At 62.6% G+C, this 57671-nt stretch carries 43 protein-coding genes and 2 tRNA genes (1 of these 45 running past the window's edge); 23 read left to right on the top strand and 22 right to left on the bottom strand.

All coding sequences use genetic code 11. The features are described from left to right. Positions 1–115, top strand: the final stretch of a protein-coding gene (locus tag ACTHJR_RS12755; protein WP_440523620.1) for a LacI family DNA-binding transcriptional regulator. It extends 935 nt beyond the left edge of the window; only the last 115 of its 1050 coding nucleotides appear in the window; its start codon lies off the left edge, out of view; the stop codon is at positions 113–115. Positions 116–213: 98 nt separating this feature from the next. Here ACTHJR_RS12755 and ACTHJR_RS12750 read toward each other — a convergent pair whose 3' ends face one another. The 5 genes from ACTHJR_RS12750 to ACTHJR_RS12730 form a co-directional block, all read right to left on the bottom strand. Continuing rightward, positions 214–1056 carry an aldose 1-epimerase gene (locus ACTHJR_RS12750; RefSeq protein WP_440523619.1) on the bottom strand — a complete coding sequence of 281 codons (843 nt, stop codon included), beginning with the start codon at positions 1054–1056 and terminating at the stop codon, positions 214–216. Positions 1057–1061: 5 nt separating this feature from the next. Then, entirely contained in the window at positions 1062–2465 is a 1404-nt protein-coding gene (locus ACTHJR_RS12745; RefSeq protein ID WP_440523607.1) for a sugar porter family MFS transporter, read from the bottom strand. A gap of 42 nt (positions 2466–2507) precedes the next feature. Then, entirely contained in the window at positions 2508–3278 is a 771-nt protein-coding gene (locus ACTHJR_RS12740) for an SDR family NAD(P)-dependent oxidoreductase (RefSeq protein WP_440523606.1), read from the bottom strand. Further along, positions 3275–4396: a fumarylacetoacetate hydrolase family protein gene (locus ACTHJR_RS12735; protein WP_440523605.1), complete on the bottom strand. Its 1122-nt coding sequence runs from the start codon at positions 4394–4396 to the stop codon at positions 3275–3277. The genes ACTHJR_RS12740 and ACTHJR_RS12735 overlap by 4 nt, the downstream gene beginning before the upstream one ends. Positions 4397–4649: 253 nt before the next feature. After that, the gene (locus ACTHJR_RS12730; protein WP_440523604.1) at positions 4650–5363 is read right to left on the bottom strand and encodes a hypothetical protein; all 714 of its coding nucleotides are present in this window, start codon (positions 5361–5363) and stop codon (positions 4650–4652) included. 512 nt (positions 5364–5875) lie between these two features. Here ACTHJR_RS12730 and ACTHJR_RS12725 point away from each other — a divergent pair. Further along, on the top strand, positions 5876–7456 hold the full coding sequence (locus ACTHJR_RS12725; protein ID WP_440523603.1) for a Fic family protein: 1581 nt from the start codon (positions 5876–5878) through the stop codon (positions 7454–7456). 472 nt (positions 7457–7928) lie between these two features. Next, positions 7929–8450 carry a type IV toxin-antitoxin system AbiEi family antitoxin domain-containing protein gene (locus tag ACTHJR_RS12720; protein WP_440523602.1) on the top strand — a complete coding sequence of 174 codons (522 nt, stop codon included), beginning with the start codon at positions 7929–7931 and terminating at the stop codon, positions 8448–8450. On the opposite strand, the gene rtcR is transcribed toward ACTHJR_RS12720, so the two are convergent. Next, on the bottom strand, positions 8347–9939 hold the full coding sequence (rtcR, locus tag ACTHJR_RS12715) for an RNA repair transcriptional activator RtcR (RefSeq protein ID WP_440523601.1): 1593 nt from the start codon (positions 9937–9939) through the stop codon (positions 8347–8349). The genes ACTHJR_RS12720 and rtcR overlap by 104 nt on opposite strands. 241 nt (positions 9940–10180) lie before the next feature. Between rtcR and ACTHJR_RS12710 the strand changes: the two genes are divergently transcribed. The 5 genes from ACTHJR_RS12710 to rtcA all read left to right on the top strand — a co-directional run bounded on the left by ACTHJR_RS12710 (position 10181) and on the right by rtcA (position 15617). Then, a tRNA-Pro gene (locus ACTHJR_RS12710) sits at positions 10181–10259 on the top strand. Positions 10260–10304: 45 nt separating this feature from the next. Continuing rightward, the gene (locus ACTHJR_RS12705; RefSeq protein ID WP_440523600.1) at positions 10305–11822 is read left to right on the top strand and encodes a vWA domain-containing protein; all 1518 of its coding nucleotides are present in this window, start codon (positions 10305–10307) and stop codon (positions 11820–11822) included. Positions 11823–12541: 719 nt separating this feature from the next. Beyond that, the gene (locus ACTHJR_RS12700; RefSeq protein WP_440523599.1) at positions 12542–13768 is read left to right on the top strand and encodes an RtcB family protein; all 1227 of its coding nucleotides are present in this window, start codon (positions 12542–12544) and stop codon (positions 13766–13768) included. A gap of 35 nt (positions 13769–13803) precedes the next feature. Next, positions 13804–14595 carry a nucleotidyltransferase domain-containing protein gene (locus ACTHJR_RS12695; protein ID WP_440523598.1) on the top strand — a complete coding sequence of 264 codons (792 nt, stop codon included), beginning with the start codon at positions 13804–13806 and terminating at the stop codon, positions 14593–14595. Continuing rightward, a complete protein-coding gene (gene rtcA, locus ACTHJR_RS12690; RefSeq protein WP_440523597.1) occupies positions 14592–15617 on the top strand; it encodes an RNA 3'-terminal phosphate cyclase in 1026 nt (341 codons plus the stop codon). Before ACTHJR_RS12695 ends, rtcA begins: the two co-directional genes overlap by 4 nt. A gap of 27 nt (positions 15618–15644) precedes the next feature. On the opposite strand, the gene ACTHJR_RS12685 is transcribed toward rtcA, so the two are convergent. Further along, a complete protein-coding gene (locus tag ACTHJR_RS12685) occupies positions 15645–16544 on the bottom strand; it encodes an HNH endonuclease (protein ID WP_440523596.1) in 900 nt (299 codons plus the stop codon). A 154-nt stretch (positions 16545–16698) separates the two neighbouring features. Here ACTHJR_RS12685 and ACTHJR_RS12680 point away from each other — a divergent pair, with 154 nt between their 5' ends. Beyond that, positions 16699–17655, top strand: coding sequence for a recombinase zinc beta ribbon domain-containing protein (locus ACTHJR_RS12680; RefSeq protein WP_440523595.1), 957 nt, complete (start codon positions 16699–16701; stop codon positions 17653–17655). A 407-nt stretch (positions 17656–18062) separates the two neighbouring features. Here the strand turns inward: ACTHJR_RS12680 and ACTHJR_RS12675 are convergent, their stop codons facing one another. From ACTHJR_RS12675 to ACTHJR_RS12665, 3 genes are read right to left on the bottom strand one after another with little or no spacing between them, the layout of a single operon-like run. Then, positions 18063–21272 carry a helicase-related protein gene (locus ACTHJR_RS12675; RefSeq protein WP_440523594.1) on the bottom strand — a complete coding sequence of 1070 codons (3210 nt, stop codon included), beginning with the start codon at positions 21270–21272 and terminating at the stop codon, positions 18063–18065. Continuing rightward, positions 21269–23029, bottom strand: a complete 1761-nt coding sequence (locus ACTHJR_RS12670; protein ID WP_440523593.1) for a phospholipase D family protein — start codon at positions 23027–23029, stop codon at positions 21269–21271. The genes ACTHJR_RS12675 and ACTHJR_RS12670 overlap by 4 nt, the downstream gene beginning before the upstream one ends. Continuing rightward, a complete protein-coding gene (locus ACTHJR_RS12665; RefSeq protein ID WP_440523592.1) occupies positions 23029–24246 on the bottom strand; it encodes a DUF6361 family protein in 1218 nt (405 codons plus the stop codon). Before ACTHJR_RS12665 ends, ACTHJR_RS12670 begins: the two co-directional genes overlap by 1 nt. Before the next feature lie 209 nt (positions 24247–24455). Here ACTHJR_RS12665 and ACTHJR_RS12660 point away from each other — a divergent pair, with 209 nt between their 5' ends. Then, on the top strand, positions 24456–27065 hold the full coding sequence (locus ACTHJR_RS12660) for a hypothetical protein (RefSeq protein ID WP_440523591.1): 2610 nt from the start codon (positions 24456–24458) through the stop codon (positions 27063–27065). A gap of 65 nt (positions 27066–27130) precedes the next feature. Next, complete coding sequence (locus ACTHJR_RS12655) at positions 27131–27340, top strand: hypothetical protein (RefSeq protein WP_440523590.1); 210 nt, start codon at positions 27131–27133, stop codon at positions 27338–27340. A 926-nt stretch (positions 27341–28266) separates the two neighbouring features. On the opposite strand, the gene ACTHJR_RS12650 is transcribed toward ACTHJR_RS12655, so the two are convergent. Continuing rightward, positions 28267–28470 carry a helix-turn-helix transcriptional regulator gene (locus ACTHJR_RS12650; RefSeq protein ID WP_440523589.1) on the bottom strand — a complete coding sequence of 68 codons (204 nt, stop codon included), beginning with the start codon at positions 28468–28470 and terminating at the stop codon, positions 28267–28269. 514 nt (positions 28471–28984) lie between these two features. Here ACTHJR_RS12650 and ACTHJR_RS12645 point away from each other — a divergent pair. From ACTHJR_RS12645 to ACTHJR_RS12635, 3 genes are all read left to right on the top strand, one after another. Beyond that, entirely contained in the window at positions 28985–29893 is a 909-nt protein-coding gene (locus ACTHJR_RS12645) for an ArdC family protein (RefSeq protein WP_440523588.1), read from the top strand. Further along, positions 29890–30216 (top strand): sigma factor-like helix-turn-helix DNA-binding protein, encoded by a 327-nt coding sequence (locus tag ACTHJR_RS12640; protein ID WP_440523587.1) that lies wholly within the window; start codon positions 29890–29892, stop codon positions 30214–30216. Before ACTHJR_RS12645 ends, ACTHJR_RS12640 begins: the two co-directional genes overlap by 4 nt. Before the next feature lie 71 nt (positions 30217–30287). Next, complete coding sequence (locus tag ACTHJR_RS12635; RefSeq protein ID WP_440523586.1) at positions 30288–31190, top strand: HEPN domain-containing protein; 903 nt, start codon at positions 30288–30290, stop codon at positions 31188–31190. Between the two features lie 22 nt (positions 31191–31212). Here ACTHJR_RS12635 and ACTHJR_RS12630 read toward each other — a convergent pair whose 3' ends face one another. The 3 genes from ACTHJR_RS12630 to ACTHJR_RS12620 all read right to left on the bottom strand — a co-directional run bounded on the left by ACTHJR_RS12630 (position 31213) and on the right by ACTHJR_RS12620 (position 32364). Further along, positions 31213–31713 carry a MucR family transcriptional regulator gene (locus ACTHJR_RS12630; RefSeq protein ID WP_440523585.1) on the bottom strand — a complete coding sequence of 167 codons (501 nt, stop codon included), beginning with the start codon at positions 31711–31713 and terminating at the stop codon, positions 31213–31215. An 86-nt stretch (positions 31714–31799) separates the two neighbouring features. Beyond that, the gene (locus ACTHJR_RS12625; protein ID WP_440523584.1) at positions 31800–32021 is read right to left on the bottom strand and encodes a conjugal transfer protein TraD; all 222 of its coding nucleotides are present in this window, start codon (positions 32019–32021) and stop codon (positions 31800–31802) included. Positions 32022–32037: 16 nt separating this feature from the next. Next, on the bottom strand, positions 32038–32364 hold the full coding sequence (locus ACTHJR_RS12620; RefSeq protein WP_440523583.1) for a conjugal transfer protein TraD: 327 nt from the start codon (positions 32362–32364) through the stop codon (positions 32038–32040). Between the two features lie 171 nt (positions 32365–32535). On the opposite strand from ACTHJR_RS12620, the gene traA reads away from it, so the two are divergent. Further along, entirely contained in the window at positions 32536–35433 is a 2898-nt protein-coding gene (traA, locus tag ACTHJR_RS12615) for a Ti-type conjugative transfer relaxase TraA (RefSeq protein WP_440523582.1), read from the top strand. Positions 35434–35442: 9 nt separating this feature from the next. Continuing rightward, the gene (locus ACTHJR_RS12610) at positions 35443–36009 is read left to right on the top strand and encodes a hypothetical protein (protein ID WP_440523581.1); all 567 of its coding nucleotides are present in this window, start codon (positions 35443–35445) and stop codon (positions 36007–36009) included. A gap of 250 nt (positions 36010–36259) precedes the next feature. On the opposite strand, the gene ACTHJR_RS12605 is transcribed toward ACTHJR_RS12610, so the two are convergent. From ACTHJR_RS12605 to ACTHJR_RS12570, 8 genes are all read right to left on the bottom strand, one after another. Further along, the gene (locus ACTHJR_RS12605) at positions 36260–38938 is read right to left on the bottom strand and encodes a DEAD/DEAH box helicase (RefSeq protein WP_440523580.1); all 2679 of its coding nucleotides are present in this window, start codon (positions 38936–38938) and stop codon (positions 36260–36262) included. Then, a complete protein-coding gene (locus ACTHJR_RS12600) occupies positions 38935–40593 on the bottom strand; it encodes a site-specific DNA-methyltransferase (RefSeq protein ID WP_440523579.1) in 1659 nt (552 codons plus the stop codon). Before ACTHJR_RS12600 ends, ACTHJR_RS12605 begins: the two co-directional genes overlap by 4 nt. Beyond that, a complete protein-coding gene (locus tag ACTHJR_RS12595) occupies positions 40590–42380 on the bottom strand; it encodes an AIPR family protein (RefSeq protein WP_440523578.1) in 1791 nt (596 codons plus the stop codon). Before ACTHJR_RS12595 ends, ACTHJR_RS12600 begins: the two co-directional genes overlap by 4 nt. Positions 42381–42385: 5 nt before the next feature. Continuing rightward, a complete protein-coding gene (locus ACTHJR_RS12590; protein ID WP_440523577.1) occupies positions 42386–44707 on the bottom strand; it encodes an AAA family ATPase in 2322 nt (773 codons plus the stop codon). Beyond that, on the bottom strand, positions 44707–44889 hold the full coding sequence (locus ACTHJR_RS12585; protein ID WP_440523576.1) for a hypothetical protein: 183 nt from the start codon (positions 44887–44889) through the stop codon (positions 44707–44709). Before ACTHJR_RS12585 ends, ACTHJR_RS12590 begins: the two co-directional genes overlap by 1 nt. Further along, complete coding sequence (locus ACTHJR_RS12580) at positions 44886–47741, bottom strand: SNF2-related protein (RefSeq protein ID WP_440523575.1); 2856 nt, start codon at positions 47739–47741, stop codon at positions 44886–44888. Before ACTHJR_RS12580 ends, ACTHJR_RS12585 begins: the two co-directional genes overlap by 4 nt. 414 nt (positions 47742–48155) lie before the next feature. Further along, positions 48156–49427: a tyrosine-type recombinase/integrase gene (locus tag ACTHJR_RS12575; RefSeq protein ID WP_440523574.1), complete on the bottom strand. Its 1272-nt coding sequence runs from the start codon at positions 49425–49427 to the stop codon at positions 48156–48158. A gap of 228 nt (positions 49428–49655) precedes the next feature. Next, positions 49656–49742: transfer RNA gene (locus ACTHJR_RS12570), tRNA-Leu, on the bottom strand. A 118-nt stretch (positions 49743–49860) separates the two neighbouring features. On the opposite strand from ACTHJR_RS12570, the gene ACTHJR_RS12565 reads away from it, so the two are divergent. From ACTHJR_RS12565 to ACTHJR_RS12535, 7 genes are all read left to right on the top strand, one after another. Continuing rightward, positions 49861–50817: a complex I NDUFA9 subunit family protein gene (locus ACTHJR_RS12565; protein ID WP_440523573.1), complete on the top strand. Its 957-nt coding sequence runs from the start codon at positions 49861–49863 to the stop codon at positions 50815–50817. 56 nt (positions 50818–50873) lie between these two features. Beyond that, positions 50874–51680: an undecaprenyl-diphosphate phosphatase gene (locus tag ACTHJR_RS12560; protein WP_440523572.1), complete on the top strand. Its 807-nt coding sequence runs from the start codon at positions 50874–50876 to the stop codon at positions 51678–51680. A 156-nt stretch (positions 51681–51836) separates the two neighbouring features. Next, positions 51837–53276 (top strand): NAD(P)-dependent oxidoreductase, encoded by a 1440-nt coding sequence (locus ACTHJR_RS12555; RefSeq protein WP_440523571.1) that lies wholly within the window; start codon positions 51837–51839, stop codon positions 53274–53276. 31 nt (positions 53277–53307) lie between these two features. Then, complete coding sequence (locus tag ACTHJR_RS12550) at positions 53308–54054, top strand: DUF2059 domain-containing protein (RefSeq protein WP_440523570.1); 747 nt, start codon at positions 53308–53310, stop codon at positions 54052–54054. A gap of 28 nt (positions 54055–54082) precedes the next feature. Next, positions 54083–54334 (top strand): hypothetical protein, encoded by a 252-nt coding sequence (locus ACTHJR_RS12545; RefSeq protein ID WP_440523569.1) that lies wholly within the window; start codon positions 54083–54085, stop codon positions 54332–54334. Positions 54335–54363: 29 nt separating this feature from the next. Further along, the gene (locus tag ACTHJR_RS12540) at positions 54364–55098 is read left to right on the top strand and encodes a DUF2059 domain-containing protein (protein WP_440523568.1); all 735 of its coding nucleotides are present in this window, start codon (positions 54364–54366) and stop codon (positions 55096–55098) included. Further along, positions 55095–57671, top strand: a 2577-nt coding sequence (locus ACTHJR_RS12535; RefSeq protein WP_440523567.1) for a glutamate synthase central domain-containing protein, incomplete at its 3' end; no start/stop codon positions are given. The genes ACTHJR_RS12540 and ACTHJR_RS12535, both read left to right, overlap by 4 nt.

The raw sequence follows: 57671 nt of genomic DNA, 5'->3' as shown, positions 1-57671 counted from the left end.
ACTGCTGGTGCGCGAGATCAAGGACCGCAAGAACGGCAAGAGCGGCGCGCCCCAGCATCTGGTGCTCGATTTCGATCTGGTCCGTCGCCAGTCCGACGCGCCGCCTCGCGGCTAGAGCGATTCACGGTCCGATTGTATCGGGCCGACCGCTCCAGGTTTGCGGTTTGGCGCGATTTCCTGGCCGGTGGGTGAGTCACCCGCGTCGAAATCTCTCTAGATCCCGCTCCAGCCCAGCGCCATCGTCAGCGCGACGCTATCGCCCGGCGCCAGCACCGGCATCGGCGCATCGCGGTTGAGCGCATCGGGCATGTGGGTGACCGGCTCGAGGCAGAAATAGCTCTCGCCCGGCGGGCGATAGACGTGCAGCCAGTCGGCGCCGCCGCTGGTCAGCGACAATTGCACGGCGCCTTGCTCGATCGCCGCGGCGCCCGACCAGCCTGCATAGCAATTGTCGATCAACGTCTCTCCACGCACGGCGCGCGGGCTCGACCAGTCGCCCAGCGCCTCCGCCGGGGCATTGCCGACGGGCAGGAGCGTATCGTCGACCAGCCAGACCGCCGCCGCCTCGAAGCTCAGGCGCGTCTCCTCATCGAGCGGGAAATACGGATGGAAGCCGAGCCCCGCGGGCATCGGGGTGGTGCCATGGTTGGCCAGGGTCAGCGTCAGCACGATACGATCGGGAAACAGCCGGATGCGCTGCGTCGCCTGGTATCGCCAGGGCCAGCCGGGACCGCCGTCATGGACATGCGTCAGCAGCAGCTCGTCGCCGCCCTGCATCTCGACTTGCCACGGCCGTTGCCAGCCGAGTCCGTGCAGGCTGTGCGGATGGTCGCCGAAATTGCGCGGCAGCCAATATTCTTCGCCGGCGAACGCGAACGCCCCGTTGGCAATGCGGTTGGCGTAGGGGATCAGCGGGAAGCAGCCGCACGCCAGCGGGTCGCCGGTTCCGTCGGGCGCCGGGCGCAGCAGGTCGATCCCCGCGACGCGCAACTCCGCGACCGCGCCGCCCAGATCGGGCAGCACGCGCGCCGTCGCGGCACCGGCGCGGAGGTCGATGCCGCTCAGCCGACCATGTCCTCGAGCTCGCGCCCGCGCGTTTCATGGACTAGCGCGCGGACGAAGAAGAACGAGACGAACGCGGCCAGCGCGTAGAAGCCGTAGGTCGCGGTCAACCCGACCCCGGCGGCGAGCGCCGGAAAGCTGACCGAGATGCCGAAATTGGCGATCCATTGCGCAAAGCCCGACACCGCCAGCCCCGATCCTCGGATCTGGTTGGGGAACATCTCGCCCAGCATGACCCACATCACCGGGCCCCAGCTCAGGTTGAAGAAGATGACGTAGAGATTGGCCGCGACCAGCGCGACCGTGCCGGTCTGGTCGGAGAGCTTGAGCGTGCCGTCGACCAGGGCAGCGATCGAGAAGCATCCCGCCACCACTGCCAGCGTCACCGCCATGCCGGCCGAACCGATCAGCAGCAGCGGCTTGCGCCCGATCCGGTCGATCAGGAACACGGTGGCGATGCACGCCAGGATCGAGACGCTGCCCGACAGGATGTTGATGAGCAACGCGTCGTTCTCGCTGAACCCGACCGACTGCCACAGCACCGCGCCGTAATAGAAGACGATGTTGATCCCGACGAGCTGCTGGAACACCGCGAGCCCGATGCCCGCCCAGACGATCGGACGGACCTTGCCGCTGGCCTTGTCGATCAGGTCGGACAGGCGCGGACGGTGGTCGGCGACGAGGCTGGCGCGGATCTCGCCGACCTTGCGGCGCGCCTCGCTCGCGCCGAGCAGCCGCGCAAGCACGCCCGACGCCTGCTCCTCGCGGCCCTTGACCACCAGGAAGCGCGGGCTTTCGGGGATCGCCAGCAGCGCCAGGAAATAGATGCCCGCCGGGATGACCTGCATCCAGAACATCCAGCGCCAGGCGGGATAGCCGAACCACAGGATGCCGAGCGACCCGCCGGCGGTGTGCGCCAGCACGTAATTGGCGACGAACGCGCCGGTCAGCCCGGTGATGATCATGATCTGCTGGATGGTCGACAGCCGCCCGCGGATCGCCGCCGGCGTGACCTCGCTGATATAGACCGGCGACAGCACGCTCGCCGCGCCGACGCCCAGCCCGCCGACGATGCGCGCGAGGATGAAGAAGGCAGAGGAGGAGGCGGCGCCCGCCGCCAGCGCACTGGCGATGAACAACAAGGCGGCGATTAGCATCACCGTCCGCCGCCCGATCAGGTCGGCGAGCCGGCCGGCCAGGAACGCGCCGACCGCGCAGCCGATCAGGATCGCGCCGACGTTGAGCCCGGTGCCCAGTTTGGACAGGCCGAACGCATGTTCCAGCCCGTCCTGGGTGCCGTTGATGACTCCCGAATCATAGCCGAACATGAACCCGCCGATCGTCGCCACCGCGACGATCAGGATGACGAATCCCAGGCTGGGCCCGTCCGCTGCCTTGGTCATGCTCCCTCCTGCGATCGTTCTTCTTGTTCCGCGGGGCGGCGGCTAACGCCAGCCCGCGTCGACGAAATATTCGTGGCCGGTACACATCCGCGCGTCGTCGGAAGCGAGGAACAGCACCAGCGCGGCGACATCGGCGGGCTGGACGCGCGCGTCGAGGCACTGGCCGGCGACGATCTCCGCCTCGCCTTCGGGCGAATACCATTGCAGCTGGCGCGGCGTCTGCACGTTGCCGGGGACGATCGCGTTGACGCGGATATTGTCGCGGCCGAGATCGCGCGCGAGCGAGCGGGTCATCCCCTCGATCGCCGCTTTCGCGGTCTGGTAGAGGACGAGGTCGCGCAGGCCCAAATGCCAGCTGATCGACCCGAAATTGAGGATCACGCCGCCGCCCGCCTGGCGCATCGCCGGCACCGCCGCCTGCGCCGCGAAGAATTGATGGCGCAGGTTGACCGCGATCCGCTCGTCCCAATAATCCGGGGTGACGTCCGCGATCGCATGGCGGTCGTCATTGGCCGCGTTGTTGACCAGCACGTCGATGCCGCCGAGCGCGCCTTCAGCTTCTTCCATCATCGCCCCGAGCGCGTCGAGATCGCGCAAGTCGCATTGCAGGAAGAGCGGAGGCGCCGCCGCGCCGGAAAGCCGGTCCGCCAGGGCCTCGCTCGCCGCCACGTCGATATCGCAAAAGACCACGCGCGCGCCCTGGGCGACGAAGCCCTCGACCAGCCCGGCGCCGATTCCGCTGCCGCCGCCGGTGACGATCACGCGCCGCCCGGCCAGGCTGGGATAGCGCGCGCGTTGCGGATCGGCCGTCACGCCAGCAGCCCCCGTTTCGCCAGGTTGCGCATCAGCGATCCGATTCCGTAGGTCCAAGGGTCAGCTTCCTTCGATGTGATGACGCGATTGACCAACCGCCCGAGCCGCGGCGTCGCGATGGTCACGCGATCGCCGATCTTGTGGGTAAAGCCGCGCCCCGGCTCGTCGCGATCCTGGATCGGCGCGAACAACGTGCCCAGGAACAGGGCGAAACCGTCGGGATAGTCGTGCTCGCTCAATGTCTGGCGGACGAGTTCGGTGGGATCGCGGCTGATCTGGTCCATCGCGCTGCGCCCCTCGAGCCGGTAGCCTTCCGGCCCCTCGATGGTCAGCTCGACCTCCGCCGCGCGGACGTCGTCCAGCGTGAAACCGTCGTCGAACAAGCGGATCAGCGGCCCCAGCGAGCAGGACGCATTATTGTCCTTGGCCTTGCCCAGCAGTAGCGCCGAGCGCCCCTCGAAATCGCGCAGATTGACGTCGTTGCCCAAGGTCGCGCCGGCGATCCGGCCGGCGGGATCGACGATCAGCACGATCTCCGGCTCGGGATTGTTCCAGGTCGAATCGGATCGGATGCCGATGTCGGCGCCCGGCCCGACCGTCGCCAGCACCGGCGCCTTGGTGAACACCTCGGCATCGGGGCCGATCGCGACCTCGAGATATTGCGACCACAGGCCGTCGTCGATCAGCGCGGCCTTGAGCGCGGCGGCATCGGCCGAGCCCGGCACCACGCGGCGGATCGACCCGCCGACGCGTTCCTCCAGCCGCGCGCGGATGTCCGCGGCGACACGGGCGTCGCCCCGCGCGCGCTCTTCGATCACCCGCTCGACCGCCGACAGGCCGAAGGTCACGCCGCACGCCTTCACGCATTGCAGGTCGATGGGGGAAAGGATCGGAAGGTCGAGCTGGTCGAGCGGCCCCAGCGGCGTGCCTCCGTCGGGCGCGGTGATGCCCGCGGCGATCAACGCGGACACGGTCGGCGCCGCCGCCGCCATGTCATGGGCGATGCCGTCGGCGATCAGCAGCGGCGACGGCCCGTCGCCGGTCATCGCCCGCCCGACGAAGCACCCGGTCTGCCAGTCCGCCGGCAGCATCGCGCTCCAATCGGCCCCCATCGTCATCCCCTCAACGCCTTTGCGCGTGTTGTTGTGATAGCGCTACCATCGTGCGATCGCGCCCTCCTGTCAAGTCGGACGACGCGGTGGAGTGTCGGTTTTGGGTGGAGAGGGCCGAGGAATCGAGTCCTGTCGCGGTCGGCAGTGGTGTCCCGCTAGAGCGGTTCACGGTCCAATCGCATCGGACCAACCGCTCCAGGTTTTTTAGCTCGGCGCGATTTCCTGGCTAGCGGGTGATTCCATCCGCTTCGAAATCGCTCTAGGCGGGCAAGGGAGCGTCGGCCAGGCGGCGCGCGGCGCAGATTGCGCCCAATCGGGTGATCGCAGCGACGGTCGGCAATTCGTCGACCGGCATGAGCGCGGGCGGGAACGCGCCCGCGTCGCCAGGCCGTGCCTCGCCGACGCGATTGATCAGCGCGCGGCCGGACCCGAGCGGGACATATTGCAGATAGAGCCAATGCCCCGCGCCTCCGTCGAAATCGGCCAGCACCGGATAGGGCAGTTCGGCGAACACGCCGGCTTCGACGATCTCGCTCTGCCGGCGCGGCCCGCCCAGGTGGCGCAAGTCGACGATTTCCTCCGCGACGATCGCGCCGCCGCGCCAGGTTACCCTCCCGTTCTCGATCGCGAGGTCGTCGCAGCCGGCGTGCAGCGCGTCGGCATCGAGGCGATCGCTCATCTCGAGCCAGATCTGGATCGGATCGATCAGCCAGACGCGTTCCTCGACGACGATCGTCTGTTCTCGCGCCCGCATCAGGCACAGCGGCCATTCGAGCGTCACCGCCGGCGCGAGCAACTCGGCCATCGAGCGAGTCAGCCGCTCGGGCAGCACCAGCTCGAGCTGGTCGCCGGCGGTCTCGCTATCGGTCGACACCTGCGCCAGCCGTGCATCCGGCCGGTCGGCAAGGATCGCGAGCGACACCAGGCACGGCGCCAGCCCTTCCCCGACGACGACCAGATCGTAGTCGCGCATCCTTGCCCCCTGTCTCCGTCGCGTCGACAGCGCCGGCCCCGCGTGGACGGGGCCGGCGTTAACCATCATAGGGGAGCGGGTGTGGGAAAGCGACTCCGGTCTGGCGATGGCCAGGGAGCGGGTGATGTCGCTGACGTGTCGCTGAGTTCTGATCGGGAAATGGTGCCAGAAGAGCTTGATCGCTGGGCAGCTAAGCGGTTGATTTCGCAATCAAATCATAGACTTGCGAACTCGCCAAAGGCACTAATAGCACGATCTTGATTCGTGGAAAAGGCTGGACGTGAATGGATGGGGGCGGTTCGAGTCCTCTGAGGCATTGGGCTGGTTGGAGCTTTGTCCGAAATACGTCTACAAATTTCGGACAGTTGAGCGCGTACTTGGTCGCTTCGACGGATGTCTCGGATAGCAGGATTCGACCATCCAACACAAAAACCTAATTTTCGCTCGCCACAATAACCTAAAAGTGCGACAGCGCAAAAACCTAATAACCGCGCGACACGAAAACCTAATGGTTGCGCATCATTGAGGCGGACGTGGTGGCCACTCCCCAGCAAAAGCTCGCGGACGCGCTCGACGTGCTCCGCACACTCCAGGACCGCAACCTCGTCGCCATACGCAGTGACGATTTCAGCCGGTCCCAGCGTGAGCTGCTCATAAAGCACGGCTTCCTGCAGGAAGTCATGAAGGGCTGGTATATCCCCGCACGGCCTGATGCGGGCGCTGGCGGAAGCACGGCCTGGTATACCTCCTATTGGGGCTTCTGCAGCGCCTATCTGAACGAACGCTTCGGTGAAGACTGGTCCCTCTCCCCCGAACTTTCGATCGCCCTGCAAACGGGGAATCGTACGGTTCCCAAGCAGCTCCTCGTGCGCACGCCGAAAGGCGGCAATAAGCCGACGGTACTGCCCTTGGGTACTTCCTTGTTCGACGTTCGGGCGGCAATTCCGGCGCCCGAAGAGGTCGCGGTGCAGGACGGGTTGCGCCTCTTCTCGATTCCCGCTGCGCTCATTGCGAGTGCGCCCGGTCTCTACGAAAACAATGCAATCGACGCCCGAGCAGCCTTGGCGACCGTGCGGGACGCGTCCGAATTGCTGGGACGATTGCTCCAAGGAGGCCACAGCGCGATCGCCGGTCGTTTGGCCGGCGCCTTCCGCAACATCGGGCGCGAACGCATTGCTGACGACATTTTGAAGGCGATGCGGTCGGCAGGCTATACCGTGCGCGAGCAGGATCCGTTCGCGACAAAGCTAGAGACTCTCCTCCCGGCGCGTGAGCGCTCTCCCTATGCGGGCCGGATACGCCTGATGTGGCAGGAGATGCGCGTAGCAGTCCTTGAGCGATTCCCACCGCCGCCGGGCCGCCCCGCCGATATCGGCGCCTATCTCAAGCGCGTGCAGGACAGCTACGTCACCGACGCCTATCACTCGCTATCGATCGAAGGCTATCGCGTCAGCCCGGAACTGATCGAGCGCGTCCGCAGCGGCACGTGGAATCCGGAAGCCGATGAGCAGGATCGCGAATATAAGGATGGACTAGCCGCACGCGGCTATTGGCTCGCCTATCAAGCTGTTCTCAAAAGCCTGAATCGCGTCCTGGCCGGCGAGAACCCCGGCCTCGTCGCCGACGAGGAGCACGGCGATTGGTATCGCGAGATGTTCACGCCGAGTGTTACCGCAGGATTGATCAGCGCGAGCGATCTCGCCGGATACCGCAACGGTCAGGTCTATCTGCGTGGCTCGATGCATGTACCGCTCAACTGCGATGCTGTCCGCGACGCGATGCCGGTGTTCTTCGAATTGCTGAGCGAGGAAACCGAGCCTGCGGTCCGCGTCGTCCTCGGCCACTTCATCTTCGTCTACATCCATCCCTATATGGACGGGAATGGAAGAACCGGCCGCTTCTTGATGAACGTCATGCTCGCGGCCGGCGGCTATCCGTGGACGGTCGTGCCAGTCCAGCAGCGTGCCGATTACATGGCGGCGCTTGAAGAGGCCAGCGGTCGGCAGGACATTCGCCCCTTCACGGAGTTCCTGGCGCAATTGCTGGACCGCGAACTGAGGGGGGAAACTGTCGCCCGGCTTCCGAAAGCGTGATTGCCGAAGCCGGTCATAGCGCTTCGAAATATGCACTCGCATTATACCACAGGTATATTCCGAGCATGAATTTCAATGCTTCGAGGCAGACCGGTCCGCACCGAGACGGCCACCGTTGTCGCATTGGTGTATATCGGGAGTGATGGTGAATTTCGATCTCAGTCAGACGCCGGCCTGGGCTTATTGGCCTCCGTCAATTTCGTGTCGTCACGGCAAAGTTTCTCGCATCTCAGATGCGCGAAAATCTCAAAGCCCACAGCGTCCGGGCACGCAGTAATTGGACCCTTTGCACGAAAAGACTGAGCCCTCAGCCGACCCGCCCCTATTTTGTCAGAAACGCGTATACATATCTCTGACAAAGGAGACGCTGATGCGTGGGACCGGTCTGAATCTGGTTCGTGTCCTGATTGCGCCTGTTTAGGAGGGTTCAAGCTGAGCGGGCAGTGCGTCGCGATGCCCTCACTGCAACCGGATGACCTGTGACAAAACCTCTGATAAAGATGCAATCCATCAGAGGATTCGTCACCTGGCCTCGAGCCCTATCTCGCAACGGACAAAGCTTCGCAGTCTATTTACCGCGCATACAATGAGGCGCGCGGGAGATCTGCGTGCTGCCGGTATCGGTCCGCAAACGATAGCGCGGGCGGTCGAGGAAGGTGCACTCGAGCGCATCTCGCGTGGCCTGTATCAGCGGCGCGACTCAGAGATTGAGGAGCACCAAATACTGGCTGAAGCTGCGATCCGGGTTCCCAAGGGCGTCATTGCCCTGACCTCGGCCCTAGCCTTTCACGGCCTGACCGATCAAATGCCGAGACGGATATGGATGGCGACCGGCGCGAGCGATTGGTCGCCAGTGCAATCCTATCCGCCACTGCGGATCGTGCGCTTCGTCAGCCTACCTTTACCGCTCCCCAGTCCAGTCCAAAGCGCGCGAGATATTTGCGCAGACGATCGGCATCGTTGGAGCTGCTGCGTCGGGCGCGTGATGCATTAAACAGGGTTCGCCCCGCCTCTGACAACGAGCGGCTGGCGCGGCAGACCCGAAGCGCCTCGGCAAGCTGAACGCGATCGAACAAGTCCATCTCGACGATCGCCTGCTCGTCGAGCACATCCGTGAGGATGCCGGCACCATTGTCCACCTGGCCTGACCAGAGTCGGCGCAGGCGCCCAATTTCCGCATCGACGCACTCGAGATCGATGCGGCCCTTGGGGCTGAGCGTCGCCATGCGGGTGATACTGGCGGCGAGGTCGCGGAAATTGCCCGGCCATGTCGCTTCAGCAGATGTAGCGAAGGCGAGGTAGCGCTGGCGGGCTTCCTTGTTGAAGCTGGCCCGTTCTCCTTCGCGCTCGGCGAAGCGGTCCAACTCATAATCGAGATTGGGCTCGATATCTTCTTGCCGATCAGCGAGCCCCGGCAGACGGAACGTCCAGAGGTTGAGTCGCGCATAGAGGTCATCGCGGAACGCGCCTGCGGCGACCGCCTCGCCCAAGTCACGGTTGGTGCCGGCGATCAGCTGGAAGTCGCTCGCAGCCTCCTTGTCCGCGCCGACGGGCAGGAAGCGCTTGTCCTCGATCGCACGCAGGATCATCGCCTGCTCGTCGAGGCCAAGCTCGCCGATCTCGTCGAGAAACAGCGTCCCCTTGTCGGCCGAGCGCAGCAATCCCGGCCGGTCGGCGACCGCGCCGGTGAACGCGCCCTTGCGATGGCCGAATAGCGCCGACATCGCGCTGTCGCCCTTGAGTGTCGCGCAATTTACCTCGACGAAAGGCCCGACGACCTGATGCTTGAGCTTTTTGAGCTCATAGATGCGGCGCGCGAGCAGGCTCTTGCCCGCGCCCGTCGGCCCCATGAGCAGAATGGGTGCCTTGGATCGAAGCGCGACGCGCTCGATCTCGTCGATCATCCGGTTGAAGGCGGCATTGCGCGTATCGATGCCGGATTTGAGAAACGAGGTGCTCTCGGCGCTCGCCGCCGCAAAACGCGTGGCGATGCTGTCGTAGCGCGACAGGTCGAGGTCGATCGTGTTCCAAATGCCAGCCGGATTGGCGGTCCCGCGTTCGGGTTGGGTCTGGAGCAGTTTGCCCGGCAGATAACGCGCCTCGGTCAGCAGGAAGAGGCAGATCTGCGCGACGTGCGTGCCGGGGGTGATGTGGATCAGATAATCCTCGGCCTCGGGATCGAACGGTTCGGCCCGGGCGAAATCGAGCAGCTTGCCGTACACTTCCTCGAAGTCCCATGGATCGCGGAAATCGAGCAGGCGCATTTCCACACTGGTTTCGGGCGACACCGAAGCGATGTCTTCGGCGACATATTCGGCAAGACGGCGGTGCGGCGTGCCATGAAGCATTACCAGCCGATCGACCCGCAAATCCTCGTGCATAGTCAGCCCGACGGTCGGGCGCCACTTGTTCCAGCGGGACGGGCCGAACTTGCTCGCATCCAGCGTCGAGCCCAGGAATCCGATAACGGTGAGCGGCTTCATCCTTATACATTAGAATAAAACCTTATCAGGATCGATATAAATCGTCCCTTCACGTGAACTGCGGCAAACATGCAAATAGCAAAAATATTATCGTAAAATCAGTGAGTTGAAATTTTTCGATCCGCCATGCGGCGAGTTGGCACGCCTCCTGCTCTAGTTCTGACGTCGGTCGAGGCGGATTACTCTTCCGACACAGCGGAGCCGGGGCGGTCGGAATGGGCCGGCCGCCCCAAGGAATTCACAGGGCGTAGCTCAGTCTGCGTGAGAGCGCCCGCCTTGGGAGCGGGAGGCCGCAGGTTCAAATCCTGCCGCCCTGACCAGTTGGAGGTTGGACGATGGCCAACAAGGGACTTTTTGCTTCGGCCGTGGCCAAGTTGCTGCCGCGTACCGACACCGTGAACTGCGAAGGCGCGCCGGCCTATGCCTATGGGCCGGAAGCGAAGCTCGCCCAGCTCGCGGCGACCGGCACGCTGGCCGATAATTTCTATGGCGTTGCGGAGACGCAGCTTGCCGGCGTGCTGGAAGCAGCCAAGGCGGTCGATCCGTATTTCGTGGCGCAGGCCGCGATCTACGCCCGCAAGTCGGGAGCGATGAAGGACATGCCGGCGTTGCTCGCCGCATACCTCACGGTTGCCGACCCTGACCTTGCGGTCCCGGTGTTCGACCGCGTGATCGACAACGGCCGCATGCTGCGCAATTTTGTGCAGATCATGCGTTCGGGCCAGGTCGGGCGGACGTCGCTCGGCTCGCGGCCGAAGCGGCTGGTCCAGCGCTGGCTGGAGCAGGCGTCGATGCCGCAGCTGATGGCGGCGGCGACGGGCAAGGATCCGAGCCTGGCGGACGTGGTCCGCATGGTTCACCCCAAGCCCGCCGATGCGGCGCGCAAGGCCTTCTATGGCTGGCTGATCGGGCGTCCCTACGACGTCTCCGCTTTGTCCGCCGAGATCGCCGCGTTCGAGGCGTGGAAGGCTGATCGGTCGCTCCCGCTGCCGCCGGTGCCGTTCGAGTGGCTCACCGCCTTTCCGCTGACCGCGGAGGATTGGGCGGGGCTGTCGACGCGGATCGGGTGGCAGGCGCTGCGGATGAACCTCAACACGTTGGCCCGTAAGGGCGCGTTCGACGTGGCGGGAGTTACCGAGGCAGTGGCCGCACGGCTGGCCGATGCGAACGCGATCGCGAAGGTCCGGCCGATGCCCTACCAGTTGATGGTAGCATTGGGTCAGGCCGGCGACGGTGTGCCGCTCAAGGTGCAGGCGGCGCTGGAGGATGCGCTCGAGCAGTCGCTCGTGCGGGTGCCTTCGGTGCCGGGCCGGATTGTCGTCTGCCCTGACGTATCGGGGTCGATGAGCTCGCCGGCGACGGGTTACCGCAAGGGCGCTTCGTCGAAGGTACGCTGCATCGATGTTGCGGCTTTGGTCGCGGCGGCAATGTTGCGGACCAACCGTGAGGCGCGCGTGCTGCCGTTCGAACAGGCGGTCGTGAAGCTGAAGCTTGAGGCCAATGCCCGGGTCGCCGTGAATGCGGCGAAGCTGGCGGCGGTCGGGGGTGGCGGGACCAATGTCTCGGCACCGCTGGCGATGCTGAACGCGGAACGTGCGAAGGTCGATCTGGTGGTCATCGTCTCGGACAACGAGTCCTGGGTCGATGCCAGCCGGCGCGGCTCGACGGCCACGATGCAGGAGTGGAACAAGCTGAAAACCCGCAATCCGGGGGCGAAGCTCGTCTGCGTCGACATCCAGCCGTACGGGACCACGCAGGCGCAGAGCCGGGCGGGGATCCTGAATGTCGGGGGTTTTTCCGACGCCGTATTCGACACGATCGCGCGCTTCGCCACGGGCGAGACGCGGGACTGGGTCGAGATCATCAATGAGGTTGAAGTATAGGAATTGGGTCGTGGCGAATGCTGGTGGGACTACATCCTCCACAGACAGGTCCGACGAGTAAAGCGCCCGGAAAGCTGCAAGGCCGGACGGGAGATGCGGGTTCGAATCCCGCCGCCGGAACGTAGCTTAAGGACCGCCGTCTCGCCGCTCCTTGTCGCCACGACCCGACTATCATCACGGCGAATGCCAGTGGAACTACATCGGACTTCAGGGTCGGCGGTTCGACTCCGCCCGGGCGCAAGCTCGTAGCTCAGTTGGATAGAGCATGAAGCTGTTTCACGAACACCTTGTCGCTGTGGCCGAGATTATCGTGACGAATGCCTGATGGACTACATCGACTTGTAATCGCCGTGGCGCGGGTTCGAGCCCCGCCGGGTCTGCCATGGACCCGTAGCTCAGTTGGTAGAGCAGGAACGTCTGTCAAACACCTGGTCGTCACGAACCGAATTGAAGCTGGCGAATGCCGGTGAGACTACATCGGGAAAGGCCGAAAGGCCGAGCGGTTCGAATCCGCCCCGGAGTGATCCGGGATGTCTCACCTACCCTCGTCGCCAGCACCACAACGAAAGTCGGCGAATGCCGGCGGGACTACAGGTCAGAGCGCCTGCCGCAAGGTAGGAGGTCGGCGGTCCAACTCCGCCTCCGGGAAACCGGATAGCTCAGGGAAAGGTCTCGCCACGTTTCGTCGCCGGCACCATGATGAAGCAAGGGAGGTCGCGATGACCGAAGCAATGTTCGATTACCAGCACGTCGAAGGCGGTGTGCCGATCAAGATGTGGACGCGCGGCGTGTCGGTCGAGGACGGCGCGCGGGCGCAGCTCATGCGCGCGGCGCAGATGCCGTTCGTGTTCAAGCATGTCGCTGCCATGCCCGACGTCCATGTCGGCATCGGTGCGACCGTGGGTTCGGTGATCTCGACCAAGGGCGCGGTGATTCCGGCGGCGGTCGGCGTCGACATCGGCTGCGGCATGATGGCGGCGCGCACCTCGCTGATGGCGAACGACCTGCCCGACAATCTGGAAGCCATCCGCTCGGCGATCGAGCAGGCGGTGCCGCACGGGCGCGTCGTTGGTCGTGGCAAGCGCGACAATGGCTCGTGGGGCGATCCGCCTCCGGCAATCGTCGAGGCCTGGGCGACGCTCGCGCATCGCTTCGAGCGGATTTGTGAGAAGCATCCGCGGCTTAAGAACACGAACAACCTCGTGCATCTGGGGACGCTGGGCACCGGCAACCACTTCATCGAGCTTTGCCTCGATGAGGAGCAGCGGGTGTGGGTTATGCTACACTCGGGCTCGCGCGGCGTAGGCAATGCGATCGGCAGCTTCTTCATCGAGCTGGCCAAGCAGGACATGCGCAAGTGGTACATCAACCTGCCTGACGAAGACCTTGCCTACTTCCCGGAAGGGACCGACCATTTCGACGATTATGTCGAGGCGGTAGGCTGGGCGCAGGACTACGCGGCGCTTAACCGGCGCATGATGATGACCAACGTCATCCGCGCGCTCCGGAGCCAGATTGCAACGCCGTTCGACGCGGAAATGGAGGCGGTCAATTGCCACCATAACTACGTCCAGCGTGAGAACCATTTCGGCCAGAATGTCCTGGTCACCCGCAAGGGCGCCGTGCGCGCCGCCAAGGGTGTGATGGGCATTATCCCGGGTTCGATGGGTGCCAAGTCGTTCATCGTGCGCGGGCTGGGCAACCCGGAGTCGTTCGACAGTTGCTCGCATGGCGCCGGTCGGGTGATGAGCCGGACTGCCGCCAAGAAGCTGGTGACGCTCGACGAGCACATCGCCGACACGGCGGGCGTCGAGTGTCGTAAGGACGAAGGCGTGATCGATGAGACGCCCAAGGCCTACAAGCCGATCGAGGCCGTCATGGCCGCGCAGGCGGACCTGGTCGAGATCGTCCACACGTTGAAGCAGGTGGTGTGCGTCAAGGGATAGCCCCTTGGCGTACACGCCGATCTTTTGGACTGACGATGACCGCCGCTGACCCTATTCCCTTTGCCGTCCGGCAGGAGGTCGAGAGCCGGCTCGCCGCAATCGAGGCCTCGCACGGCGTGCGCGTGCTGATGGCGGTTGAGTCCGGCTCCCGCGCCTGGGGTTTCCCGTCGCCCGACAGCGATTTTGACGTGCGCTTCCTTTATCTGCGTCCGCGCGACTGGTATCTTTCGCTGGTATCCGGCCGCGACGTAATCGAGACCCCGATCGAGGACGAGATCGACCTGAATGGCTGGGATATCCGCAAAGCGCTCGGTTTGCTGCTCAAGTCGAATGCGGTGGTCAGCGAATGGATCGAATCGCCGATCCGTTACCGGCCGGACGATCCCTTTGTGGCGAAGTTGGGCAACCTCGCCGATGACCTGCTCAACCCGCGCGCCATCGCCTACCACTACGCCCGTTCGGGCAAGCAGGCGGCGGAACGTTGGCTCGACGGCAATGACGACGTGCCAGTGAAGAAGTATTTCTACGCGCTACGTCCTGCGCTGGCGATCCGCGCGGTGCGGCTCCGCCCCGAGGCGCGCCCGCCCATGAATCTGCAAGCGCTGATCACTGTCAGTGATCTGCCTGCCGGGCTGGTCGAGCAGATCGAGGGGCTGGTCGAAGCAAAGGCACGCACCAACGAGCGTGCCAATGGCACCCGGCTGCCCGAGATCGACGCGTTGATCCGCGACGAAATCGGACGGGCGGGCGAACTGCCGATACGCAAGTTGCGCGATCGCTTCGTCGACCGCGCGAACACGCTGTTCCTGGAATTGGTGAACACATGATCGAGATCGATGGATCGGAAGGCGAAGGTGGCGGGCAGGTCGTACGCAATGCGTGCGCGCTGTCGCTCGTCACTGGCCAGCCGTTTCGCATTACCAATGTGCGCGGCAAGCGCTCGAAGCCGGGGTTGATGCGCCAGCATGTGACCGCGATCGAAGCCGCGTGCCGGCTTGGCGGCGCCCAATGCGACGGACTGACGGTCGGGTCGTCGGAGATCACATTCGTGCCGGGCCGTGTACAGCCTGGCGAATATCATTTCGCCGTGGGCACTGCGGGCAGCACCGGCCTCGTATTTCAGACGGTGCTGCTGCCGCTGGTGCTGGCAGGTGCCCCGTCGCGGCTGGTGCTCGAGGGCGGCACGCATAACATGCTAGCGCCGCCATTCGACTTCATCGCGAAGAGCTTCGTGCCGATCATCGAGCGAATGGGGCCGCGCGTCTCCGCGCGTCTGGTGCGCCACGGCTTCTACCCTCGAGGCGGTGGACGGATCGAAGTGGATATTACTCCTGCTCCCCTCGCGCGGATCGATTGCCTCGAGCGTGGCGCCTTGCTTTCGCGGTCCGGGACGGCGGTGTTTGCCGGCCTGCCCTTCGATATCGCCGATCGCGAAATCAAGACGGCGCGGAAATTCCTGCCCGAATGGCCGGAGGAGGCGTTCGTCGTCCGTGAGCTGCCGGCCGAGCAAGGTCCTGGCACGATCCTCCTACTGGAGGCGGCGTTCGAGCACGTTACCGAAGTGGTCAGTGGCTTCGGCAAGCTCGGCGTCTCGGCGGAGTCACTCGCCAAAACCTCGGCGCACCGGATGGCTGGCTATCTGGCGAGCGATGCCTTTGCCGGCCCCTATCTGGCCGATCAGTTGTTGCTGCCTTTCGCCATCGCCGGCGGCGGCAGCTTCACGACGGTGAAGCCGAGCCAGCATTCGCTGACCGCGCGCGACGTGATCGAGCGATTCACCGGCCAGCGCTGGGTGTTCGAGCAGCAGCCGAACGGCTGCCATCTCGTTCGCAAAGCCGGCGCACGGTAATTAGCGTGGCGCACGGGGAACACAGCTTCAGTGTTTGAAGCAGTGCTCCCGGTGCCATCTGACGAATTGCTGATGAGGGCGATCGGCTTCTCGCGGCGGTATCAACAGGCGTCCGCTCTTGTTGATGACGCCGCGGATGCTGTCCTGATCGTTCGCCTGTCGCGACACCAGGATATGGAGGTTGTCGTCGAGCCCAATCAGCCCGCGATCGAACATCCAATGGGCGGTTCCGGACAGTGCAAGGCCATTGCTTACGATGTCAGGGCCGTTTGCCTCAACGGATCGAATGTGTGCTGCCTCGACTTCTGCCCTTCCACCACCGTTGATGAGCTTCAGACCCGTGACGGCGCAGCGTTCATCATAGGCGCGCAGGACAATTCGCCGGAAGACGCGGTCACGAACGACCCGCGATACGAGCGCAGCAACCCGCTCGCGCGCCTCATCGAGAACGAAGGGTGTACGCTCTTCGCGCAGTGAGTGATCGATAGTCACGGCACCGGTTCGCGGTAGCAGCGGATTTTCATCGGCGAGGCCGGCCTCGACGATCCGGTTGAAGTCGCTTGGTGACAGCTCTCGTACGGCGGCTTGCGCGCGCCCGGATATACGTCCCACATCGTTCAGAACCCCGCGTTCAATCGGGCCGTTCTCATCGGCGAATGGGACTGGGTTCGCGAAATCCAGATAACTCCTGGGCTGGATCAGCGCGAGGTACATACCGGGCGCCGATGGATCGGGAATAACACGCTCGACCATGGCGACCGCGTAGTAGCCCTTCGTGCCGAGCACCTTGCGGGGCTCGTAGTAGACGATCCAGTCCCCAACGCAGGCTCGAGCACGTTCCAGATACTGTCGGGGAAACTGGTATCGTTCGGCTGGCGTGTCGTCGTAGATCGAATCAGATCGATGGATGAACACGCCGAAAGCCATGCGTTTTGATAACCATTAGCCCGTGGCGGCGAAACGAAATCTGATTGTCGTGGTCCGAGCCGCGCAAATGCGCGAGCCCTACGAGGCAACGTGAGATTGATCCGCGTTTTGTAGAGCCACGATGCGCGGACCATCTAGACGACCGCGGACGTTGATGGACGTACACGGGCGCTTCAACAATTCGAACACGGCAGGCATCCTCAGTCGGACGCACTATGTCGGCTACTATCTCGATGGAAAGCAGAACGAGTTCAAGGAGCCCCTGCCAGAGGACCAGTGGATCACCGTGCCGTGCCCTGTGATCGTTTCCGATGAGGAGTTTCTGGAGGTCGCCGCGCTTCGGGCGAAGCGCTCTCCCAAAGTGACTGCCCCGCGGGTGGTGAGTGGGGTCACCATGCTTCCCGCCGAAATCGCACGTTGCGCGCAGCCTGGCTGTGGAGCCGGGCTCACCTATCGCACGGGTAAGAGTGGTCGCTACCACTACTACAACTGCAGCGCGCGGGTGAAGCAGGGCGCCGACGCGTGCGATCTACCTTCGATCCGGCGGGAAAAGCTCGACGCCGTCGTTATCGACGTGCTCGGCGAACGCGTCTTCGCGAGGGATCACCTTACAGCGCTTCTTGGCCATCTACTCGACCGATCAGCGGACACTGACAAGCGCCGCCGAAAGGATCTCGCCTTGGCCAAGAGCGAGCTGACCGGCGTTTCGAAGGCCATCACGAACCTGCTGCTCGCAATCGAGAGTGGCGCAATGCGACCCGACGAGCCTTTGTTCGTCGAGCGCATGGCACATAATCGAGCGCGGAAGAGTGTGCTGGAGGCGGACGTCCGCAACCTTGAGCGCCAGCTCTCTGGTCCGAAGAAGCGGATCACCAAAGAGATGATTGCCAGCTTCGGCGAGAAGATGAGGCAAGCGCTGTGGAATGGCGATCCCACGTTCCGCTCGGCCTATGTCCGGTTGTTCGTCGAACGGGTCGAGGTGTCAGCCGACGAGATCCGTATCTTCGGCTCCAAATCAGCCGTCGAGAAAACGCTAGCCGAAATCGACGAGCCGCTGACGGACCCGGTGCCCATCTTTGACCGGGAGTGGTGCCAGAAGAGAACTCGATAAGTTTAAATAAGTCTCTAAACCAATTCAACAATTCTATAACTGCTTGAAAAGCAATTTCCAATATATGGCCCGATCTAAATAGGCTGATACAGGATCGAGTCCGACATATATTACGATCGATCCCGCAATGTGTCAATTAATTCTATGGCGTTTCGCGCGGCGGGCATGACTGGGTCTCGCCTGTTGATCCGCCGACAAGTGGGTCGGTGCAGAACGGATTTATCGCGAAGACCGAACGGCACGCCTGGCAATAGATCGACGGCCGAAGGTTTGAGCAGTCATTCGCTCAGACCGAGGAGCTGCACCCAGAATTCGAGGGTAGAAAATGGACCTTCAGGCGCCTGTCCGCTTTCGATTCGTTAGAATTCGAAAGCGAAAGTTGGTTAGGTTCTGACGAGACTCAACTTTCATCCAGCTGGGATTACCCGTCGATTTTGTCGTCGCGCGAACGGTGACAGATCGATGCGCCACTTCTGGGCCTGCTCCGACGTGACGCCGTTGCGCTCGAGCCGTTCCAGCAGATCCTCATGCCGCGGCATGCCCATAACCAAGCGATAGGTCGCGAGCCTGTCCTTGAGCCGGGGCCAGTCCTCGTCCTCGCGGCTGCATGCCAGCATCGGGATGATACGTTGAATCTGGACAGATTGACTGTCCGGTAGAAATACCCAGTAAGGCGCCAGCGGATCATCTTTCGCGATCCGTGAAGCAGCAGCGAACATCACCTTCCAGGGATCGCTCTCTGCCTCGTTAGAGGCGTGGGCGAGGGTCGTTTCCGCGATGGCAGCCAAACCGGTCGCAGACGCGACGTTAAGTCGCACGGCGTGCCCCTTGTAGCGATGAACGCGGCCCTCTCGCTGTTCTAGTTCAACCGGTGAACGCGGGAGGTTCCAGTGCACCACGGCATGGCACCACGGATGAAAGTCGAGGCCTTCCTGGCCGACCGCGGTTGAAGCCAGCACGAACGGCCGAAATGGCGAGTTGAACGCGTTACGAACCGCGTCAAGACGGCTGACTGCTCCGTCGGCCTCCTTGATCTCAGCAAAGCGCAAGGCGTGCCGGCAGCGTAACGTGATTGTCCCGGCGCGGCTTCGGCCTCGCCCGCGGCGATCAAGACCATTTACCTCGATCGAAGCCCGCCGGATCGACAAGGCGTTGTACACAGCATCTGCCGCCTGAGCTGCCTTCTTGGCCGGTTTTTCATCAAACTGTGCAAGCCCGTCGGCCTCGAAATGGAGATGCTCGTCGAGGAGCGCCTGCAGGTTGCCATCAATGCAGTATTCGATAACCTGGCGCCAGTAGGGGAGGCTGCGGCCGGGGTGTTCAAGCTGCACCGCTGCAGCTGCGTCGCCGTGGTTGAAGAGCCCCTGAAAGCCTCGCGCGATCCTGAACGCTGCCGCCCTTAAAGCGGTCTCTGGCAGACCGACCCCCAGCGTTCTTCGCACTGCCCGGTAAGCACAATTTCCCGGAGAAGCGAGGGAAAGGCGGGCGAGAACGCTCGCCAGATCCCTCGGCCTGGCACCGAGCGTGCCGGGGTTATCCAGTATTTTCCGGACCGCGGCGGCGACAACGCCAAATTCCGCATCATTGGGGTAATCGCCGCTGAGCCAGGTGTTCAGTGCACCCTTGTCGTCGAGCAGGATCGGGGCAGCCCAATACCACCGCTGGTCGACCCGGCCACTGCCTCGCGGGAGTTTGTCTAGCTTCTGATTGATCGATGCTTTCGTCGCGTTAATCGCCTCGCGCTTTCCGAGCGCCCGCACGGATCGGAGCGCAAGCTGCAATGGATCGCCAATGTCCGCCAGCTCGCTGGACGGCAGCAGCAGGGACAAGGCCGCCATCGCCGCTGTAGGATCGCGATGACCCTGCCGGGACCTGCCAAGACGGAGCATGTCACCGAGCTTGCCAAATGCGGCATGGTTTTGCCCGGCCGCCCGCTTGCCGGCTCGGCGGCGCCTCCCACGCATCATCCTGAAGTCGGCGGCGAGCCGCCGCTCTGCTTCGTACGAGGCGATCGCGGAGATGGCATCGGGTGCCACTCGCCACTCGGTGAATACCAGATGCTTCAGCGATTTCGGCGCTGCGGCGAACGCGCCGCCGGGTGTCACATAGGGAAGCGCCGGCGGCACCCACAACAGCCGCTCCGCTCCCGGTGGTAACGCTCGTTGGACAAGGTCCCGCATGCGCGCAGACGCCGGCTCGAGCTTTTCCATGGCGCGGACGCTGGCGTGATCGAGCAGCAGACCACCTGCTGTGCCCTCGCGTCCGACGGTCCGGCCGTTGGCCCGCACTTCCCGGGCATCGGAAACCGCCTCAGCAGCGGCGGCGACGGCTGCAACCGCGGCAGTCCGGAACTGATAGTCCCGCATGAACTCGAGGAAGTACGGGGCCGACTTCCAGTAATCGAGGCCATCGCGCGTGTTCAGAAGCGAGGAAAGTCGGCGCGTTGCCAACGCCCCCGCAAGGTCACCATCCTGAGGCTCGAGCACGCGCACATCAGGGATGACCATGGCATCCTGCAATCCGCTCGACTGCGTCCTCTCGGTCCGGCTCATCACGCGCCGCAGCAGCGACTGCGCCCGGTCACGTGCCGCCATGACGGCAGAGCCGTCCGGCTGCGGTGCGCGTAGAGCATAGTCAAAAGCGTCGAGGGCTGCAGCCAGCAAGTCCGCCTGTTTGTCACCACCAAGAAAGCGCATCAGGCCCACAAAGTCGTCGTAGGACTTTTCCGTGGGATCACTCTGCCGTCCTGGCAAGCGGTACGGGGTTGCCGAGAGCAGCAGGACCCGGCGATCGGGCACCTCTTCACCGAGGAGCGTTGCGGCAAGCCGGACTGCGTGATCCGTGTCGATCCGCCGCCGGTCCAGCAGGTGAGCGAACTTCTGGAACTCGTCGACGATCACGAGGCCGCCTCCGGCGAGCGTCGCGGCGCTGCAATCCGCCAGTTCCTTTCTGAGCCGTCCCACCATCGAATTCCGGGATCGCCGCAGCTTCCGCCTCTCCTTCGGATCATTCACGTCTTCCAGCGTGCGCGCTTGCATGATTGCGTCACGCAGATCCGTGGCGAGCAGATCGTCCGACAGGACACGGCGGGCAAAGGCGCTGATGATGGACTGTTGCGGCTTCTCCTTCTTCAGCCGCCCGATGCGATCGTCCCAGGTCGCTTCGCTTACCTGCTGAAGAAGCAGCGTGAGCCCGTTGCCACGGAAGTGCGGCCGGAGGGCACGATAGATCAGCGCGCGCTCATCGACGCTGCCCGAGCTCGCCGTGACATTGAACGACGTCGTTGGGGTTAGCGCGAGATATCGGACACCTGCCTCGCGTTTCTCGGTGGCCAGTAGCGTCAGGCGCGTCGCCTGGGGCCTTCCTGGTGCGCCATCGGCCCTCAGCCGTTTAAGGTTCTGGCTGGCAACGGGCTGGCTCGAACAGAGGTAGACAATGTCGACATGCCGGCGGCCTGCGCGTTCCAGTGCTTCCTCAACCACTCGCTTCGCCACCACCGTCTTGCCCAGCCCCACTTCATCAGCGACGAGAAATCGTCGGGCAGGCGTGCGGTCTTTCCAGAAACGCCTAATGACTATTTCGGCGGTGCGCTGCTGGAAGGGAGCGGGGCCGCTCATAGGGGTGCCATCGCGGCATGGAGTTGTGCCCAGAGCCGCATGAACCCTGCAGGCGCGATAGCTTCAAGCCTTCCAGGCTCTAACGCATCGAGCGTGCGGCGGATCGACGACAGCGTCTCCGGGTCATCGGCCGCGGTCCGGACCAGTAGCTCGAGCAGCCCCGGCCGCGGCCCGGAGGACCAGCCCGGCCCCGCGCCTTCCCACTCGCCACCGCCGCCATCGCCGCCGCGTCCGGCGAGGTCACCGAGCATTCCGCGAACGAAATCGTAGAACCCCGCACGATCGGGGAGCAGATCTCGGACGACTGCCGCACTGCGCTCTGCCGCGTCGATGCCTTCAACCGGAATATTGAGACAGAATGCGACCGCGCGATCCTCGCTGCCAGCCTCGAACGTGACGAAGCCGGTGATCTGCTTGAGCTCGACCATCCCGGGCAGGGCAACGGATTCACCTCTCGCCAGCCGATCGCCGCAGAGAGCGCCGCGGTTTGAAGCCATGGTAGCGAGCCTGAACCGGAGGCTGGGCAGGTGCTTCCTGACATCTGGCCCAAGCGGACCCCCCGGAACCAGCGATACTCTCCACCCGTCGGCCTCGCGCTCACAGAAAAGCTTTAGGTCTGCCTCGGTGAGCACTTTTTTCGCACGCCGGTCGTCAAACGGCTTTGTCAGCGCCGCCGACGGGTCGGCGGGAGCGTAATCCTGAGCCACCGCTCCAAGTGACTTGTGGCCGAGGAGGTGATCGATACCCTCCGCTCCCACCTCCGCGGTGCAATCGAACGAGACCATGAACTCAACGTTGAGCCCCGCAGTTGCAGATCTCGTAGCGTTCATCGACCCGACCGCGGCGAAGACGCGCGCACCACGCTCCCAGATCAAAGCCTTGCCATGTAGTGCTGCGGACGAACTCCCGCCCTCGGCGGGCGGATCCAGCACCATGATGCGTCTGAATTGCTTCGATACCTCGGGCCAGCAGCGATCTATTGCGTCGGGTCTCGATATGATCGCCATCGCATCCTTGCTGTCCTTGGTAAGGTCGCCAAGAGCGCTCGCGGCCAGGAAGGGTGAAAGGAGCAGGAGGCGGTCGCTCGGCGGCTGCTTCCACTGATCGTCCGCGCGTATGCCAATCGCCTGAAACCGCGGTTTGCCGAGGTGGCCCGGCATGCGCCACGCCACCCTCGCGGCCTGCTCAGCAAGTTCTTCGAGAATTGCGAGGTGTGACGCCGCCACTGTGCGGCGGCCCAGCCCCGGCAGCTTGCGCAAAAGTAAGGACACCTCACACTCCGTGCTGACCGCGCCAGGGCGGCCCTCTGCCACCAGGCCGATGTCCCACGACCTGTCGCCAGTCAGGTTGCGGCTGAGAACGGCAACGCGCACCGTCGATCGCTCCTTTTCATCAATGAACCGCATCACCCAGAGCTTGGGGTGAAACGCCCCTCCATTCGGCGCCACGACCTCGTAGACCATTGGCTCGACTTCAATGATCGCCGGCGGGAGCATTGATGCGGCGTGAATCCCCCCGGCCTGACAGAACACCATCGTCCGGTCGCAGATCCCCTTCAGAGCGGCCAAGTCCGAGGGTCCGAACTGCTGTTTGCCGTCCTTGCGTGTGCCGAGCAGGTCGGTGACGATTGCGCCAGGCAAGGACAGGACGGTGTCCAGAGCCGCGGAGTACGTGCAGACGACAAGCGCATCGAAGCTGTGTCCGCCAGGCGGGCAGAGTATGTCGTAGATCGAGCAGCGGCCCTGGGAGGCGAGCATCAGCGTACCGCGAGCTCATTCAGGTATCTGCTGACCAGCGGCCAGCGATAGTCGATCTGGCCACCCGACTGGCCACGCCATTTTTCGCGCTGCTTGCTGAAGAGGATGCGCGATGTGCCCTTCGCTCGCTTTAGGCAAATCTCGCGCTGAGCCACTGCTTCGATGGCAGCGTGCGAACGCCCGAGATCGCGCTCCGACAGGCACAGACTGGCCCAACTCTGCACGAATTCGGTCACCCGCGAGTCGATCGAGTGGTGAACGATAGCGCCAAGGCTTTTCAACCGGGGCAGCTGCTCGAGAACGATCTCCGCATCGGCGCGCAGGAAGCCCTTCTGCCAGTCAAGCAGCGCGCCGGCGTAAGGCTTTCTCGTGCCGGCCGGCTCGCCGTCGTCGATCTTCAACTCGGCGACACGCAGATTGTAGAGCAAGGTCGCGCCGTACATCGTCCGGGAAAAGGCTGCTGCCAGCTTCAGGAGTTCCCGCGCCTTTTCGGGCAGACGCGATGCCCGCGGATGGTTCCAGGCCGAGTCCGTATCTACCTTGCGCCGGTAAGCCAGAAAGGTGGGGAACGCGTTATATGGCAGGCCGACCCCGTCGCGATCGACACAGGCCTTGCTCAGGTGAGTGCGGAGATACTCGGCTTCCTTTGATGTCAGCGAGAAGTCTAGACGATCGACCTCGGGAAAGCCGGGCGGCGGGCACGGCCGGTCGCGATCGAAACCGTAGCTGTCGGTCACGTCTTCGCCTTCCCATCGCGCTTCCAACCGCGCCCGGTCGCGGCGCGATGCTACCACTCGCGCCCAGCGCCACCGGTTGCCCGGGATCTTTCTGATGCCGAGCACCTGGAGGCCGTTCCAGTAAATCTCGCTGGGCATGCGGGCCAAGTCTTCCTGCGAACGGAAGCCGATCACGTTGTGTCCGCTGCCCAGATCGGACAGCCGCTTGATTACGCGTGTTTCGAGCCTGCGTAGTTCACTGCCGATCGCATCGGCGTCACGCTTTTGTGCGGCAAGTTCGCAGCACCACTGGACGAACAGAAAATAGCGGGCGTGCTGCTGGATCGTGCTGGTCCCGGGGAACAGCAGATCGGCGAATGTGTCGCGGATCGTTCCGAGCCCAAGCTCGTCGCGCGCGTCCTGCCCACTCGCTGCTCCTATCGCACGGAGCACCGACTGCTCATGCTCCGGGTCGTGATCGACCCAACCGAAGAAGCCCAACGGAATCACCCCCAACCGCCTGCGACGCGGACCGGCACATGGCCGGCGCAACATGCTTGCGCGTTAGCGCTGGTCAAGCTGCGATGCGAATACGCTCGCCGCACGCACGGCCTTTGCCGCTAAACTAGAACTGTCTGATTGCAGCCAACTGCCCCTCCCAGCAATAGCGGCTTTCAGCGCGGATAATTTGACAGACTAGGTCCAAATTGGTGCGCACTGGCGCCGTTGAACAACCACCAACCTACGAACCGTACCCCGACACCTATTCCTATAGTGATCTGGTCGGCGAAAGTAATATCATCAAATCCGTCCAAATCGGTTCAAATAAGTTTCCGGAGATTTCCGAGAAGCACGATTGTGACTCGAATACGCTTACCTCGACGACTAGTATGCCATCTACGGATGAAACGACTCGTGGGGCGGGGGCTTGCATGGGATTCGACGGTAGTTTCTTCGATCGCGGCCGTGTGGCTACTGGCCTGCTAGCTCTTGTCCTCGCTCCGCTTGATGGATGCGCCACCTTCTCCGACGATCGACCGGTCACGGTCTCCAGTACGGACGAGGCTGGGTCGCTTGAGATCACCCAGTCGTCTGTTGAGGCCTGGAGCTCTGCGGCGCCAGCGATCGCACCTAACTTCACGATGTCGGGCGATACAGCACTGACGAAGGTCGTGCCGACCACGGAGCGCATTAATCGGCAGATGCTCGATACTTTCATGGCGAGCCTTGGAATCGGATTGCCGACCAGCTCGTCGACCTCGGTCCTAACCAAAAAGTCGGTCGCTTCGGATCCCGCCGCCGGGACCGATGGCACCACGACCGAACTAACGGACACCACCAACAAGGGGCCGGGCTCTAGCCCGACGGTCTCTATGGCGACGGCGGGCGGCGCCTCGCTCCCAGCCGGCGGCGACGTATCGGGCGCCCTCGGCATCGATCCCTATGTCCAGTATCGCGGCGCCTATTACCTGAACCAGATGGTGCAGCTCATGAATCGCGAGGTGATAAACGCGCCTCTGCGCCGCTGTTACGCCCCCTATTTGGTGAAGCTTAAGGTCGCGGTCATCCCCTACAGGTCTCGCCTGCCTTACGCGATCCATGCGCGGGTCGGCTTCTTTGACGACGACTCCGACAACTACGAGTGGCTTGAGCCACCGGCCCCGAAGAACGCTGAGTCGGGCGGAACCGGAAAGGCAGAAGCGGTAGACGGTAGCACAGCCAAGAACCCGGCCGAGGACCAGAAGTCCGCGACTACCACTGCCGGCGCTGCCGCCAATGCAGGCGCAACTGCCACTTCGACGGGCTGCAGCATCCGGCTTGAGCCGATGGTCCTGCCGATCATCGCCGCCGACGATATGCAGGTGGCACTAAAGTCGAAGACGCTTGAAGTCGCACAGCAACTTGGTCTCGCGCTCAACTTCATGGTCAGCGGTGTCGGTGGCAATGTCGGCGCAAGCAACCTGAAGCAGTCCCTCAGCGCAATCCTCAGTAATGATCTCTCGAGCGCGCTCACCGTGACGCGTTCGAGCCAGAACACGCTCTACATGCGCATCGCGCCCAATAATGAGCCTTCGGGCGAACCGTCTATGACGGGTCAGACATACGACATCGCGGCGCTCGTGCTCGTCCCGCTGGAATACCTGAACAGGAAGAAAGCGAGCGATCCGGCCGTGCTCTTCGACTTGGTGACAGAGTTCCGGGACGCCCGCACTGGCGGAATCCTTTCGGGGCCGAACGAAGTCCGTCGGGCGCAGATTCTCGACAGGGCAGTGGCTCCGTTCCTCACGGCCGATATGGCGAGATCTTGGGCGGCGCTCAAGGCAGCCGACAAGGCCCTCGTGGGCGAGAGGCTCAGCCGGGCTTCGGTCTCATCGAGCGTCATTTACCTCAGGGCGGCGATGGGTTGCCTGCCGCCTGCGGATTTCCCGGCCGACAACGCCAGGGAGAACGATCCGAAAGCGCTGACCCTGATGATATCGTGCGCAAGGAAGTTCGAGGAGAGGCGAGCCCGCAGTCTGATGACGTCGATCGGCAGCTATGTTGCCGACAACCCAATCAAGGGCGGTACGCTCACCATTCCCGCTCCGGTGGACATCGATGTTCCGGATCAGACCTTGCTCGTGAACGACAACGGTACGAGTGCCGCGAGCGCCGTCCTGTTAGGCGTCCAGGGCGCGGCGTCGGCCAAGGTGCAGGGCTCACTCAAGCTCAAGATCGCCGGAACCGGCGAAACCCGTGGCGTCCCGATCACCAGTTCCATCTTGGATCCCCTTGCCCGGACGCTCACCCTGACCTTCCCGACGCCGATCTCCTACAAGTCTGACGGCGAGAAGTGGGAGACGAACGGCAACACGCTCGAGATGAGCTTCGCTTGCGACAATGAGCGCGAGTGGTGCCCCAAACTGCTTGCGGACGGCAACTTGGTGAAGACGGTGAACGTGCAACTCATCACTAAGCCGGCCGACGTGGTCGGCGTCTCCAAGGTCGAGCTAACGGCCTCCTCGAAGAAGATCATCTACGATGGAGCAACGGGAACAATTCAGCTTACGGTAGGTAGCCTGAGCGCCAAGGAGACGGCCACACTTACGATTACCGGCGGTGACATCGTGTCGGCCGCCGACAGCGTCATCGGAGCGTTAGCGATCACCAGCGATGGCGTCGTCGTCCCGAAGAGCGGACGACTGACACTCAACCTCAATAACCTCACGGGCGAGGACGTCACTTTCAAGGTCAACGCTAAGATCGGGACCAAGACTACTGGTTTTGCGACCGTTACGCTTCCCTTGGCTCTCAAGGCCAAGCCAGCAGGAGATAAATAATGCAAATAGGTGGACTTTCGTGCCCGGGCTGCCCTGACTTCAAATACGCTCTGACGGCGCGGAACGTGAGGTTCAACGTCGAAGATCCACATGTCGACGAGGCGGCCATCGACGCCGTACACACGGGGCCGACGATCGTGGCTGCGCCCGGACATATCATGGTCGTCTACCGCGGACACAAGGATCCCATCACGATCGACGACGGACAGATACTGTCGCTCTGCGAAGGAGATGTGGTGCGGGTGCTTTCGAAGGATGACCACAACTCAAAGTAGGAGCAGCGGCGGGAAGCGTATGGCGGCTTTTGCGATAGATGGCACCTAGCCCGAACGAGAGAAATTAAGGTGCGACACCGCCATCCGGAACCGCCCGCTAAGTTACGATGTGGTTCGACTGGAATGATGTGGCGAGTGATCCTGCCCATTAATATGACTCGAAAGGGGGTAACGCTATGCCAGTGCTGAACACGCCGGCAGTCTTCACACTGTTTGCCGCTTCTTTCGCCCTTGCGGTCTACCTGCGGGCTGTCAGCTCGGATTCACAGAAAGCTGTAGAGGCGTTAATGCAGGAATCGGCTAATCGCGTCTGGCCACTTTCGGAAGCTTTCACTCAAGAGCGTATCCGGCTTCTGCGTCGAACACGCCAAATCATCGAGGGCGTTACACCTTGGGTTTGTCTATAGCACCGCGCTTGGGATCCGCATCACGGCCTACGCCATCGCTCCGACCATGGCAGGGTGCTCCTTGACCGTATTCTACTGGATCGACCTTTTTCTTCTCATTTGGCCGCCTATAGGCGTGGCGGGGATGTTCGCCGCACACGCTGCCTTGAAGCGGACGGAGGTGGTCATTCGGCGGAACATGGAATGCTTCTTTGACTCGAAACTCCAGCGGATCACGTAATCCGAATCCCTCGATCACCTCAGCTCCTCGCCTTCGCCACGCTTGAGCTAGGTACTCGAAACTCTTCCACGACGGCCCAAGCCCGATATATCAGCTTTGCCGTTCATTACCCGTAGCGCCTGCGGCTTATAACTGGGGTTTATAGGTGTGGGTCGACCGGGCAATCAGGAAAATCAGGGAGCGGTTCAAGCGCCCCAATAAGGCCGCCGATCTGCTCCTGTTAGATATGGGCGGCCGGGCTCACCGAAACTATCGATACTCTGCGGACGCTTTTTCTGTCACTTTAGCTGCGCATAGGATCAACCATCTCCGGCCGCGTAGAACATCGGGTTGCGCATCCAGTCGCTGACATCGGATTCACGCCACCCGACGCAGCGGGCGGCAATCTGCACCTGTGCCGGAAACGTACCCTGGTCGACCTTGCGATAGAGGGTAGAGCGGCTGAGGCCAGTGCGGTCGAGAACGGCGTTGAGCCGGAGGATACGGTCGGGGGTGCCGGTCATAATATGATCCTGTCTGCATTGGTTTGGCGCCCCGCGGACAGGATTGAGATTGGTCGGAGCGCCCGCAAGGGGGGCAGGTCCGAAGTGCACCGTAGATCGCCCAACAGAGCCCAAAAAGATGCTCTGGCGTAGGGGGTGATTTTCGAGGCAGGAATCCCAGGGCGTCTCACGCCTTCGGCATGACCGCGCTCTACGCCGCTTGCGCGCCGCCGAGTCGCTTCGCGTCTCGGTCCATTCGGATGACGATCGCATGACGTGTGCCGGAGCTTCGCTCCGGTCTACGGACATCGCGCAGGCGCGATGGCGTTGTGCCTCCGGCACGCGGTTTGGCGGGGTGGGCGTCGCTTCCCTGTAGTCCCGCCGCGGCGTGCCGCAACTCCGGCTGCGCCGGAGTCCTCCTCTTCGTTTCGGCCCTGTCGGGTGCGGCCCGCCTTTATCGGCGGGACTGTCGGTCCGCTCCTGCCGCCCACCCCGCCATTCCGGCGCCGGTTGCGGTGGTTTGGGAGTAAGGAAGATGAAGAACGGGACCGAGAACCATCGGCAGAGCCTCTATGCCGAGGTGACGTCGCGGGTGATCGCCGAACTGGAAGCGGGACGTCTGCCCTGGGTGCAGCCTTGGGACAGCGCGGCGTGTGGTTGCACCATGCCGCATAATGCCGGGACGGGGCGGCGCTATTCGGGAATAAACGTGTTGATCCTGTGGGCGGCGGTGATCCAGGGCGGCTATTCGTCGCAGCGTTGGCTGACCTATCGGCAGGCACAAGCGGCGGGCGGCAATGTCCGGCGTGGCGAACGTGGGACTGTCGTTTGTTACGCCGATCGTTTTACGCCCAAGGCCGAGGAGGCGCGGGCACAGGACGAGGATCGCGACGCGCGGCAGATTGCGTTCCTCAAGCGGTTTACCGTGTTCAATGTCGATCAGTGCGAGGGGCTGCCTGAGGCATTGACCAGCGTGCCCGACCTTCCGGCGGACGTCGATATGATCCCGAGCGTGCAAGCACTAATCCGAACAAGCGGCGCGGATTTTCGGATCGAAGGCGGCGAAGCCTATTATTCGCCGGGCGCCGACTTCGTCGCGGTACCGCCACCGGCCGCGTTTGCCGAGCGGATCAACTGGTATCGCACAGCCTTGCACGAGCTTGGCCATTGGACCGGGCATAGCAGCCGGCTCGATCGCAATCAGACAGGCGCGTTTGGGAGCGCAGACTATGCGCGCGAGGAACTGGTCGCGGAAATGGCGAGCGCCTTTGCCTGCGCGTCGCTGTCGATCCAGCCGACAGTACGGCATGCGGATTATATCGGTTCCTGGCTGGCCGTGTTGCGGGAGAACGAAAGGGCGATCTTCCGCGCGGCGAGTGCTGCCAGCAAGGCGGCCGACTATCTCCTGCAATTCGCGCAAGGCGATGAGGAGGCAGGGCAATGACCGCCCGCAGCAAGCGCGCCTTGGAACGGTCGCTCGCGTCCTTTGAAGATGTCGCAGACAACGCGGTCGACCCCGCAGAACTGGCCAGGCTCGACCATGCGGTGCGGCGCCTGCCCCGACGGCAGCGCGAGATATTCCTGTCGGTTCGTCTCGATAACCTCAGCTATCCCGAGATTGCCGAGCGGACCGGGCTTAGCGTCAGGGAGGTTGAACGCCACTTCGCGGACAGCCTGCTCAGCATTTACTACGCGCTCAATCGACCCGCGCGCGAGCCGATTTGGAAGCGGCTGGTTCGGTGCCTGAAGGCAAGGAAGAGTCGATGATATGTCGATAGCCTCGCCGCCTTGCCGGCGAGGCTGTCCGTAGCGCGATCGTGCCGTTAGGATGAGCCGCAATGCGAACCGATTTCGATCATCTGCCCGACCGGAAGCGACGTGACCTCGAACGTATCGTGCAGATTCTGTTCGCGGAATTCGAGGACGCGACCGCGCTCGCCACCCAGAAATGGAAGAAGCAGGGGCGCATCCTCAAGGTGATCCTCTACGGCTCCTATGCACGTGGCGATTGGGTCGAGGACCCGGTCGGCGGCTATTATTCCGACTATGACATTCTCGTCGTCGTCAACGACAAGCGCCTGACCGATCCGGTCGAATATTGGGCCAAGGCCGATGACCATTTTGTTCGCGAGGTGACGATCTCGAAGCGCATTAGTGCGCCGGTCACGTTCATCGTGCACAGCCTTACCGAAGTGAACGACCAGCTAGTTCACGGTCGCCCGTTCTTCATCGATGCGATCGAGCAAGGCGTCGCTCTCTACGAAGCGGAGGGGTACCCTTTCGCAACGCCTCGGCCGCTAACCGAGAAAGCGGCGCGGGCCGAAGCGCAGAAGCACTTTGATTATTGGTACGAACAGGCGGAAAGCGCTCGCCTTGGCGCCAGCTTCTATATCGACAGCGACAAACCCCGGGACGCCGCATTTCTGCTGCATCAAACCGCCGAACGCTTGTATCATTGCGTGCTGTTAACGCTGACCCTCTACAGCCCGAAGTCTCACAAGCTCAATTTTCTGCGAGGCTTGGCGGAGCCATTGGTGCTCGACCTAATCCAGGTCTGGCCGCGTGACACCAAGTTCGGGCGGCGCTGTTTCGAACTGCTCCAGCAGGCCTATGTGAACGCCCGCTACTCGCCCCATTACAAGATCACGCCGGAAGAGCTGGAATGGCTCGCCGAGCGGATAGAGCTTTTGCAGACGCTGGTGAAGGAGGCGTGCGAAAAGCGGCTCGCGCCGCACGGCTAGGCCGCGCGACGCTCGCTGACTTTCAGGCCGTCGTCGACATTCGTGGCGCGCGCTTGGCGGGCGCGGGCGCCGCGGCCTCTGCGCCGGCACGGGCGGCCCGGCCCTTGGCGCCGAGGCCAATCTTGTGCGCCATCGCGCGACGTTGTTCCGAATAGTTCGGTGCGACCATCGGGTAATCGGCCTTGAGGCTGTAGCGTTCGCGATATTCCTCAGGCGTCAGGCCATGCGTCGAGAGATGGCGGCGCAGCGTCTTGTACGGCTTACCGTCGATCATCGAGATGATGTGATCCTTCGACGCAAGCGACTTCCGGACCGAGACGGCCGGCGTGTATTCGGCGGTCGCTTCTTCGGTAGCGGTCTCCCCGGATTCCGCCGATGTCGCGAGTTCGTTCACCGCCTGGTGCATCTTGGCGAGAAACGCCGGAACTTCGTCGGCCGTCGCGCGCGTGTTCGGATTGGATAGCCACGCGATCGTAAGTTCGGTCGCCAGTTCCACCGGATTGAGGGCAGTGTCTTCGCTCATAAATTCTCCCAAGGAACGGCGCGCTTGATTGCACCGTTCGAATTACATCCAAAATGGATGTTTCGCCAGCGTAGCGGAAATCGCGACTAGTCTGATGGCGTCGTTTGTCCAGCATCAAACCCGCGCTTTCCGCGCCGACGCCAAAGCAGGATACTGTTCTCGCGCTCGTCGGTGCGCAATATCGCCGCGCTTTCCAGCAGCAATCCGAAGATCACGGCGCGGTCGTCATCAGTAAGTTCGATGAGCCCTGACTTGGCGACTAGGCCGCCAAGCTCGATCAAGTGTCGCGTACGCTCGCTGCGCTTCATGACCCAGGTGCGCGTGTCAGTTCTGGCGCGACTGGCCAGCACTCGATTGCGTGCCGCCCTCATTCTGCGTAGCGCCGCGATTGTCACTACGATCGCTGCCGCCAGTGCTTGTCCGTTCGCGTTGAAAGAACGCCGCGCCGTGCTTGCGCCAACTCTCCTTTGCGCCTGCGTCTTTGCTTTCCTTGCCGGCCAGCAACAGTCCGGTCAGCTGTTCGATCGGCAGTTCATCGGCACCGGTCGCGATCACCAACTCGCCCAACTGATGGACTTTGCGCTCTCTCAGCTGCCTGGCCTTGTCGTTGAGCGCCTTCAGCTCGGCATCGAAATCGCGGGGTTTACGCATCTGCTTGTCCTCATTTGCAGCGTTAGGACAGACCAGATATCGAGCGTGTCGATCAGCGACAATGCCCTGAAATCTCTTGGGATTCTGCAGTCCCGAGAATGATGAAATCTTTCGAGGGCGCGCTTATACGTCGTGCCGACGTCGCTTCTGAAGTGTAGATGGATTGCCGTCATGGCGATCTACCATTTCTCGGCAAAGGTCATCTCGCGAGCCGCCGGATCATCGGCACTTGCGTCCGCCGCGTATCGCTCGGCTTCGCGCCTGCACGATGACCGGCTCGACCGGCATCACGACTTCTCGAACAAGTCGGGCGTCGTCCATTCCGAAGTGATGCTGCCGGATGGCGCACCCGAACACCTCTCCGACCGTGAAAAGCTGTGGAACGAGGTCGAGGCGGCGGAGAAGCGGATCGACGCGCAACTGGCCCGCGAGATCGAGTTCGCGATCCCGCGCGAGATGAACCAGGAACAGGGCGTCGAGTTGGCCCGCGACTTCGTGCAGCGCGAGTTCGTCGACCGCGGCATGATCGCCGATCTCAATGTGCATTGGGATATCGGAGCCGACGGTCTCGCCAAGCCGCACGCGCACGTCATGCTGACCATGCGCGAGGTTGGCGAAGACGGGTTCGGCAAGAAGAACCGCGACTGGAACCGTACCGATCTGCTGGAGAAATGGCGCGAGCGCTGGAGCGACCACGTTAACCAGCGGCTGGCCGAACTCGATATCGACGCGCGGATCGATCATCGCTCATTGGAAGCGCAGGGCATCGATCTCGAACCGCAGCACAAGATCGGCCCGGCGGCTTCGCGCATGGCGGCGGATGGACTCGAGTCCGAGCGGCTCGAAGAGCACCGCGCAATCGCGCGCGCGAATGGCGAGAAGCTCCTGGCGAATCCCGCGCTCGCGCTCAATGCGATCACGCACCAACAAGCGACATTCACGACGCGCGATCTCGCCATGTTCGTCCACCGCCATAGCGACGGGAAGGACCAGTTCGATCGGGTGATGGCGGCGGTGAAGGCGAGCCCCGAGCTGGTCGCGCTCGGCAAGGACGGCCGCAGCGAACAGCGGTTCACCAGCCGCGACATGATCGAAACCGAAGCGCGGCTGGAGCGCGCTGCCGAGCGCCTCGCCGGTCGCGACGGCCATGGTCTCCCGGCGGCGATGCAGAGGGGGCTCAACAGTGCCGCCGGGAGTGACGGCCTGCGTCTCGGGCGAGAGCAGCAAGCCGCGCTCGCGCACATAACGCGACCATCTGACCTTGCAATCGTCACCGGCTATGCCGGCACGGGCAAGTCAGCCACGCTGGGCATCGCGCGCGACGAATGGGAGCGTGCCGGCTACCACGTCCAGGGCCTGGCGCTTTCCGGCATTGCCGCCGAGAACCTGGAAAGCGGATCGGGCATCGCCTCGCGGACGATCGCCAGCATCGAACATCAATGGGGGCAGGGTCGCGAACTTCTCGACCAGAGCTCGATCCTCGTCATCGACGAGGCCGGGATGATCGGCACGCGCCAGCTCGAGCGCGTCTTGTCGGAAGCCGAGAAGCGCGGCGCCAAGGTAGTGCTGGTTGGCGATCCCGAACAGCTTCAGGCGATCGAAGCGGGGGCTGCGTTCCGCTCTACCGCCGAGCGTCATGGCTGTGTCGAGATCACCGAGATCCGCCGTCAGCATGAGGACTGGCAGCGCGATGCGACGCGGCAGTTGGCGACCGGGCGCACGGCTGAGGCGATTGCGGCCTATGAGGAGAGCGGTCGCGTCCACGTTGCTGACACCCGCGAGGGCGCGAGAGGCGAGTTGATCGATCGCTGGGAGCGAGATCGGGCGAGCGCGCCCAATCGCACACGCATCATCCTCACGCATACCAACGATGAGGTTCTTGCGCTGAACCTCGCAGCGCGCGAACGGCTGGGTTGCGCCGGCCAACTCGGCGACGATGTCATCGTTCAGACCGAACGAGGCGAGCGGGCGTTCGCGAGCGGCGCCCGTATCATGTTCCTCAAGAACGAGCGCAGCCTTGGCGTGAAGAACGGGACGCTCGGTACGATCGAAACGGTCAGCAGCGTTCGCATGGCAGTGCAGCTCGACGATGGCCGCTCGATCGCGTTCGACATCAAGGACTATAACCAGATCGATCACGGCTATGCCGCGACCATCCACAAGGCACAGGGAATGACGGTCGATCGCGCTCATGTTCTCGCGACGCCGGGGATGGATCGTCATGCCGCCTATGTCGCGCTGTCGCGGCATCGCGATGGCGTCGACCTGCACTACGGCAAGGACGACTTCGCTGATCAGGGCAGGTTGGTGCGAACGTTGTCGCGCGAGCGCAGCAAGGACGTGGCGTCCGATTATGCGCGCGCGCCGCAGCCGGCTGTCCAGACCAACCGTGCCCCAGTCCCGGCGCGCGACTTCAACGCGCCGATCGTCGATATCGCCGTGCCGGTTAGGCCGGCCGAAGCGGCGCCGCCGCGACGTTCGATGTTCGACGGTCTGACGCTCAACGCCGATCCGATCGACAAACCGCAACGCAGCCCGCTCGACCGTGCGGTCGAGCGCTACGCTCGCGCCGCCCAGGATATCACCCGCATGCGCGACATGGGCTATGAGCCATTGGCCCACCAGCGTCAGGCCATGGCCGAGGCGGGCAAAGCGGTCGATGCGCTTCAGCGAAACGGCGCGCGGGATCTGGGCACAGCGATGACCCGCGATCCCGCCTTGGTCGGTGAGGCGGCGAACGGCCGCACGGCAAAGGCGATCCAGGCGATGGTCGCCGAGAACGAGATGCGCATCGATGCTACCAATCGCGCCGATCGGTTCGTGAAAGATTGGCAGGTGCATACGCGCCAGTTCCGCCGGCTGGAGCGGAATGGCGATTACCTCGCCGCAGAGGGCGTCAAAGACAAGCTCGACCTGATGGCAAAGAGCCTGCATCGCGACGCGCAGCTCGAGTCGCTGCTGCGTAACCGCGTCAGCGAGCTCGGAATCCGCGGCCGGGCTGGAGCGTCATTGTCCCATGAGCTCCAGCAAAGCCTCAGCCTCTCGCGCTCGCGGGGAATGGGGCTTTAGGCCTGCTTCATGACCGAAACCGCCACCAACCAGCCCGATCCCGCACAGGCCTTTGAGGCCGTGCGGCGTGAACTCAGCCTGCTGCACAGCGCCGTTGCCGGCCTGGCAGCGGAGCGTGAGAAGATACCCGATTATGGCGAGACCCTCGGACGGATCGCCTACGCGCGTGGCGAGCACAACAAGCGGCTCGCCGCGATCGAACACAGTCGTGCCATCTCCTTGTCGCCTGTCGAACTGGTCAAGGAGATAACCAAGGCAGCCGAGACGGTGCGGATCGAGGATCGCCGCATGCTGGATACGGCGCGCTCCGCGTTCGACCAGGCACTTGGGCGGGTTGATGGTATGATCAGGCGCGGGCAGGCGACCGATCGGCAGGTCAAACGCGAGCGCTGGCATGCAGCCGCTGGACTATTGATCGGCATGCTGATCTGGGCGGTTTTGCCTGGCGCCATTGCCCGATCGCTGCCAGCGAGTTGGCATGTGCCGGAATGGATGGCGGCACGTACCATGGGCGTACGAGCGTCCGAAGCGGGCCAGCGACCGACAGCGCCTGAAAGACCGGCGGAACGTCGGTAACGCGCCCTAATATCGGTCGTTCGACGACGGAGCGGCCGATCCCGAAAGCTGCCGCAATCGGGCAATGCCACGCGGCGGCCAGATCATCAGCGGCAGCTGGACGAGCTGGGCGACCATGTTAAGGTTCGGGACTGCGCCCATCGCATTGATCGTCACTACCCGCGCGATCTCGCTTGCGGCGTAGGCCAGGGTGTGTTGGCCCGACTTCGCCGCGCCGGTCGGTGTCGTCGCGTTTAATCGACAGCAACGGCTATCCGTATTGCGTCAACAGGAACTCAAGCGTCATGTTCTCGGCAATGGCGTCATGAGGAATTAGGGCATAGTGCCAAGGCTTGCCGCCGTAGGTTTTGGCATGTTCGGTCGCCCAGCTACACCATTGGATGGCGACCTCGCGCTTCGCCAGCACGTACTTGTCCTGCATCTGCGTCGCCATTTTTGGCTCCAGCATCAGGATGCGATCCGCCGTCTCGGCAACAAAGTCGGGCTGGTATTCGAGATGGTCATTGCCACTGCGATAGAACATCTGAAATTGGCCTTTGGCCGGGCGCATCCATTTGAGCGCTTCACGCTCAAGGATGACTGCCAGCTTTCGCTCTGAATCCGAATGGAATTTGGTGACGGTGGACAGGCATTTGGCGAACCCGCCGAAGAGATAGCGGGCCATATTACTCTTGTCCGCAGGCGGAACACGATAATCGAGCGGAGCCTCTCGAAGGGCGGTGTAGGCGCTTTCCTTCAATTCGGTCCATCCCTGCCGCACTTCGTGGTGGTATTCGACCGTATCGTCTTTCCAGAAATGATCCTGCATCTGGGCGTGGACGGCCCGCGAGATCTCGCGCTGATGGAGCGCCAGCACCTGACCGGCATCCTTCTCCGAAAGATAGGTGTGCAAATGGCGCACCACTTGGCCTGCCAACTCATACAGCAGGTCGGCATGTTCGTCGTAGGCGATGTCGGGGAAGTCGATAAGGCCGCTGACAACATAATCCTCAGGCCGACGCTCCAACAGGTTGCCCTGCGACAGGCCGATCACATCAACCTGATCCGTGCGGAGATGCTTCGCCCATAGCTCTTCGCTAGGCGCTGGATAACGCATCCCGCTCAGGTCAAGCGTGAACGGCTTAAAACCTGCCTTTACCTCGCCTGTTGGCATTACGGTGATGCGTGGAATGTCGATAGTGCGCTCGGCCATGAGCTTCGCTGTAGCGGCAATGACAGCGACCATGTCGGGGGCTGGTTTCGCAACGCCCTCAAGCTCCATCTGTGCGGGCTGATATTGGCTACGAACCTCGCGGACAATCTTTTCCTGCACGTCCGGGCGCGACAGGTAAGACACGCTCGGCACCTTCTCGGGATCGCGCGCCAGCTTGCGGAACGCATCGTAGGCGAGGCGCGCCACGCGCAGTTCATCGGGGTCGGTGAAGGCAGGTGTCGGTGCGGGGCCAGCGGAGGCCGCGCCGTCCGCTGACTGAGCGGTTTGAAGGCCAAGACTGCCCAGGATAGTCGGCGTTGAAACGACCGTCACCGTCTTACGCGCGAGGTCGGTTTCGTCGAGAACCAGCGTCTTCAAGCGAATTGGCGAGTTGGGGTTATTCGCCTCGTCCACGATCTCCTGGAATCGGTCATGGGCGACGATGTTCAAGCGGTCCACGGCGGTAACGCCTGTGCGCTTGCCATACGGCAAGCGAAGACCGCGCCCGATGCTCTGCTCGATCAGCGTGCGTGCGTTGGCCGCCCTTAGAGGAATGATCGTGTAAAGGTTGGTTACGTCCCAACCCTCTTTGAGCATGTTGACGTGAATGACGATCTCGACCGGATTGTCATTCTGCTCGACCGTTAACAACTTCTCGACGGTCTCCTCTTCCTTCACGCTGGAATCGACCTGAATCACTTTGTCGGCATAGCGGGCTTCAAAGAACGCATCCGACTGGATCAGCCCCATTAGTTCGGCGGCGTGCGTCGTGTCGCGTGCGATAACGAGAACGAACGGCTTGACTATGCGCTCGCCATTCTCGCGGGCATAGGTTTCCAGATCGACCTTCACGCTCTCGTGAAGCCGCACGCCGTCCTCCAGCTTCATCATCTGAATGGCTTCGGGCGATTTGCCAGCTGGATTGAAATCCTTGCGGGTGACGACGGCGGGCTCCTTGACGAAACCATCCTCCATTGCCCGCGCCAGCGGGTAGTCAAAGATGACATTGCTGAACGGCACCGGCCCACGCGTGCTTTCCACGAACGGGGTGGCGGTCAGCTCAAGCCCGAGAACCGGTTTCAATTCGTTGATGGCCCGCATCCCGGCGGTGGCGCGGTAGCGATGTGACTCGTCCATCAGCAACACTAGGTCGGGTAAACTGGCGAGATAATCGAAGTAGCTTTCGCCGATCTCTTCGCGGAATGATCGGATGCGAGGGCTGCGGCCACCGCGGACCTCGGAGGAGATTTTAGCGATGTTGAAAATGTTGATTGTCGTCGGGAATAGCTGACCGCCCGATGCGATCTGCCGTTCGTAGGTTTCGCCAGTAGTCAATACGGGCGGCGAAATAGCGAACTCGGAAATGCCTTTGAAAACGTACTTGGGCGTGTTCGCCGTGAAGTCGGTGATCAGCTTGTTGTAGATGGTGAGGTTCGGTGCAAGCACGAAGAAGTTGTTGATGCCGTGAGCCAGCTTTAGATAGGCGATGAACGCGCCCATGAGGCGCGTTTTGCCCACGCCGGTAGCAAGCGCGAAGCAGAGCGATGGGAAGTCTCGCTCAAAATTGACAACACCCGCATATTCGCTCTTGAGGATGTCGAGCGCGGCGGCGATGTCGGCAGCCTTTGATGGCGGTACGATCTCGGTCACCCGGTCGAGGATTTCCAAGCTACGGCGTTGGGGCGGTCGGAGGCTCAAACGACCGGCTATGGCGTTCACATGACGAAGGTTGCTCATGCGGCATCTCCTTCGTCGAAGAGGCCTGGCTGTGGCGCTGGCGGCGCAGCCTTCACTTCGGCCTGCGGAAGATTGGCGACATTGAGGCTGTAATCGTCGTGCCCCCATTCGCAGCGACTACGGATGTGATTCGGAATTTTGCGCAATGTAAGGTTGGGCCAGAGGTCAGCGTTACCACGGAACGCGGCGCAAAGGATCAACAACGAGCGGCCCTCGCCGACATCATCGCTTAAGGCAGCTAACTCTTCCGGCCCCAGGTTTTGCGTCGTAACATAGAGAAAATCACTCTCGGACGAGTGGCCCTGCTGCCAGTAAACGTCCGGGCTAGGTGCGTAGGTGAAGCCTTCCAGCTTGCACAAAGCCTGCGTCAGCATGGCCGCATCATATTCCTTCGATATGACCTCGCGGCCCCATTTGTCCTTTTCCAAAAGCGAGGGAGCGAGTTCGTAATAGCGGAAACCGCCGCCTCCCTTCCAATCGACCGATTTGCTGATGCCGCCTTGGTCACTACCCTCAATGACCTGACGTAAGCGCGGCACGATATGAGTCGTGCAATGCTCTCCCAACTCGATCATGACCCAGCGGCGCCCCATCTTGTGCGCAACTGCTCCGGTAGTTCCAGAGCCAGCAAACGAGTCGAGGACCAAATCATTTGGACCCGACGACAATTCGAGGATGCGCTGAATTAGCCGTTCCGGCTTTGGTGTTGTGAATTGCTCAACGTCGCTGAAAAGTGCTTGAATTTCGATTTTTGATGTTCGGTTGCTGCCGACATCGGCATGTGTCCAAATGGTCTCGGGCGGTCGGCCCGTCGAACTGTCCGCGTAGATGCGGTAGTAGGCTGACCATCCTTGCCGTCCCTTGACCCACTCGATCTTGTCAGCCTCGGCCTCGACCTTTTTTGGAGACCAGCGCCACCGGCCCTCAACCCCGTCTGGACGCATTGGGAAGACTTTAGTGCCGTCCGGAGCGGTCAAAGCAAAGAACATCGTAGGGCGCGCTTCCCGCGTGTCATCGCCGCTGCCCATCGCCCTGAGAGGCTTGGTATAATAATGCCTGCCTTTCTCGTCAGTTTTATTGAAGTGAGAGGCCACCTCGTTGGTGTTCAAGCGGGCGAGCTTCGCCGTTTCTATGTTTTTCGCATAGGTCAGGATGTGGTCGTGGCGAGACGAGAAAAAACGCGAATCCATTTTTGGGCTGTCGGACTTTTCCCAGATTACATTTGCAACGAAATTCGACCTTCCAAAAACCTCGTCACACAGAACCTTCAAGTAGTGTGCTTCATTGTCGTCGATAGTTATCCAAAGGGTGCCATCGTCGGACATTAAGCGGCGGAGAATCTCTAATCGGTCACGCATCAAGCCCAGCCAGATGCTATGTTCCAGCCCATCATCGTAGTGAGTGAACGCGCTGCCAGTGTTATAAGGCGGATCAATAAAGACGCATTTCACTTTTCCGGCATAATCAGCTTCGAGCGCTTTAAGCGCCAGCAGGTTATCGCCATGGATCAGCACGTTATCGAAGATGTCATTCTCGCTGACCCGGGCCGTAGCGTGATATGTCTTTTGCGGGTTCTCGATCAGAATGCGCGGTTCCAGCCGAGGTCTATTTTCCTTCCCAACCCAAGTCAGTTCGAGTTTTTGTTTCTTTGTCATGTCAGATTACCGAGTTGGGGAGCTTGATTTGAAAGGAAAGTGAACAGGCGGACTGGATAAGGCTCGTCGCCGATGGGCAGCGCGAGTAGCGGTGGGAGAGCCGGGTTGGTTTGTAGGCCATAATGCTGCGTCATCATCGAGCGGACGATGGCACTGACATCAGCTTGCGTTTTGAACACGTTTAGCGGGTTGCGTCCAGCAGCAAGCGGTTGTGTCTCTGCCCAAAGCATCTGCCGTAGGGTGTCCAACTCTGGCCCGACCACGGCGACGAGCTTCTGAGGGTCCAGAACGGCATCTCCAGCGATAGCCGTTCGGAGGCGCTTCATCATCACAAAGGATAGGGCGTGAGCGCCATGCCGGTAGGTTAATCGTTCTTGCTCGTTGCCAGCACCTGCCGCCTCTTCACTCATGCGTCGCGTTATGTATCGGAAGGCGAGTACCGCATTGCGCAGCTCCGAAACTACCAGCGCAGGCGTGAAAATCGCAGAATATGGATACTGACCGACTCTTCGAAGGCTTGCTGAGTTACGCTTCGCCGTGACCGGCAAGCGAGGATCGGCAAGAAGCATCGCTATCGCAAATGATGCTTCTTCCGCTCGGATGATGCTCTCATCAGCGAGGTCGAGTGCCTCGGCTTGGTATGAATAGCGGTAGCCGAGCAGCGCAAGCTCGGTTCGGATGCGCTCCTGCTCCCCATCCAGCGCGATGAAATCCGCTTTGCCAACGTCGTTCTGATGGTTGCGGGCTCGGGTGACTGACTGTCCGAATGCGTTTTCGGAATCGGCAGCTATCACCGTCAATAAAACCCGAGCGTCAGCAATGCTCGCCGACCCGGCCGCGCTCACGCGACGAGCGGCTGTAGCAACAGTCTGCGCTCCGTTGACGATAGAAAATTTGCTAATTTTGAAGCTCTTGGCGGTGCGACTACCTGCGCGGCCCTGAATGTTGCCACACAGTGCGGTCACGCCATTGTTGAGAAACTCGAAGTCGCCGGGATTTTGTCGGAGGCTTGCGTCAATTGCTCGGTTCACATCAGTTTTGTGGCCGAGTGATGCGCGAATGTTTCGTGCATAAAGTGCTCGTCCGTACTGTAGATGTAGGGAAGCAAGCTCTCCAAGGTTCGCCATGCCTATGTAGGCTGTGCGCTGACCGGCGAGTTTCGACCAGTCGGATAGCGTGATTCTACAATCAATCCGATCATGTGCATTTACCGTACGCAAAGCGGCGATAATATCCTGAGAAGCAAAATCCAGAACATCAGGGGCGAAGCGTTCCTCGCCATGTGCAGGATCGTTGATCGTATCCGCCAGGGCCTGTTTCGGATACTGACCTAACGCCTGACCGGTATGAGCGACTACAATCTGGATGTATTCGCATTCGTCCAACGCGCTGTCGATTTCAATCTGCCGATCAATGACATTCTGGTTGAATCCGACGTAATCGGAGACAACTATTTTGCGAATTCCCTGGCAGAAATTATTAGCCTCTTCCTGTGAAAACTGTTCCGACCTTTTGAGTTTGCTTTGGATAAGGAGCAGGGTCTTAAGGTCGTCCTGGTAATATATGGCATCAATGCCCAAGTCCCCGAAATCATCAACCACAGATGCACAAGCGTCCGCGACCGATGCGCCGCAATGATGATGGACGAAAAAGGCGCTAAGCGATCGGGCGAGGTTTTTTTGCTCGTTCTGGGCCGCGTCGGTCGATGGTTGCAAAAGTGCAGGCAAATTTCCGGCGTAGACGTCGGTCAGATGGCGTTTGAGGAGGTTTTGTTGAGCAATTTCCATGCTGGTCAGCTCGGTCTCTTCAAGGGGTGGAGACGTCGCGTATCGCCGCTGTTGCGCCAGTAACTTCCGGAATTTGCGTTGCTCGGCCAACCGTGGTCGGGGCAGACTAGCGTATCGACCAGCTCAAGCACCTGCTTGGCGAAGCCAATGGCATCGGTGTCGAGTAGCTCGAAGGAGATCGCTTTGAAGTGCGCGCCGAAAGCGTTGCGCGCCTGAGCGATCCGCGTCAGCTCCTCCAGAATGGGCTTGAGCGCGACCGTGCTGCTTGCTGGGGCCGTAGGGTCGGTGATGCCGTCGCGCATCTCGACCTTGAGCGCATCACGGAGCTTGTTGTTGATGGCGGGCAGCAGGTCCCCAAGCGTGTAGGCCGCCCCCTGGCGACGCGGCACGGGGCATTCATATTTCTGGGTCAGGTAGTCGAGCGCAGCTTCTAGAATCACACCGGCCTTGCTGCATACCGATTGAATATCGACCGGCGATTCCCCGAGTAGCGTCCGCAAGCGCTCCACCTCTGGGAGAGAGCTGATGATGCGAATACCGTCGTCGATTGCCCACCCGGTCAGTTCGACAAACTGGCACGGCTGGCCCGGTTTCAGCCACCCCCAACGATATTTCTCGCGCCACGGACGGTAGTGTGTCGTGACGATGGTGTGCTGGAAACCGCCGCTGACCTCATAGATCATGCCGATGACACGCTCGACAAGCGGCTCATCCACGCTTCCGAGAACGTCATCGAGAATAAGGACGGTTTCGGTCGCACGATCGCGCGCGGCAAGCGCAAGGAACACGCATAAGCCAAGCGTATCGAGATGCGATTGGCTGAAATAGGCTTGGGGCGGCGCGTCGTGGCCCTCGAAGGTCGCGCCTAGATTCAACGACGCGCGCCGCGCCGGGTCAAGCTCCAGTGCGATCTTATCCAGCCCCTCGCCGGGATGGACCTTCTCGTAGAGTTTTCCGACCTCTTTGGCGATTTCACCGATGATGGTGTCAGTGAACTTCTGTCGCTCCTCGACGCACTGTGCGAGCGCTTTCTCCACCTTGGGAATCAGGGTTGCCAATTCCGCCACACGAGCGGAATTTGACTCATACCGCTCGGCAGCGGCCTTCAATTGCGTGCGGAATTTGCTCTCATCGCGCCAGCCCGCTTCGACATTTGCCCAAGCGGTGGCGGTCGCGAGATTGGCAGTTAGCCAAGCTGGTAACTGAGTGGGATCGGCAGGGGCAGCATTCGCCGGGAGCTGCACGCCGGGCTTCCATTGATGGGCAGCCTGGGCGGCGGCAAAGGTCGCTACAGCCTTGGTGTAATCAGCTTCCATCTGCTGCAACGCCGTCTGCGCTGCCTTGAGAGCAGTGTGGGCCTGCTTCCATTTGGCGGTCGCTGCCGTGAGCGTGGCTAGCTGATCGAGCTTGCCCTTCACGGTCGCGGCAAGCCCGTCTATATTCTCCGTGCTTTCGCAAAGAGGGCATTCTGTGGCGTCGGGATGCGCTTCGAGATAGCTGCTACCGGCAGTCAGCACGCCGGCGCGCTGGGCTGCATCGCTTTCGGCGGCAGCAATCGCATCAAGCTGGCCCCGATCCGCGCTGTCGGCGGCGGTCTGTGCCGCTGCCACGGCATCCCGCTTTCCTTGCAGCTTCTCCGGAAAAGTATGGAGCGCTTCGAACGCAGCGCGCAATTTCGTGATCGCGGTGATGTCGGCGTCCAACCCGGTGGTTGGTTCGGCGAGTTTCTGCTTGGCCCAGGAGACGGCATTGAGGCCCGATGGGCTGCCTGCGGCTTCGTAGAAGCCCTGCAAGGCGTTCAGGTTTTCCTGCTCGGCCGCGATTGCACCGATCTTCTCGGTCCCAAGCGTTTTACCAAGCTGGCGTAAGGCCTCCTCTGAACGCTCAAAAGCATCAATGTCGATGAAGCGCTTAATTGCTTCGTACCGCTTCGCGGGCTGCGCCTGAATCAGTTCGAGAATCTGGCGCTGGCGTAACAGCTCGATCTTTGGGCGCGACGCAGCGGGCGTGACCGACACTTTTTTATCGACGATCTTACCCGAACACTTCGAAGTGCTGGTTTCCAGCTCTACGGCCAGAGCGCTGGCGGGCTTCCCGGCCGTTGGCCAGAATTTCTCCAGCCCTTTGCCCATTCCGCGATCTTCCAGCGATCCGATGCGCTCAAAGGCCAGGAACTCGAAGGCGTCGCAGATGGTCGTTTTGCCTGTGCCGTTCTCCCCATAGATCAGGGTAAGTTTTTTGCCTTTCTCAAAGTCGAGTGTGAACGTGCTGGCCGACCCACGGAACGCGGTCAGTTTGAGCGATTTTAGAGCGGCGGAGCCAGCCATCAGCCCGCTGCCTTCGCTGTAGCGAGTTCAATTTCGACCTTCCAATCGCCGCCGGACATCGTGCCGGCGGCTATTTTGCCGATCAGGGTATCCCGCTTATCGGCGCGAACGAGACCGGACGCGATTAACCGATCTACCGTCAAAGCGGCCAACTTGGCGGACGGAGCCGCTTCATCTGTCATTGCACCCTCCACCTTATCGTGAAGAGCGGCTGCACGTTGATCTGCTGCTCCAGCTTCCCTTCGATTTGAGCAATAAGTTCCGTGCGCTGCTCGTCAATTTTATCCTGTGCGTCGAACAGGGAGCGCCGCTTGGTGGAGCGCTCGTTCTCCAACGCCTTGACCGCTTTCTGGCCTGCCAGCTTCTCCTCCAGCGTCAACGCGACGGTGGCGGCGCGGCGTGCGTCCTTGATCTCGCGATCTAACTCTTTCAGCTCACGCTCCAGTCCGACTTTCAGGTCGTCGGCCCAGCCATCGAGCTTGTCAGCTTCGGCCTCGAAGAAGCGCGCGTTGCGCTCGGAGATGCCCCGACGAATGTCGTTTTGCTGTGCGACCAGCGCGTCCGCCAACGCGGTAGCAATGTCGAGAGGTTCGCTGGCTTGTCCTGCCACTGAACCGGCAACGGTCATCAGGCGGGAAACTGCCTCGATTCCAAGAGCGGCTCCGTCATCGCCGATGCCAGACAGGAGCATGTGATCTTCGCTCTGGCCGAGCGCATCGACCGAAAGGAGTGATGCGCTGAGCCAACCCGACTTCCCGACAAGCGCCTCGATCTGCGAAATCCGCCCTTCGTGCTGGGAATAATCGAATGCGATCTCGGCGACCGGTAATTCACGCAACCGCGCCCGCTTCACTATGGCCTCGCCGAGCGGATGATTGACTCGGAAGAAATGGGCGTCGCCGGATCGCCGGGGCAATTCGTAGAGGCCGGTTGGAACCACGGCGCGCGAAACCCAATCCGGCAACACGTTGAGCCGGAACGACGACGAGTCCACGAAATCGGCAGCGCCGTCCAGCTCGTGCTTGGCTAGCCGCATCAATTGCTGCTCAAACTGGTTGAGGTGCAGGTTCGTATCCGCGTTGCGGAGCTTCAGCTTCTCGCGCACCTCGTCGTCGAAGTTTTCAAGCAGTTTCTGACGGGCGTGCGTCATCGCCTCGTTGATCTCTAGTGTCAGCTCCTGCTGGAGCTGATCGAACGCCGCACGGATTTCGCCAGTCTGGCGACATTGCTGATAAATACCGGCGATGCGTTTCTCAAAATCGACGCCAGACTCGATTACGCCCAACACCTCGTCGCTTGCGCCGAACACGCCCTCGAACAGTTGGAATTTTTCGGAAAGCAATTGGTAGACGCGCTGATCCGCCTCGTTCTTCTGATTGAGGAAGTTTACCACGACGACATCGTGTTTCTGGCCGTAACGATGGCAGCGCCCGATGCGCTGCTCGATGCGCTGGGGGTTCCAGGGTAAGTCGTAGTTTACGACCATAGCGCAGAATTGAAGGTTGATCCCCTCGGCGCCCGCCTCGGTGGCGATCATGATTTTACCGCGCTCGCGGAAATAATCGACCAGCGCGGAGCGCATGTCAGCCGTCTTGGAGCCGGTCACGCGATCCGAACCGGCATGGCGCGCGAGCCATTCCTGATAGATCGCCTTGGATTCCGGGTCGGCGTTTGTGCCGTTGAACAGGACGATGTGGTCGGCCCATGGGCTGTCTGCCAGCACGCGGAGCAGATAGGATTGGGTCTTGCGCGACTCCGTGAAGATGATCGCCTTTTCATCTGCGCCAAACTCGCGGGCTTTGGCGAAGCCGACCTCAAGCGCCTTCAGTAGCGCGCGCCCCTTGGCGTTCTGCTCGAGCGACGTTGCCAAGGCGGCAAACTCGCGCAGTTCGGCAATCTCCAGCTCGAGCGCGCGCTGGTCGGCTCCGGTCAGCGGTTCAGATTCTTCCTCCGACCATTCTTCTGCCGTCTCGTCCAGTGCCTCATAATCCTCGTCCAGCTCCTCGATGAGCGACGTCGGCTGGCTTTGCTCCAGTCGCCTTTGCAAGCGGTTGGATATGGACGATAGCGCACCGGCAATGGCGAAGGTCGAAGAGGCCAACAGCTTGCGCAACACCAGCGTCATCAGTGAGCGCTGGCTGGCCGGAAGCGCCTGCAAGTTGTCTCGCTGCAGGTAGGCGGTGACAAGGTTGTAGAGCCGGTCCTCGGCCTCGTCGGGGCTGAACTCCTCCAAGATGGCGTGCCGCTTGGTGTAGGGGACGTAAGCAGTGACCTGACGCCGCAATGTGCGGTGACAAATCGGCCTCAATCGCTCCTTTAAAATCTGGAAGGTGCGTTCCTGCGCGCCGCCTCCGAACTGCTCTCGGAAGCTTTTCAAATCGCCGAACGTGTGTTCGTCGATGAAGCTCACTAAGCCGTACAGCTCCAAAAGTGAGTTTTGCAGTGGCGTCGCGGTTAGCAGTAGCTTGCTGCGCTCGGCAAGCGCGCCCTTCAGCGTATTGGCGATGACATTGGAGGGTTTGTAGACGTTCCGCAGGCGATGGGCCTCGTCGATCACCACCAAATCCCAAGGGGTAGCGTGAACGTCCGCCGCTTTGTTCCGCGCAAATTGATAGGAGCAAATGACGATACTGTCGGTGCGGTCGAACGGGCGGTAATTCCCTGCCTTTATCTCGGCATTGTAGGGCTTGGATTCCAAGATCGTGCAGGGAATGAAGAATTTCTCGTTGATCTCCTGATGCCACTGTTTGCGTAGATTGGACGGCGCGATGATGAGGATGCGGCGTTTGCCCTCCGCCCATCGCTGAGAAATGACCAAGCCCGCCTCGATCGTTTTGCCGAGACCGACCTCGTCAGCCAGAAGCGCGCCCTTGGACAGTGGGGATGCGAAGGCGAACAGCGCGGCGTCCACTTGGTGCGGATTCATATCAACCTGCGCGCCTGCGACCGCGACGGCGAGCTTTTCGCTGCTGTCGGATGAGCGACGCCGCACTAAGTCCGTCGCGATATACTTTGAGTGATAGTCAGTAATCATCGTCGATTCTGCGCGAAGGCTGGCGGGAGGAAGGCGGAGCGCCCAATGACGGGAGATTAAGAGTCCCGGCAGGGGTTTTGGCAAGGCCAATCTCGTTCATTCTCGGTGGTTCATGGCGGCCTCGCCTGTGCGCCAGAATCTTAGCGGGCAACCGTGTGTAATTGCCGCGCCCGCAGGCGCGGCAACATAGCGCTGCGCGTCAACGCACTGCGGAAATAAAGTCTGCTATCCGCTGTGCGCCGCTCGGAAGCGGTCGGTCGGGTTCCGGCCCAGAACCAGCCATCAGTGGGATCCTAGCAAATGGCAGCCAACGAAGCGCTTGCCCGATTGGCGCCGTAAGTTCGCGACTGAAACCGCCCGTGTCCCGCAGGTCATGAACCCTCTTTGACCTTACAGCGCATGAGCGCCCATTTCCTACCGATTAGGAATGTTTCGCCGGGCGGCAACTTCGCGGACCCGGTCTCGACAGGGCGGCGGAGTCCATCCGGGGTCACGCCCGTTCGGCCCGTCACGTAGCTCGTCGAGATAATCGCTCCACCACTGATGCATCGCAACACGCTCATCCCAATAGGCGCCGCGATTGTAGATGCCCCGTACCGCATCTTTGTCAGCATGCGCCAAGGAACGTTCGATCGCGTCGGCGCTCCATTTGCCGCTCTCATTCAATAGCGTTGATGCAGTCGTTCGCAGCCCGTGTGCGGTAACCTCGCCAGCCGCGTAACCCAGGCGCCGAAAGACCTGGTTTATCGTATTCTCGCTAAGCGGCCGGCGCCAAGTATGGAAGGCCGGGAAAACGTAGCCCTCAGGCCCAGTCAGCGGATGAAGTTCGGCAAGATAGGCGAGCACTTGACGGGAAAGGGGGACAGCGTGCGGCCGCCGCATCTTCATACGCTCGGGCGGTATCCTCCAAATAGCATTCACGAGGTCAAATTCAGACCACTGCGCCATTCGGAGTTCTCCAGGGCGGGCCATCACGTGGGGTGAAATCTGCGCCGCCAGTCGGGTGATCCGATGGCCCGGATAGCTGTCTATCGCTCTAAGGAGTTCGCCCACGGCTGAAGGATCGAGAATGGCGCCGTGGTGTGTCGTCTTCGGTGTGATCAGCGCTCCTCTCAGGAATGCTGTCGGATCGTTTTCGGCGCGCGCTGTGGCAATCGCGTACCGGAACACGCGCCCAGCGAACGAGCGGCACCGTCGCGCAGTCTCATATTTGCCTCGTGCCTCGATACGCTTGAGCGCCGCCAACACATCTATAGGTTTGAGGTTAGCGACCGGCTGGCCGGCAAGTGGCTTCAGCTGCTCCAGGAGCCAGTGAGCCTTGGCCGTGGTCGTTGCGGCGAGACCTTCAGCGACCATCTTGGCGATATATTCCTTCGCGATCTCGTCGAAGGTGCTGGCAGCGGCATAGCTAGCTATCAGCTTATCGCGCTTACGCTCAGCGAGCGGGTCAACCCCGTCGCGAAGCTTCTGCCGCGCCTCATCTCGCTTCTGGCGGGCTTCGGCAAGGCTGACCTCCGGATAGCGCCCGAACGCGATACGCTTGTCCTTGCCGAGGAAAGTATATTTGAAGCGCCAGAGCTTCGATCCGCTTGGATGAACCTCGATGTAGAGCCCGCGCTCGTCGGTCTTTTTGTAGATGCGCTCCCGAGGCTTGAGAGCGCGGATTTCCAGATCTTTTAATGCCATGGCCAAACTCCCGATTCGATCGGTTCTGTTCGGTTGGCGACCAGCTTCTCAGTCGAAATGGCCCGCTCGGGCCACCGGATTTTCGGGGCCATTTTTGGCCCCACCCTGTGGCCCAAATGGCCCTGGGATCGTCTGAAACCTACTCGGACATTTTCGCACCGAACCGAGCAAAAATGGCAGATTTCTGCCGTTTTTGTCGATGTGCTGGGATGCCCTGGGAAGGGTGTCTGGTGCCCAGAAGAGGACTCGAACCTCCACGCCCTTGCGAGCGCCAGCACCTGAAGCTGGTGCGTCTACCAATTCCGCCATCTGGGCACGGGGTAGGCGGCGCGCTCTATTGGGGCGTCCGGCCGTTGTCAACAGCAACCGCGAGCGCTTGCGGCGCGGCGCGGCGCGCGGCATGGGAGGGGCACGGATTCTGTCGAGGATGGTCATGAAGGACAAGCTGGTAACGCTGATCGGCGGGGGCGGATTCATCGGCCGTTACGTCGCGCAGGAATTGCTCGCCGCCGGTGCGCGGGTGCGCGTGGTCGGCCGCGATCCGCGCCGCGCCTGGTTCCTCAAGCCGCTCGGCGGGCTCGGCCAGACCCAATTCGTCGCCGCCGACGTGACCAGGCCGGAGACGATCGCGCGCGCCGTCGCGGGGTCGGACGCGGTAGTCTATCTCGCCGGCACCTGGGGCCCCGATTTCCAGGGCGTGCACGTGTCGGGCGTCCGTGCCGCGGCTGAGGCGGCGCACGAGACCGGGGCGGCGGGCTTCGTGCATCTGTCCGCGCTCGGCGCCGATGCCGAATCGCCGTCCAAATATTATGCGAGCAAGGCGGCGGGCGAGGCCGCGGCGCGCGAGGCCTTTCCGGGCGCGGTCGTGCTGCGCCCGTCGGTGGTGTTCGGACCGGAGGATAAGTTCCTCAATCGCTTCGCCGGGATGATCGGCGGCGCGCCGAGCCTGTTCGGCCGCGCGGTGGTGCCGGTGCTGCGCGCCGGCGCCCGCTTCCAGCCGGTCCATGTCGTCGACGTCGCCCCCGCGGTCGTCCGTGCGCTGGCGGCGGGCGAGGAAGCGGCCGGCAAGACGATCGAGGCGGTCGGCCCCGAAGTCGTGACGATGCGCGAATTGCTCGACTGGCTGGCGGCCGCGATCGGCCGCGACACCGACTTCGTCGAACTGCCCGATGTCGCGGGCCAGGTGATCGCGCTCGGCGGTTTCCTGCCCGGGGCGCCGATCAAGCTCGACCAGTGGAAGATGCTCAAGACCGACAATGTCGCGAGCGGCCGCAATCCGACGCTCGCCGCGCTCGGCATCACGCCGACGCCGATGGAAGCGGTCGCCCAGTCCTGGCTGGTGCAATATCACAAGGCCGGCCGCTTCGGCCTGCGCGCCAAGGCGGCGTGATTCTTTTCTGATCCCCTCCGTTCGCGGGGGATGCCCCGCCTTTTGGGAGTATCCCCTTGAGCGACCCGATTACCGCCATCATCCTCGGCATCGTCGAGGGCGTGACCGAATTCCTGCCCGTCTCCTCGACCGGGCATCTGATCCTGGCGAGCACCCTGCTAGGTTATGACGCCGACTATTGGGCATTGTTCAACATTGTCATCCAATTGGGCGCGATCCTCGCGATCGTCGTGCTGTACTGGCGGACCTTTTGGGCGGTGTTCCAGGGATTGCTGCGGTTCGATCCGACCTCGGTCCGCTTCGTGCGCAACCTGCTAGTCGCGTTCATCCCGGCCGCGGTGATCGGCGCGGCGCTGCACAAGAAGATCGAGGCGTTGCTCGGCTCGGCGACGGTGGTCGCGGTCGCTCTGATCGTCGGCGGCGTCGCGATCATCGGCATCGAACGCTTCGTCAAGGAAGGCAACGTCAAGGGCGTCGCCGACATCCCGCTGCCCAAGGTGATCGGCATCGGCTTCATGCAATGCCTGGCGATGATCCCGGGCGTCAGCCGTTCGGGCGCCACGATCCTCGGCGCGCTCACGCTCGGCGTCGAGCGGCGCACCGCGGCCGAATTCAGCTTCTTCCTCGCCATCCCGACCATGCTCGGCGCGACCGTGCTCGAACTCGTAACCAAGCGGCACGAGCTGACCGCGTCCAGCCATGCCGGGATGGGACTGATCGCGATCGGCTTCGTGGTCGCGTTCGTCGTCGCGTTGCTGGTGGTGCGATGGTTCGTGGGGCTGGTCGGGCGCACCGGCTTCAGCCCGTTCGGCTGGTACCGAATCGCCGTCGGCGCGCTCGCCCTCGTGTTTTTGCTCAAGTAGGGCCGATACGGTACTAAAACGGCGAAGTTTCAGGTTGGTTGCGACGAAGCCTATCGAAATGGCGCTAAATTAGGACATATAAACTGCCCTAACCGGCCGAATTCGCGTGACGCGCCAAGAGAAAGCCTGTAGCGGCCGTTCCGAAAGGAGCGGGCGATGGCCGGTGACATGCTGAAATTCGTGGGGACGACGCAGGCCTATCCGGCCAAGCGTGAGGCCCAGCAGCGCGCGGAGGATTTTCGCGAGATCGCCGACCGCTATGGCGCGCCCGCGGCCGAGGAGCAGGCGGCGCGCTGCTCGCAATGCGGCGTGCCCTATTGCTCGGTGCATTGCCCGTTGCACAATCATATCCCCGACTGGTTGCGGCTGACCGCCGAAGGGCGGCTGCGCGAAGCCTATGAGCTCAGCAACGCGACCTCGACCATGCCGGAGATCTGCGGGCGCATCTGCCCGCAGGATCGGTTGTGCGAAGGCAATTGCGTGATCGAATTCTCGGGTCACGGCGCGGTCACGATCGGCTCGGTCGAGAAATTCATCACCGACACCGCCTGGGAAAACGGCTGGGTCGAGCCGATCGTGCCGGGCCGCGCGCGTGGCCAGTCGGTCGGCATCATCGGGGCCGGGCCGGCCGGGTTGACCGCGGCCGAGCTGCTGCGCGTCGCCGGCTATGAGGTCCATGTCTACGACCGCCATGACCGCGCCGGCGGGTTGCTGACCTATGGCATCCCGGGCTTCAAGCTCGAAAAGCCGGTGGTCATGCGCCGCGTCGAGCGGCTGAAGCAGGGCGGCATCGTCTTCCACGAAGGGTTCGAGGTCGGGCGTGAGGCGGTGCTCGAGGAATTGCGCACGCGGCACGACGCGATCCTGGTCGCGACCGGCGTGTACAAGGCGCGCGGGCTGGCGGCGCCGGGGGCCGGGGCGCGCGGTGTGGTCGAGGCGCTCGATTACCTGACCGCGTCGAACCGCAAGGGCTTCGGCGACGCGGTGCCCGATTTCGACAACGGCGCGCTCGACGCCAAGGGCAAGAAGGTGATCGTGGTCGGCGGCGGCGACACCGCGATGGACTGCGTGCGCACCGCGATCCGCCAGGGCGCGGAATCGGTCGCCTGCCTCTATCGCCGCGACCGCGCCAACATGCCGGGGTCGCAGCGCGAAGTCGGCAATGCCGAGGAGGAAGGCGTCGAGTTCGTTTGGCTGTCGGCGCCCGAGGCGTTCGGCGGCGGCGAGGCGGTCGACAGCGTGACGATCGCGCGGATGCGGCTCGGCGCGCCCGATGCCAGCGGCCGCCGCGCCCCCGAACCCGATGGCGGCGAACCCGAAGTGCGCGGTGCCGACTTGGTGATCAAGGCACTCGGCTTCGATGCCGAGGACCTGCCGCGGCTGTTCGATGCGCCCGAGCTCGGCGTGACGCGCTGGGGCACGTTGCTGGTCGACAATGCGACGCTGATGACCAGCCTGGACGGCGTATTCGCCGCCGGCGACATCGTCCGTGGCGCCAGCCTGGTGGTGTGGGCGGTGCGCGATGGCCGCGACGTCGCCGAGCATATCGACAAGTATTTGCGCGCGCAGGCGAAATGCGAAAGGAAGGCGGCATGACGGGGCGCGGGGCCCCGCAGGGGAAATTTCCATGATCAAGGCATCGCTCATCACCATCGCCGCGCTGTTCGTCGCGGCGCCCGGCGTCGCGCAAACTGCACCGGCGCCGGCACCGGCGCCGGCCGTTGCTCCGGCCGACCCGGCGACGCTTGCCGAGGCGCGCCTGGTCTTCGCGCACCTCTTTCCCCAGGGAACCTACAAGAAGATCCTGGGTCCGATGATGGACTCTGTGATGAGCAACGTCGGCGACAATCTGAAAGCGCTGCCGCTCCGCGAACTGGCAGAACTGGGCGGGCTCGATCCCAAGCAGGCCGAAGCGCTCGACAAGGTCAAGATCGACGAAGTGATGGCGATCTACGATCCGCACTGGCGCGAACGGATGCAGCTCGAATCGCGGGCGATGTTCGACGCGATGGGCGATTTCTTCACGACGCAGGAGCCCGAGATCCGCGAAGCGATGGCGCGCGCCTATGCCAACCATTTCACCTTGGCGGAGCTCACCGACATCGATCATTTCTTCGCGACGGCATCGGGCGGCAAGTTTGCGAGCCAGTATATGACCGTCGCGACCGATCCGACGATGCTGGCCGAGATGCAGTCGATGATGCCCAAGATGATGCAGAACATGCCGAAGTTCATCGCCGCGGCGCAGAAGGCGACGGCAGGCGTGCCGGCGCCGCGCAAGCTCAAGGACCTGACACCGGCCGAGCGCGCCCGCCTGGCCAAGGCGCTGGGGGTCGACGAGAGCAAGCTGAACGACCCGAAGAGCACGACATGATCGCGTCGGTGGCCGAGGGGGGAAATCCGTGATGATGCCGGTCCTGTTTCTGGCGCTGCTCGCGGCCGTGCCGCAATCGGCGGCCCCCGCGGCGTCCGTGGAGGCCGCCGCCCCGGCGGCGACGCCCAGGCCCGTGACGCCGGCGCAGGCCGCTCTCCAGGCCAAGGGCGTGAAACTTGCGGAGTTGCTCAATCCCGAAGCGGCGATCGTCGGTGCGAACGACGAGGCGATGCTCGCCGCCAGGGACGCTTTCATCAACGCGAAGGACGCGCCGAAATGACGCGGACGGCATGGAAGGGGAACGGCCACATGAAGATGACGACCGTTTTGCTGTTCGGTGCAGCGGCGGCTGTGCCGGCAGCGGCGCAGACCGCGCCGCCGTCGCCGCCCGCGGCGACAACGCCTGCGATCGATCCGCATCGGGAGCAATTGGGCCTGGAATTGGCCCAATTGCTCAACACGCGGGAGGACGTCATCAAGCAGATGACGGGCGCTACCTATGCCGCGGCGCTGAAGCAGAGATTGCTCGGCGTCCCCGATTTCGCCAAGCTCGAGAGTGAGCATCCGGGCCTGAGCGACTTCGTCATCGCGCGGGTCCAGCCGGTGTTGGCGGACGGCATGAGCAATCAATTGCCCGACCTTTGGCAGCGGCTGGGCAAGGTCTATTCGCGCCGCCTGAATGAGGGCGAACTGACGCAGGCGCTCGCGTTCTTCCGGTCGCCGCTCGGACTCAAGACGCGCGCGTCGATCAACGGCCAGCTTGCCGCGGCGAGCGCCGGCCCGGTGGGTCGTGGCGACGAGTTCACCCAGAACAATGTGCTGAAGGTGCTGGGCGATGCCGGCGTGCGGGCGATGGGAAATTTCACCCCGGCCGAACGAGCGGAACTCATGCGCGTGTCCCAGTCCCCGATGGGGATCAAGATGCAGGCAGCCAACGTCGAGGGCGCGGGCGTCATGGCCGATTGGGGGAAGGAACCGCATCCCGACCTCCAACAGGCCGTGAATGCCGCGATGACCAGTGCCGTGACCGAATTCCTCCAATGAACGAAGCCATCCTCATGACCGACCAACGCGCCCGCCTCGCCGCCGAGGGCATGTACCGTCCCGAATTCGAATCCGACGCCTGCGGCGTCGGCCTCGTCGCCGCGACCGACGGCCAGCCGTCGCGCCGCGTCGTGCAGTCGGCGATCGACGCCTTGAAGGCGGTGTGGCACCGCGGCGCGGTCGATGCCGACGGCAAGACCGGCGACGGCGCCGGTCTGCACGTCGACTTGCCGATCAAGTTCTTCGACGAGGCGATCCAGTCGTCGGGGCACAAGGTCGCCGACAATCGCCTGGCGGTCGGCATGATCTTCCTGCCACGCACCGATCTCGGCGCGCAGGAAGCGTGCCGGACGATCGTCGAGAGCGTGATCATCGAGGCGGGCTATACGATCTACGGCTGGCGCCAGGTGCCGGTCGACGTGTCGGTGATCGGCCGCAAGGCGCAGGAGACGCGTCCCGAGATCGAGCAGATCATGATCGCCGGCCCGCTGCCCAATCAGCAATCGGCCGAGGAGTTCGAGAAGGACCTGTATCTGGTCCGCCGCCGCATCGAGAAGCGCGTCATCGCCGCGCAGATCAGCGGCTTCTACATCTGCTCGCTCAGCTGCCGCTCGATCATCTACAAGGGGCTGTTCCTCGCCGAGAGCCTGTCGGTCTTCTATCCCGACCTCAAGGATCCGCGGTTCGAGAGCCGGGTCGCGATCTTCCACCAGCGCTATTCGACCAACACCTTCCCGCAATGGTGGCTGGCGCAACCGTTCCGCTGCCTCGCGCACAACGGCGAGGTCAACACGATCCGCGGCAACAAGAACTGGATGCTCAGCCACGAGATCAAGATGGCGGCCAACGCGTTCGGCGAAGCGTCGGAGGACATCAAGCCGGTGATCCCGGCGGGCGCGTCGGACACCGCCGCGCTCGACGCGGTGTTCGAGGCGATTTGCCGCTCCGGGCGCGACGCGCCTACGGCCAAGCTGATGCTGGTGCCCGAGGCCTGGGGACCGAAGGGCGAGATGCCCAAGAAGCATCTCGACATGTTCAAATACCTCGGCTCGGTGATGGAGCCGTGGGACGGTCCCGCCGCGCTGGCGATGACCGATGGCCGCTGGGCGGTCGCCGGCATGGACCGCAACGCGCTGCGTCCGTTGCGCTATACCCAGACCTCGGACGGCCTGCTGATCGTCGGGTCGGAGAGCGGCATGGTCGTCGTGCCCGAGACGATGATCGTCGAAAAGGGCCGGCTCGGACCGGGCCAGATGATCGCGGTCGACCTCGAGGAAGGTCGGCTCCTGCATGACCGCGAGGTCAAGGATCGCATCGCCGACGAGCATGATTATGCCAAGATGATCGGCGAGTTCCTGCTGATCGACGAGCTCAAGACACCCAAGGGCGATCCCGTCACGCGGTTCGATCGCGCCGAACTGATGCGCCGCCAGGTCGCCGCCGGGCAGACGCTCGAGGACATGGAATTGATCCTGTCGCCGATGGTCGAGACCGCCAAGGAAGCGATCGGCTCGATGGGCGACGACACGCCGCTCGCGGTCATTTCCGACAAGCCGCGGCTGATCAGCCAGTTCTTTCGCCAGAACTTCTCGCAGGTCACCAACCCGCCGATAGACAGCTTGCGCGAGCGGCACGTCATGTCGCTCAAGACGCGGTTCGGCAATCTCGCCAACATCCTCGACACCGGGGTGCGGCAGGATCGCGTGCTGGTGCTCGAAAGCCCGGTGCTGACCGGCGCCGACTGGGCCAAGCTCAAGGCGCATTTCGGCAGCCAGGTCGCGGAGATCGACTGCACGTTCCCGGCGGGCGGCGGCACCGACGCCCTGCGCACGGCAATCCAGCGTATCCGCAACCAGGCCGAGCAGGCGGTGCGAGAGGGCAAGAGCGAGATCTTCCTGTCCGATCGCGACATCGGCCCGGACAAGGTCGCGATCGCCGGCGTGCTGGCGGCGGCCGCCGTGCATACGCATCTCGTGCGGCGCGGCCTGCGCTCTTATTGCTCGGTCAATATCGAGACCGCCGAATGCCTCGACACGCATTATTATGCGGTGCTGATCGGGGTCGGCGCGACGACCGTCTATGCCTATTTGTCCGAAGCGGCGATCGCCGACCGCCATGCGCGCGGCCTGTTCGACGACACGCTAAGCCTCGACAAGTGCATCGCCAACCACCGCAAGGCGGTCGACGAGGGGCTGCTCAAGATCATGTCGAAGATGGGGATCGCCGTGATCTCCAGCTATCGCGGCGGCTATAATTTCGAGGCGGTCGGTCTCAGCCGCAGCCTGGTCAACGACCTGTTCCCCGGCATGCCGGCGAAGATTTCGGGCGAGGGCTATGCCTCGTTGCACCTGAATGCCGAGCTGCGCCATCAGCATGCGTTCGACACCGGCGTCGCGACCTTGCCGATCGGCGGCTTCTATCGCCAGCGCCACGGCGGCGAGACGCATGCCTATTCGGCGCAGCTGATGCATCTGCTGCAGACCGCGGTCGCGACCGACAGTTATTCGACCTACCAGAAATTCTCGCGCGGGGTCGCCGATCTGCCGCCGGTCTATCTGCGCGACCTGCTGCAG

The sequence above is a fragment of the Sphingomonas sp. genome, assembly GCF_051962185.1.
Lineage (GTDB): Bacteria > Pseudomonadota > Alphaproteobacteria > Sphingomonadales > Sphingomonadaceae > Sphingomonas.
Note: the sequence above shows the minus strand (reverse complement) of the source record. Positions and strands in the feature narration are given on the sequence as shown.

Coding starts and splice junctions, on each gene's coding strand:
- ACTHJR_RS12745 (WP_440523607.1), bottom strand. CDS start 2,465: ATGACCAAGGCAGCGGACGGGCCCAGCCTGGGATTCGTCATCCTGATC.
- ACTHJR_RS12735 (WP_440523605.1), bottom strand. CDS start 4,396: ATGACGATGGGGGCCGATTGGAGCGCGATGCTGCCGGCGGACTGGCAG.
- ACTHJR_RS12730 (WP_440523604.1), bottom strand. CDS start 5,363: ATGCGCGACTACGATCTGGTCGTCGTCGGGGAAGGGCTGGCGCCGTGC.
- ACTHJR_RS12720 (WP_440523602.1), top strand. CDS start 7,929: ATGACCTGTGACAAAACCTCTGATAAAGATGCAATCCATCAGAGGATT.
- rtcR (WP_440523601.1), bottom strand. CDS start 9,939: ATGAAGCCGCTCACCGTTATCGGATTCCTGGGCTCGACGCTGGATGCG.
- ACTHJR_RS12700 (WP_440523599.1), top strand. CDS start 12,542: ATGACCGAAGCAATGTTCGATTACCAGCACGTCGAAGGCGGTGTGCCG.
- ACTHJR_RS12695 (WP_440523598.1), top strand. CDS start 13,804: ATGACCGCCGCTGACCCTATTCCCTTTGCCGTCCGGCAGGAGGTCGAG.
- rtcA (WP_440523597.1), top strand. CDS start 14,592: ATGATCGAGATCGATGGATCGGAAGGCGAAGGTGGCGGGCAGGTCGTA.
- ACTHJR_RS12685 (WP_440523596.1), bottom strand. CDS start 16,544: ATGGCTTTCGGCGTGTTCATCCATCGATCTGATTCGATCTACGACGAC.
- ACTHJR_RS12680 (WP_440523595.1), top strand. CDS start 16,699: ATGGACGTACACGGGCGCTTCAACAATTCGAACACGGCAGGCATCCTC.
- ACTHJR_RS12675 (WP_440523594.1), bottom strand. CDS start 21,272: ATGAGCGGCCCCGCTCCCTTCCAGCAGCGCACCGCCGAAATAGTCATT.
- ACTHJR_RS12670 (WP_440523593.1), bottom strand. CDS start 23,029: ATGCTCGCCTCCCAGGGCCGCTGCTCGATCTACGACATACTCTGCCCG.
- ACTHJR_RS12650 (WP_440523589.1), bottom strand. CDS start 28,470: ATGACCGGCACCCCCGACCGTATCCTCCGGCTCAACGCCGTTCTCGAC.
- ACTHJR_RS12645 (WP_440523588.1), top strand. CDS start 28,985: ATGAAGAACGGGACCGAGAACCATCGGCAGAGCCTCTATGCCGAGGTG.
- ACTHJR_RS12640 (WP_440523587.1), top strand. CDS start 29,890: ATGACCGCCCGCAGCAAGCGCGCCTTGGAACGGTCGCTCGCGTCCTTT.
- ACTHJR_RS12635 (WP_440523586.1), top strand. CDS start 30,288: ATGCGAACCGATTTCGATCATCTGCCCGACCGGAAGCGACGTGACCTC.
- ACTHJR_RS12630 (WP_440523585.1), bottom strand. CDS start 31,713: ATGAGCGAAGACACTGCCCTCAATCCGGTGGAACTGGCGACCGAACTT.
- ACTHJR_RS12625 (WP_440523584.1), bottom strand. CDS start 32,021: ATGAAGCGCAGCGAGCGTACGCGACACTTGATCGAGCTTGGCGGCCTA.
- ACTHJR_RS12620 (WP_440523583.1), bottom strand. CDS start 32,364: ATGCGTAAACCCCGCGATTTCGATGCCGAGCTGAAGGCGCTCAACGAC.
- traA (WP_440523582.1), top strand. CDS start 32,536: ATGGCGATCTACCATTTCTCGGCAAAGGTCATCTCGCGAGCCGCCGGA.
- ACTHJR_RS12610 (WP_440523581.1), top strand. CDS start 35,443: ATGACCGAAACCGCCACCAACCAGCCCGATCCCGCACAGGCCTTTGAG.
- ACTHJR_RS12605 (WP_440523580.1), bottom strand. CDS start 38,938: ATGAGCAACCTTCGTCATGTGAACGCCATAGCCGGTCGTTTGAGCCTC.
- ACTHJR_RS12600 (WP_440523579.1), bottom strand. CDS start 40,593: ATGACAAAGAAACAAAAACTCGAACTGACTTGGGTTGGGAAGGAAAAT.
- ACTHJR_RS12595 (WP_440523578.1), bottom strand. CDS start 42,380: ATGGAAATTGCTCAACAAAACCTCCTCAAACGCCATCTGACCGACGTC.
- ACTHJR_RS12590 (WP_440523577.1), bottom strand. CDS start 44,707: ATGGCTGGCTCCGCCGCTCTAAAATCGCTCAAACTGACCGCGTTCCGT.
- ACTHJR_RS12585 (WP_440523576.1), bottom strand. CDS start 44,889: ATGACAGATGAAGCGGCTCCGTCCGCCAAGTTGGCCGCTTTGACGGTA.
- ACTHJR_RS12580 (WP_440523575.1), bottom strand. CDS start 47,741: ATGATTACTGACTATCACTCAAAGTATATCGCGACGGACTTAGTGCGG.
- ACTHJR_RS12575 (WP_440523574.1), bottom strand. CDS start 49,427: ATGGCATTAAAAGATCTGGAAATCCGCGCTCTCAAGCCTCGGGAGCGC.
- ACTHJR_RS12565 (WP_440523573.1), top strand. CDS start 49,861: ATGAAGGACAAGCTGGTAACGCTGATCGGCGGGGGCGGATTCATCGGC.
- ACTHJR_RS12555 (WP_440523571.1), top strand. CDS start 51,837: ATGGCCGGTGACATGCTGAAATTCGTGGGGACGACGCAGGCCTATCCG.
- ACTHJR_RS12550 (WP_440523570.1), top strand. CDS start 53,308: ATGATCAAGGCATCGCTCATCACCATCGCCGCGCTGTTCGTCGCGGCG.
- ACTHJR_RS12540 (WP_440523568.1), top strand. CDS start 54,364: ATGAAGATGACGACCGTTTTGCTGTTCGGTGCAGCGGCGGCTGTGCCG.